A 56290-nucleotide genomic window follows, 5' to 3' on the forward strand; every position below is an offset into this window, starting at 1 on the left:
CCAGTTGCTGTTCATCGGTTTCCCAGCCGTAGAAGCCCAGCAGCTTCCACTCACTCACCGACAGCTTGCGGCCGGCCTGCGCGTCCGCCAGCACGGTCTTCACGGGACGGCCACCAGCCAGGCCCAGCTGCAACACATGGAGCACCTGCGCGGCATCGGCCTCGCCCGGCAACCGGGTCAGTTCCTGGCCACCATTGCTGAACAGGATGAGCGTCGGATAACCACGCACCTTGAACCGCGCGCCCAGGCGCTGGGCGCCGGGGTTGTCGCCATCGATATGTACCGCCACGAAGGCACGCGACTGCTCGATGAAATCGGCGCGGTTGAACAGGGTGGCCTTGAGCTGGTTGCAAGGCGGGCACCATTTGGCACCCCAATACAGCAGCACCGGCTTCTTCTCGTTGCGGGCCTGGGCGAAGGCGCGTTCGATGTCAGTGTCTCCCGACGCCTCCTGCCAGGCCACGGCGGCGCTGGCACTCGCGGCCAGGCTGGCCGGCATGAAAGCGGGGACGGTCCCCATGGCCGTCACGGCGGCGGCCAGCAGGGTCACGCGCAGGGCGCGGTGGATGGAGTGCGTACGGGTCATGGCGCCATTGTGGCGCGATCCCTTCAGCGCAGATATGCGGGTGGCTTCTAAGCAAACATGGTCAGGCGGCTCAAGCCGTCCACCAGACGCACGCCTGGCGCCTGGTGGCCGTCCCCCGAAGCTCCTGGAAAAGCGCCCGGCGCTCTGGCATATCACCCGGCAGGCTTCATGGCCTCTCGCCGGGCCAGGCTTTCGGGGGGCCAATAAAGCTGGCGGTCGTAATACGCCGGCACGGCCGGCACGTCTGGTGGCAACACCACCCAGGGCTGCTTGGAGGCGGTGAAGATGTGGATGTCCGGCGGCACTCGGTCCGGCTCGTCCAGCGTGCCGACGCGGACGAAATGGGCCCGCTCCCCGGCTCCCGCATAGTGGCTGGAAAGGGCTACCCAGCAATCCGGGCAGCGCCAGATCACCTGGCCCTTGCCGCTGTTGGACGGTGTGAGCACCCGTTGGGGCGTCTCACCCAGCCAGACGAAGCGGTCGGCCTCGATCATCGCGTTGAGCGCGAACGAGGCACCGGATTCGCGCTGGCACCAGCGGCAGTGGCAGCAGTGCACAAACAGTGGGCGGTCCGTCATCCGGTAGCGGATGCGGCGGCAATCGCAGCCGCCATCGAAGCTGGGAGGGAGATCACTCATGGCACCCTCCCGCCGCTTACTTCAACAGGCCTTCAGCCTTCATGGCCTCCTGCACGGCCGGGCGTGCGGCCACGCGGGCCCGGTAGGCCACCAGGTTGGCGTAGCCGCTGACGTCCACGCCCACGTGCTGGCCCCAGTTGGTGACGGTGAACAGGTAGGCATCGGCCACGGTGAACTTGTCGCCCATCAGGTATTGCTTGCCGGCCAGTTGGCCGTCCAGCCATGTCAGGCGCTCATGCAGCTTGTTGCGGGCCAGCGTCTTGGCCTCTTCCGGCATGGCGGGGTTGAAGAGCGGGCTGAAACCCTTGTGCAGCTCGCTGGTCAGGAAGTTGAGCCACTCCTGCAGGCGGTAACGCTCCAGCGTGCCGTTGGGCGGGGCCAGGCCCTTGTCCGGCGCCTGATCGGCGAGGTATTGGACGATGACCGGGCCTTCGCTGAGGCGCTGGCCGTCGTTGAGCTCCAGCAGCGGCACATAACCCTTGGGGTTGATGCCGTAGAAGTCGGTGCCGTCCTGCAGCTTGTGGGTCTTGGTGCTGGCCAGGACCAGATCAGCGTCCAGGCCCGCTTCGCGCAGCACGATGTGGGGGGAGAGCGAGCAGGCGCCGGGGCTGTAATAAAGCTTCATGGGGTCTCCTGTTGGAATCTGGGGGAAATCAAGCCGGCACCTTACGCGCGCTCGCGCGAGCAGGCAATGCCTGCATGCACCAGCGGGGCGTCTGCTGGTGGTGTGCCGGTGGACGGTCGGCCGCTGGACGGCGGTCGCTCGAAACAGCTCAGGGGCAGTGTCGTTCCGCAGGGGCGAGGCTTGGCCATAATCGGCCCGCATCCTGGAGGAGCGTCTTGAGATCCCCTGCCCCTGCTTTCCCGTCCCCGTCGCGACACGTCGGCGCCTCGGCCTTGCGTGCCCTGGCAGTCTCGGTGGCCACGATGCTGCTGCCCAGCTGGGCCGCCGCGCAGTCCGCGGCTCCCGCTGTTGACAGTCCGCTGCTCAAGCCCTGCCGGGTCGAGGGCGTTTCCACTGGCGTGCAGTGTGGGCGCATCAGTCGGTTGCTGGACCCCACCAAGCCGCAGGGCACCCGCATCGACATTCACTTCGTGGTGGTACCGGCCCTGGCCCGCAACAAGCTGCCGGACCCGGTGCTGATGCTGGCCGGCGGCCCGGGCCAGAGTGCCATCGCCCTCACCGGAGCGGTGCTGCCGCGCCTGTCGCGCCTCAACTACCGGCGCGATCTGGTCTTCATCGACCAGCGCGGCACCGGCCGTTCCGCCCCGCTGGATTGCCGGGATGACGGCGAGCAGAGCCTCAAGGAAGCCTTCGAGCCGGACCGGCGCGAGCGGCTGCTCAACGAATGCCGCCAGCGCTTGCAGGCCCTGCCCTATGGCGACCTGCGCCAGTTCACCACCACGCTGGCCATGCAGGACATGGACGCGGTGCGTGAGGCGCTGGGGGTCGAGCGCTGGAATCTGCTGGGGGCCTCCTACGGCACCCGGGCCGCGCTGGAGTATCAGCGCCAGTTTCCGCAACGGGTGCGTCGTAACGTGATCGATGGCGTGGCGCCACCGGATATGGTGCTGCCGGTGTCCTTCTCGCAGGACGGCCAGGCCGCGCTGGATGCCGTCTTCACCAACTGCGAGCAGGATGCCGCCTGCCACGCGCGTTACCCCGCCCTGCGCGCCGACTGGCAAGCGTTGCTGCGCAGCCTGCCGCGCAAGGTCAGCATGCAGCACCCGGTCACCACCCGGACCGAGGAGGTGACGCTGACGCGCGATGCATTGGTCTCGGCGGTCCGGCCGCCGCTGTACGCGCCGACGCTGGCCGCCGCCCTGCCCGCCGCCATCCACGACGCCAGCGAAGGCCGCTTCAACGGCCTGGGCACCCTGGCCGGCATGGTGGGTGGTGGCGGGGACTCGACGCGGCTGTTCACCGGCATGCACTTCTCGGTGGTCTGCGCGGAAGATGCGCCCCGCATGGGCACGGCCACGGACGCTCCCGGAAGCGATTTCGGCACCCTGGACCGCGAGCTCTATACCAAGGCCTGCCAGCAGTGGCCGCGCGGTGTGGTGCCTGACGCGTTCTACAAGATTCCCGCCGCACGGCAGCCGGTGCTGGTGCTCAGTGGGGGTGCCGACCCGGCCACCCCGCCGCGCCATGGGGCCCGTGTGACCCAGGCCCTGGGACCGATGGCGCGCCATGTGGTGGTGCCGCAGGCGGGCCACGGGGTCGCCCTGAGCCTGAGCTGCATGCGCGACGTGCTGTTCCGCTTCATCGATGCCGCCAAGGATGAGGACGCGCTCAAGGTCGACGCCAGCTGCGCCGAGCGCATTCCACGCCCCAGCGCGTTCCTGCCACCCACCCCCGAGACGGTGGCCGCTGCCGCCTCGGCCGCTCGCGCCACCGAGCGCCAGCGCGAGAGCCGCCGCAACCCACTTCCTTCGTCGCCGGAGACCGCTCGATGATCCGCATCCATGGCCTGCACAAGGCCTTCGAGGCCCGCACCGGCGGCGGCCTGTTCAAGCGCGCCAGCAAGCGCACCGTCACGGCCGTCGATCAGCTGGACCTGGACGCACCGGACGGAGTGATCACCGGCCTGCTGGGCCCCAACGGCGCGGGCAAGACGACCTCGCTGCGCATGCTGGCCGGCCTGTTCAAGCCGGACCGGGGCAGCATCCAGGTCGATGACATCGACGTACTGGCCCAACCGCGCGCGGCGTTGGCCCGCATGGGCGTGCTGGGCGATGCGCACGGCCTCTACCCCCGCCTCACCGCCCGCGAGAACATCGTCTATTACGCAAGGCTGCAGGGCATGCCCAAGGACCAGGCACAAGCCCGTGCGGAGGCCCTGAGCGAATTGCTGGACCTGCGCAGCATCCTGGAGCGGCGTGCCGATGGTTTCAGCCAGGGCGAACGCATGAAGACTGCGCTGGCTCGCGCCCTGGTGCACGACCCCGCCAACATCGTGCTGGATGAGCCCACCAACGGTCTGGATGTGGTGGCCACACGCGCGCTGCGCGAGGTATTGCGCCACCTGCGTTCGCCGCAGGGTGGGGCCAAGTGCATCGTGTTTTCCAGCCACATCATGCAGGAGGTGGAGCAGCTATGTGACCAGGTGGTTGTGATGTCGCAGGGCCGCTCGGTGGCCACGGGCACGGTGCCGGACCTGCTGGCCCGCACCGGCACCGACCGTTTCGAGGACGCCTTTGTGGCCCTGGCCTTCCCGGAGGCCACTCTCACCGCTGGCCAGGAGGTCTCCGCATGAGCCGCGCTGCTTTCCACACTGCGTTCCGCGCATTTTTCACCGTCTTCCGCAAGGAGGTGGTCGACGCCCTGCGGGATCGGCGCACGCTGTTGCGGCTGATGATTCCGGCGCTGCTGATGGGTCCGCTGATGCTGACCATGATGTCGGGGCTGATCGCCTCGTTCGAGGAACGGGCCGAAAAGCGGGAGATCAGCGTCCTGGGCATCGAGCACGCGCCCACCCTGCGCAACTACCTGGAGCGGCAGACCTACACCGTCAAGACCGCGCCTGCTGACTACGAGGCGCAGTTGCGCTCGTCGCGGCTGGGCGATCCGGTGCTGGTGATCCCGGCGGATTTTGAGGTGATGTTGGCGGGTGGCCGCCCGGTCACTGTTGAGGTCGTGAACGACAGCGCCAACCAGCGCGCCTCTGTGGGCGTCAACACGCTCAACCGGCTGTTGCAGGGTTTCAGCCAGGAGCGCACGCTGCTGACGTTGGCGTTGCGGGGGGTGGGCACGGAGCAGCTGCAGCCGGTGAAGGTGGAGGAGCGCGACCTGGCCAGCGTGCAGGCGCGGGCTACGCGCATCACGGCCATGCTGCCGATGTTCATCATGATGGCGGTGCTCTATGGTGCGCTGACGGCGGCGCTGGACAGCACGGCAGGCGAGCGGGAGCGCGGTTCGCTGGAGCCGTTGCTGGTCAACCCTGCGCCGCATGGGGCCATCGTGGCTGGCAAATGGGGGGCGGTGGTGTTGATGGGTATGGCGGTGGCGCTGCTGTCCAACATCAGCTTCCTGCCGGCGCAGCAGCTCATGCGCAGCGACAGTTTGCAGGCCATGTTCCAGTTTGGCTGGCATGAGGCGGTGCTGTTCCTGTTGCTGCAGCTGCCACTTGGGGCGGGGCTCTCTGCGGTGCTCATGGCGCTGGCCATTCGCACCAAGACCTTCAAGGAAGCGCAGGCCAGTGCCACGCTGGTGATGACGGCGGTCTCGCTCACGCCGATGGTCTCGATCATGAACCCCGGGGCGGAGGCCAACTGGCACCTCTGGGTGCCGGGCCTGGCGCAGAACGCGCTGATGATGCTGGTGCTCAAGGGTGAGCCGCTCACCCTGATGAAGGTGATGCCCAGCATCGTAGTGGGCACCCTCCTCACCGTCGCCGGCCTCGCCTTCGTCACCCGCTCCATGCGCGCCGCAGTCGCCCGTTAAAACCACAGATGAGCAGACCCTAGGCCTGAACAGCCGGGGGCTCACATCCCCGGCTCTTCTAGGCATCGAGTCGCGCAGAACGCGCGCAGCGCCGTTCAAGCGGGGCTCTGGTTAGCGAACAGGGCCACCGCCGGGCCGCCCCAAGGTGGCCCTCAGCCCCCTCGGGGGGCGGGATGGACGGGCCCTAGGACCGAACAGCCGGGGGCTCACATCCCCCACTAGCGCTCCTCTATGCAAGGAGTCGCGCAGAACGCGCGCAGCGCCGTTCAAGCGGGGCTCTGGTTAGCGAACAGGGCCACCGCCGGGCCGCCCCAAGGTGGCCCTCAGCCCCCTCGGGGGGCGGATGGACAGGCCCTAGGCCTGAACAGCCGGGGCCCCAAAACACCGGGGGTCAATGTTTTATCGCGAGAGCTTCCTGAACGCGTTGCTGCCACGGCAGCGTATGCACGATGCCGTTGAGCTGGATGGCGGATTCGAGCGGTGCCAGCACTTCGCCAGCGCGGTTGAGGAACTGCAGATTGGTCACCAGGGCCATGGGATCGACCATGCTGACCATGCCGTACGGCATGCAGACCCAGTCCCACGCCACGCCGGCCGCACCCAGTTCCGACTCGCCCGACCACAGGGTTTGCCCCATGGCCGGCTGCTCGTCGTCTCCCGCCACCAACACGCGCGTGCTCAAATGCGCGAACTGCAAGCGAGGAAGCCGCTGGACATCACACAATATTCGCGGCCATGCGTACACAATCCATGCTGGAGTCATTGTCAGAATTGTTGAGTTGAATTGGCGGGTTTGTTGCTCCCTGACTTGAAGTGTGGGCACGAAGCGCAAACACCGCCAGCTGTAAACCCTAGCAGGGGCGGGAATGCGTCACAACGCTTCTGGCCTCCGCAGGCCAGATACAAGGAACGGCCCTTGAGGCCGGGGCAATCGATGCTGCAAGGCGGATACCAGTCAGTGCTCGAGGCGCGCTCACGGGATGAATTCCGGAGCGAGATCACGCGGTTCGCGAATGATCTGGACTTCGAACGTTTCTCGGCCATCCTGGTCGTGGACCGGGCCGTGGGCAGCTCGGATTTCATCGCCGTGGAAAACGCGCCGGCGGGCTTCAGCAATATCTTCAATGACCCGCGGCTGGGCAAGAAAGACCCGGTCATGCAGCATTGCAAGCGCCAGAGCGTGCCCATCGTCTGGAACCAGCAGACCTACCTCAAGCATGACGCACCCGAGCTCTGGGAAGCGCAGGCGCCGTTCGGCTACAAGGAAGGCATCTCGCTGGCGTTGCACCTGCCCGAAGGCCGTCACTTCGTGCTGGGTGTGAACCGCGAACAGCGCCTCCCCAACAACCCGGTCACCCTCACCCGCATGGTCGCCGACTTGCAGCTGTTCGCCGTGCACGCGGTCGACGCCGCCATGCGTGTGCTGCTGCCCCACACCGCCAGCGCCGCAGAGGCCGACACCCCCCGGCTCACGCCGCGGGAGCTGCAGTGCCTGCACTGGACCATGGAAGGCAAGACCGCCTGGGAAGTGGGCACCATCCTCTCCATCACGGAGCGGACCGCTGTGCTGCACATCAACAATGCCATGCACAAGCTGGGCTGTACCAACAAGCATCAGGCGGTGCTCAAAGCCTTGCGGCTGGGCCTGATCCGCTGATGCTGCCGCGTCCGAAAGCCTGAAAACACTGTAAGAGCTGACAGTTATGCAGGCTGGCGCTGACTGCTTCAATTCGTTCCGTGCACATCACTTATTGATGCACCCCACCGAATCTGGAGCGTCTCATGCAAGCCCAACATCCTTCCGTCATCGCCAACACCGAAGAACAAGCGCTGGTCGAGCTGGACCTGGAGACCCTGGTCCACGTCGGCGGTGGCACGCCCAAGGGCACCTGGCAGGAAGAAGCGCTGACTGTCACCGTGGAATCCGTGGACACCAGCCCCACGCCCAAGGGCACCTGGTAAACCCCTCGCGAATCGCCGGATTCGCGACCTGGAGGTAAAGCGATGGTGGCGCTGTTCCGCGCCGAAGCCCAGGCCGCCCAACAACAGGCCTGGCTCGGATCGGTGCAACTGCATCGCCCCGCGACCCTCCGCTGGCTGAGCATTCTGGCGCTGGGTGGCGTGATCGCTGTCGGCGCTTTCTTGTTCACCACTGAATACACCCGCAAGGCCCGCGTCAACGGCCTGCTGGTGCCAGAACGAGGCGTTGTGCGCTTGAGTGTGCCGCAGAGCGCCACGGTACTGGCTCGCCCCGTCCAGGACGGACAGCAGGTGCAAGAAGGGGATGTGCTGTTTGTGCTTTCGCTCGACAGCGCAGACCCCACCGGCGACGGGCTTTCGCAGACCTTGCGGGAGCGTGAGCGCTCGCTGGACGCCGCACAGGCGCAACAGCGGGCACTGGCGCAACGACAGGCGGCTTCCTTGAAGGACCGGCTGGAGACATTGCAAAACACATTGCGGCAGGCGGATGCCGAGCTGCAACTGCACACTCAACGCGAATCGCTGTCACAGGAAAGCCTGAGGCGCCTGGAATCACTGGCCAAGGATCAGTTTGTTTCCAGTGCGCAGGTTCAGGCAAAAAGGGAAGAGTTACTTGGCCTGCAGGCCCAACGGCAGTCTCTGGCGCGCGAGCGGGAGAACCTGCACCGGGAGGGGTTGGGCTTGCAGGCCGAGTTGCTCGCACTGCCGTTGAAGACGGAGGTTCAGCAGGGGGAAATCACCCGCGACCTCGCCGCGCTCAAGGCACAGGGGATTGAGACCGAGGCGCGCAAGCGCCTGGTCATCCGCGCGCCCAGCGACGGGCAGGTCAGCACGGTGCTCGCGACCCCCGGGCAGATGGTGCAGGCCGGCGCTCAACTCGCCGCCCTGCTCCCCGCCCGCACCCCCATGCAGGCCCATCTCTACGCGCCGTCGAGCGCGGTCGGCTTTTTGCGGCCGCACCAGGCTGTGCGCCTGCGTTACCAGGCCTTCCCCTATCAGAAGTTCGGCCAGCAGGAGGGTGAGGTGCTGCAGGTGTCCCGCACACCGTTGCCCGCCGCAGAGCTGGCCCAACTGGGGCTGCCCGCCGCCATGGCGCAGGGCGAGCCGATGTACCGCATCACCGTGCAGCTGCAGCGCCAGTCGGTCGAGGCCTACGGGCAGGACCAGGCATTGAGCCCCGGCATGCTGCTGGAAGCCGACGTGCTGCTGGAACGCCGCCGGCTGATCGAGTGGATCTTCGAACCGTTGCTGAGCCTGGCCCGCCGTGTCTGAGTCCCTGGCCTCACAGGTGTTGCAGCGCCTGAACCTGGGTTGGCGCCGCCAGCGTCACATCATCCTGCAGACGGAAGCCGCCGAATGCGGCCTGGCCTGCCTGGCCATGATTGCCGCCGCGCATGGCCAGCGCTGGACCCTGGCCGAGCTGCGCCAGCGCTTTGCAGTGTCCCTCAAGGGCCTCACGATGGCGGACCTGGTGCGCATGGGCGCACAACTGGGCCTGACCGCCCGCGCGCTGCGCGCCGAGCCGCAGACCCTGCACCGGCTGCAAACACCATGTGTGTTGCACTGGGACTTCAATCACTTCGTGGTGCTGGAGCGCGTGGCGGGTGACACCGCCGTCATCCTCGACCCCGCGCTGGGTGAACGGCGGGTGGCGCTGGCCGAGCTGTCACGCCATTTCACCGGCGTGGCGCTGGAGCTGCGGCCCGGCATGGCATTCGCGCGCAAGGCGGCCGCACCAGCGCCCCGCTGGTCGCAGTTGCTGGGCCATGTGACCGGTCTGCGCCGCTCGCTGGCCCAGGTGTTGCTGCTGGCGCTTGGCCTGGAGCTGCTGGGCCTGCTGGCGCCCTTCCTGCTGCAGTGGACGGTCGACGGCGTGGTGGTCAGTGCCGATCGGGACCTGCTGGTCACGCTGGGCATCGGCTTCGCACTGCTGGTGGTGCTGCAGGTGGCGGTGGGGTTCCTGCGCTCCTGGGCGGTGATGATCCTCTCCGCCTCGCTCAACCTGCAATGGCTGTCCAACGTGTTCTCCCACCTGCTGCGGCTGCCGCTGGCGTGGTTCGAGAAGCGCCATCTGGGCGACATCTGGTCGCGTTTCTCCAGCGTGCAGGAGATCCAGAAGACCCTCACCGGCAGCTTCATCGAAGCGCTGCTGGACGGCGTGATGGTGCTGTTGACACTGGCCATGATGGCGCTCTACAGCCCGCGTCTCAGCGCCATTGCGCTGGTGGCGGTGGCCGGTTATGCGGCGCTGCGCTGGGCTTTCTTCAAGCCGCTGCGGGAGGCGCAGGAAGAAGCATTGACCCATGAGGCGCGGCAGAACGGCCACTTCCTCGAATCCCTGCGCGGCGCGCAGGCGATCAAGCTGTTCAACGCCCAGTCGGACCGCAGCGCCCGTTTTGCCAACCTGGTGGTGGAACAGATGAACGCGAGCCTCACCGGCCGCAAGCTGGAGCTGGGCATGACCCAGGGCAACCGCCTGTTGTTCGGGTTGGAGCGTGTGGCCATCATTGCCCTGGGCGCCATGCTGGTCCTCGACAAGGAGTTGTCCGTAGGCATGCTGTTCGCGTTCCTGGCCTACAAGGATCAATTCAGCCAGCGCGTAGGCGCGCTGATCGACAAGGCCGTGGTGCTCAAGATGCTGCGTCTGCAGGGCGAGCGGCTGGGGGACATCGTGCTGAGCGCGCCAGAAGCGGAGCTGGAAGTCCCCGGGCGTGTGGTGCCGGCGGCCGCCACGCTGGAACTCGACGGGTTGCGCTTCCGTTATGCAGACGGTGAACCCGAGGTCATCACCGGCTGCAGCCTGTCCATCGCGCCCGGGGAATCCGTGGCCATCGTGGGCCCATCAGGCTGCGGCAAGACGACGTTGATGAAGCTGATGCTGGGCATCCATCTGCCGCAGCAGGGGGAAATCCGCATCGGCGGTGTGGCGCTGTCCCAGCTGGGGGCTCACGCCTGGCGCAGCCGCATCGGCACGGTGATGCAGGACGACCAGCTCTTTGCCGGCAGCATTGCGGACAACATCAGCTTCTTCGACCAGCAGGTCGACGCCGCCTGGGTGCGCGAGTGCGCCCGCCTGGCCTGCGTGCTGGAGGATATCGAGGCCATGCCCATGGGCCTGCAAACGCTGATCGGGGACATGGGCTCCAGCCTCTCCGGCGGGCAACGCCAACGCCTGTTGCTGGCCCGGGCCTTGTACAAGCGGCCGCAGTTCCTGTTCCTGGACGAAGCCACCAGCGCACTGGATGTGGACCGCGAGCGGCAGGTCAATGCGAGCCTGCGCTCGCTCCCGCTGACCCGCATTGTCATTGCCCACCGGCCGGAAACCATCGCGGCGGCGCAGCGGGTGGTGAGCCTGCAGGGCGGGCGGGTGGTGCAGGACCTGCGGAGCGTGCATCAGCACGCGTGAGCGCGCGTGCGCCCGCGTTCGCACGCCTGATCAGGCCGATCAGCCCCGAGGAGCGGGCGCGGTTTCCTCTTCCATCCAGCCCAGCCAGCGCATCGCCTGCTCGCGGCTTTCGCCGCACATGTCTTCACTGGGCATGAGGGAGCTGCAGACGTCGGGCCTGTCCGGCTGACCAAAGATGCGGCAGCGGTTGTGTTCATCCAGCTGCACGCAACGCATCCCCGCTGGCTTGCCGTCGGGCATGCCGGGGATGGCGCTGCTGATCGACGGTGCGATGCAGCAGGCGGCGCAGTGGGAACGACATTGCATAGGTGCCCATTGTCACCGCGCGGGCCGCAGGCCGATGCCCATTCCCCTGTGACTTATCCACAGGCCCGCGTAAAATCGGTGCCCTTCCCTCCAGCCCAATTCCACCCGGTCGGTTGATGCGTTTGTTGATGCACTCATCGCCACCCGGGTTCTGAGCCATGCTTTATCCCAAAGAGTTCGACGTGATCGTGGTCGGTGGCGGCCATGCCGGTACCGAAGCCGCGCTGGCTGCGGCCCGCATGGGCGTCAGCACCCTGCTGCTGACCCACAACATCGAGACGCTGGGGCAGATGAGCTGCAACCCGTCCATCGGCGGCATCGGCAAGGGCCATCTGGTCAAGGAGGTCGACGCGCTGGGCGGCGCGATGGCCGCGGCCACCGACGAGGGTGGCATCCAGTTCCGCATCCTCAATGGCTCCAAGGGGCCGGCCGTGCGGGCCACCCGGGCCCAGGCCGACCGCATCCTCTACAAGGCTGCCATCCGCCAGCGCCTGGAGAACCAGCCCAACCTGATGCTGTTCCAGCAAGCCGTGGACGACCTGATGGTGGAAGGCGACCGGGTCGTCGGCGCCGTCACCCAGTCGGGCCTGCGCTTTCGCGCGCGCGCCGTGGTGCTGACCGCAGGCACCTTCCTGGACGGCCGTATCCATATCGGCCTGCAGAACTACGCTGCCGGCCGCGCCGGGGATCCACCCGCCGTCTCGCTGTCCGGCCGGCTCAAGGAACTCAAGCTGCCGCAGGGCCGCCTCAAGACCGGTACGCCGCCGCGGCTGGATGGCCGCACCATTGACTTCTCCAGGTGCGCCGAGCAACCCGGCGACCTGGACCCCGTGCCGGTGTTCAGCTTCATGGGCCACGCCGGTCAGCACCCCAAGCAGTTGCCTTGCTGGATCACCCATACCAACGAACGCACCCACGAGATCATCCGCGCCGGCTTCGACCGCAGCCCGATGTTCACCGGTGTGATCGAAGGCGTCGGCCCGCGTTATTGCCCGTCCATCGAGGACAAGATCAATCGCTTTGCCGACAAGAATTCGCACCAGATCTTCCTGGAGCCTGAAGGGCTGACCACCCACGAGTTCTATCCCAACGGCATCTCCACCTCCCTGCCCTTCGACATCCAGTTGGCGGCCGTGCAGTCCATCCCCGGGCTGGAGAACGCGCACATCCTGCGGCCGGGCTATGCCATCGAATACGACTACTTCGACCCACGTGAACTCAAGTCCACCTTCGAGACGCGTGCCATCGGTGGCCTGTTCTTCGCGGGCCAGATCAACGGGACCACGGGTTATGAGGAGGCGGCGGCGCAAGGTCTGTTCGCCGGGCTGAATGCCGCCTTGCAGGTACAGGGCAAGGCGGGCTGGGTGCCCACCCGCGATCAGGCCTACCTCGGCGTGTTGGTGGATGACTTGATCACCAAGGGCGTCACCGAGCCTTATCGCATGTTCACCAGCCGCGCCGAGTTCCGCCTGCAGCTCCGGGAGGACAACGCCGATCTGCGCCTGACCGAAGCCGGCCGTGAACTGGGCTTGGTGGACGACGCGCGGTGGGATGCTTTCAACCGTAAGCGTGATGCTGTTTCACGTGAAACAGAGCGGCTGAAGTCGACCTGGGTGCACCCCAACATCCTGCCGCCCACCGACGCGGAACGGTTGGTCGGCAAGGCGTTGGAACACGAATACAACCTCATCGACCTGCTGCGTCGACCCGGTGTTCTCTTCGACACGGTTTCGGAGGTGGCCGCCATCGCCCGCCCGGAAGCCAAGGTGTCCCGCTCGGCCCTGCGTGAGCAACTGGGCACCACCCTCGCAGATGCGGTGATTGAGCAGGTGGAAATCAGCGTCAAGTACGCCGGCTACATCAGCAAGCAGCAGGACGACGTGGCACGCGCTTCCGCTTATGAACACCTCCGTCTGCCAGAAGATCTGGACTACGGCCTGGTGACCGCCCTCTCCTTTGAGGCACGCCAGAAGCTCAACAAGCATCGCCCCGAGACGCTGGGTCAGGCCTCCCGCATCTCCGGCATCACGCCGGCTGCCATCTCCTTGCTCATGATCCATCTGCGCAAGGGGCGCTTCAAGGGCTTCACCGAGAACGATCAGCGCGACAACAATCCGGCACCGCACGCGGCTTGATACGGAACGCCGCTCTGATGAACCCCCGCCAGCCTGACCGGTGATGCCGGCCCAGGCCTGGCTCATAGCTCCCTCCCATGACCGATCTCGACCTCCGTTCCCGTTTGGCTCAGGCCGCCCAGACGCTGCAGCTGCCGCTGAGCGACAAACAACTGGATCAGCTCATGGCCTACCTGGCCCTGCTGGGGAAATGGAACAAGGTCTACAACCTGACGGCAGTCCGGGACCCGGCGGCCATGTTGACCCAGCATCTCATCGACAGCCTGAGCCTGTTGCCGCCACTGCAGCGGCACGCGGCCGGGCAGCCGATCCGCTTGATGGACGTGGGGAGCGGAGGTGGGCTGCCCGGGGTGGTGATTGCCATCGTCGACCCCAGCATCGATGTGACCTGCGTGGATGCCGTGGGCAAGAAGGCATTCTTCATTGCGCAGGTCGCAGCCGAATTGGGCTTGCCTAATCTGCATGGCGAGCACGCACGGGTGGAGCAACTCAAGGCCGCGCCCTTCGACATCATCACGTCTCGTGCGTTTGCTTCTCTGGCTGACTTCACTGACTGGAGCCGGATGCACCTGAAGCCGGGTGCGGTGTGGGCGGCGATGAAGGGCCAGCATCCAACCGAGGAGCTGGCCGAACTGCAACAACGGGCGCCGGACCGCGAGGTGTTTCACGTGGAACAGCTCAATGTTCCAGGTCTGGATGCCCAGCGCTGCCTGCTCTGGATTCGTCCGGGTATTGCCGCCTCGGCGGCCTGACCCATCGCTGCACCGGTCGTCCGCCGCTGACGCAAAGTCAGCGCGGCAACCGACGTTTCAGCGACACAGAACTTCGACCGGCGGGCGGTGCGGGCGCTTCTTCTCTGACCAGTGGACGCCATAGCGGTTAAGCTTCCCGCCCTGCCCCGACGACGCGCCCACCCCAGGGTTGCCGACGTCTGTCTTCTTCTTCCGACCGATCGACCCCGTCCATGGCCAAGATCTTCTGCGTTGCAAATCAAAAAGGTGGAGTCGGCAAGACCACCACGACCGTGAACCTGGCCGCCGGGCTGGCGAAGATCGGCCAGCGCGTGCTGGTGGTGGACCTGGACCCGCAGGGCAATGCCACCATGGGCTCCGGCATCGACAAGCGGGCCCTGACCGCCAGCGTGTACGACGTGCTGCTGGAATCCACCACCGTGGCAGAAGCCCGTCAGCGGGCCGAGGCCTCCGGGTATGACGTGCTGGGCGCCAACCGCGAATTGGCTGGCGCTGAAGTAGAACTGGTGGAACTGGAACGCCGGGAGCAACGCCTGAAGGCCGCCTTGGCACCCATCACCAAGGACTACGACTTCATCCTGATCGACTGCCCGCCGTCGCTGTCGATGCTGACACTGAACGGCCTGTGCTCCGCCCACGGCGTGGTGGTGCCGATGCAGTGCGAATACTTTGCGCTCGAAGGCCTGACGGATCTGGTCAACACCATCAAGCAGATCCACGCCAACCTCAACGCCGACCTCCAGATCATCGGCCTGCTGCGCGTCATGTTTGACCCCCGCATCACGCTGCAACAGCAGGTCAGTGAACAGCTCAAGGCGCATTTTGGCGAGAAGGTGTTCGACACCGTCATCCCGCGCAATGTCCGCCTGGCCGAAGCCCCCAGCTACGGCATGCCCGGCGTGGTTTTCGACGGTGCGTCCAAGGGCGCACAGGCCTTCATCGACTTCGCGAAGGAAATGGTGCAACGCGTGGAGACCATGCGTTGAACACCCTGGAGGCCCTCGCCTGGCGGGCGGAGCAGGCCGGCCTGAACGCCGCCGCCTCTCCACGTGAAACATTGATTGACGGCTGGCTGCTGCGCCTGTCGCCAGGTGCAGCCAAGCGCTCTCGTTGCGTGAACGCGCTGGGCACCACCGGGCAGTTGCCGTTGGATGATTTGCTGCGTCGCTGCCGTCAGAGCTTCCAACAAGCAGGCCTCCCCCTGATCCTGCGCATGACGCCCTTCAGCCAACCCGCTGAACTGGACGACTGGCTGGCGGCCCGGCAGTGGCGTGCGTTCGACCCCGCCGATGTGATGGTGCTGCCCACACTCGACGCCTTTGCGGCCATGAACCCGGCCGACAACGCGGATGACGCCAGCGTGGAGGCCTTGTCGCCCGAGGTGTACGCCGCCCAGGTGGGTGCCATGCGAGGCTCCAGCGAGGAAGAGATCCAGGGCCATGCCGCGCGCCTGACGTCAGCGCCGGTCCCTCATCAGGCGTTCTGCCTGCGGGATGTTGATGCGGCCCGCACGCCGCTGGCCTATGGGCAAATTGCCGTCGACGGGACCATCGTCGGACTTTTCGACATCCTCACTCCACCGCAACGGCGTGGACGGGGCTACGGCCGACGGCTGTGCATCGCCTTGCTGGCCATTGCCCGCCAACAAGGGGCCACCGAGGCCTATCTTCAGGTGGGTGCCGACAATGTGCCGGCGCAGCGTCTCTACAGCGGCCTGGGCTTCCAGACGGCCTACCGCTACCACTACCGCAGCGACGATCCCAAAGCCTGGTCGTGAACGCGGCGGCGAGCCTGTTCCTCAGTCCCGTGGCGTCCAGACCTTCAGCATGATGTGGCGGGTGAACCCAGGCACATAGTCGTGCACATGCGCGATGCACACGTAGCCCAGGTGTTCATACATCTCGGAGACGTCGTCCAGCAGGGTCTCGATCAGCGCATCCACGCAGCCCCTGCGCAGGGCCTGGGCCTCCAGCTGGCGAAGGCAGTCCCCACCCAGCCCCTGCCCTCGCAGGTCCTCCCGGACCCAGAGGTCATTCACATAGAGCCGCCGGAATTCGGTGCGGCCATGACTGCCGGCGATCAACTCGCCGTCTTGATACAAGGCCACCGCGATGTCGGTGGCGTCACTGCCCTGGGCCTGCTGGCGCCCATGCAACAGCACGCCCGCGCGGATCGCCTCCAGGGCGGCGGCGGGCACCTCGGCGTCCCGCAGCCATTGCCGCCCGGCGCTCACACCAGCGCCGTCGCTTCGTCCACGCCCAGGTGCACATTCATTGACTGCACCGCGGCGCCGCTGGCACCCTTGCCCAGGTTGTCCAGGCGGGCCATGACCAGGATCTGCTGTTCGTTGCCAAACACGAAGAGGTCAACGTTGTTGGTGTCGTTGTCCGCCTGCACATCGAAAAAGCCGCTGGCCAGGGTCTGCGGGTCACGCAGCGGCATCACGCGGATGAAGCGCTCACCTTCGTAATGCGCCGCCAGCGCATCCCGCACCTGCTGCGGCGTGGTGCCCGCGCGCAAGTCGCTGAGATGCAGCGGCACTGTCACGGCCAGGCCCTTGTAGAAGTTGCCCACGATGGGCATGAACACCGGCGCCACCTGGAGGCCGGTGTGGGTCATCATTTCCGGGATGTGCTTGTGGGCCAGGCCCAGCGCATACGGGCGGGGTGAGGCCAACTGGGCATTGCCGCCCGCCTCGTACTCCGCAATCATGCTCTTGCCGCCACCGGAGTAGCCGGTGATGGAGGTGGCGGTCACGCGGGCATCCCGGGGCAGCAGGCCGGCATCCACCAGCGGGCGCACCGCCAGGATGAAGGCGGTGGCGTGGCAGCCCGGGTTGGCGATGCGCTTGGAAGCCCGGATGGCCTCGCGCTGGCCATGGGCCAGCTCCGGCAGGCCAAAGGCCCAACCCGGCGCCGTACGATGAGCCGTGCTGGCGTCGATCAGGCAGGTCTTGGGGTTGGTGACCATGGCGGCCGCTTCACGCGAGGCAGCGTCCGGCAGGCACAGGAAGGCCACATCGGCCGCATTCAGCAGCCGTGCACGCTCGGCCGGGTCCTTGCGCTTGTCCGGGTCAATGCGCAGCAGTTCCACGTCGTTCCGGCGCGCCAGATATTCATTGATGCGCAGGCCCGTCGTGCCTTCCTGCCCGTCCACATATACCGCGTACTTCATTGCCGCCGCTCCTGCAAAATCCGCTGCTTGTTCAGAAAACGCGAAGCATAAGGCCAATAGATGTCCGACACCGCGCGTCCGACCGATCTCCACATCGACGCAACATCCATGGAGGCCAGCACCCCGCTGGCCTCCCCGGTCTACCTGCTGCCCGGCTGGCTCAATTCCGGCCCGGAGCACTGGCAGAGCCATTGGGAAAGCCGCTGGGGCGATGTTCGCGTCGACCAGGCGGACTGGAACTGGCCCCGCCGGGGCGACTGGATGGCCCGACTGGATGAGGTGCTGCAGCAAGACACACGCCTGGACACCCAACCCGCGCTCCTGGTGGCCCACAGCCTGGGATGCCTGCTGGTCGCCGCCTGGGCAGCGCATTCCCGCCATACCGCCCGTGTGGCCGCTGCCCTGCTGGTGGCCCCGCCCGACACCGAGCGGGAGGACGTGCCCCCGCAGCTGCACAACTGGCGCCCCATCCGGCGCAGCCGGCTGCCCTTCCCCAGCCTGGTGGTGGCGTCTTCGGACGACCCGTATTGCAGCCTGGAGCGTTCAGCCGCCATGGCGGCGGACTGGGGCTCGTCCATCATCATCGCCGGGGCGCTGGGTCACATGAATGCGGCCAGCGGCATGGGCGAGTGGTCGGAAGGCCGTGCCCTGCTCCATAGGATCGCGGACAATCGCGCCCCATGGTGACCAAGAAACCCAAGGGCCTCGGCATGGGCCTGGAGGCCCTGCTGGGGCCCAAAGTGAGCGATACCCCCGCCCTGCGTGAGGGCGAACCCGGCGTGCTGCCGCTCACGCAGATGCAGGCCGGCAAATACCAGCCCCGTACCCGCATGGACGAGGGCTCGTTGTACGAGCTCGCGGAAAGCATCAAGGCGCAGGGCATCATGCAGCCCATCCTGGTGCGGCCCATCACCCCCACGGGGGCGGTGCGCTACGAAATCATCGCGGGTGAGCGTCGCTTCCGGGCGGCCAAGCTCGCTGGCCTGGCGGAAGTGCCGGTGCTGGTGAAGGCGGTGCCGGACGAAGCCGCCGCCGCCATGGCGCTGATCGAAAACATCCAGCGTGAGGACCTCAACCCGCTGGAAGAGGCCCAGGGCCTGCGCCGGCTGGTGCAGGAGTTTGGTCTCACGCATGAACAGGCGGCACAGGCGGTGGGCCGTTCACGCAGTGCGGCCAGCAACCTGCTGCGCCTGCTCAACCTGGCCGACCCGGTGCAGAACATGCTGATGGCCGGCGACCTGGACATGGGCCATGCCCGCGCCCTGCTCTCGCTGGACGGTGCCCATCAGATCACCAGCGCCACCGAGATCGCCGCCAAGAAGCTGAGTGTGCGCGAAGCCGAGAAACTGGTGCAGCGGCAACAGGCCTCGGCCGGCCGCCAGGCCCCGCTGCTGCGCGTTAAATCAGACAAGAGCCGCGACGTCCTGCGTCTTGAGGAAGAACTGTCGGACCTGCTCACTGCGCAGGTCGAAATCCGCGTCAAGAAAAAGACCAAGCGGGGCGAACAAGGCGAAGTGGCGATCAGTTTCAGCTCGCTCGACGAATTGAACGGCTTGCTGCAAAAGCTGCGCGGCGACACTGCCGACACTTGAAGTTCAGCAGGGCCTCCACCGGGCCCGCTGACGGGCCACGGACCCACTTTCCCGGGCCGCGCACAGCGGCCCGGCGTCCATAAAGGGCCCCTGCTTCTCGGGGGATAGTGCCGCGCCCGCGACGGCAGATCTGCACCCCACACCATTCGGCATGCTGACGCCAAACCGCGCAGCCATGGGCCTCCTGCGGCGGTCATATGTCATGGTCTGACCCGGGATTTCCCTCACGTGGGGGGCGTCAACCGTCGATAGTCCACGCCGTTGTACCGGGGTCACGTCTTGCTATCGCGCATCGCTCCCGATGGGCGTAGCATGGGCCGACAAAGCCTCTTTGGCAGCACGGTCGTCCTGGTGGAGGTCCTGCAGCTTGCTGAGGTTTGGGCCAGCATAGGATGGCCGCTTGCTAGGAACTGCTTGTTGAGTACACGCTGAGCTCGGAAAGCTCTGATGACGCCTTGGGTCATGGACGTCGCCAGAACTTCCTGGACGAAGCGGGCCCTCGTCGGGCCACGCTTCGCCTCCCAATGACTAACTTTGGAGGTCAGCATGGATGTGATCAGCCATTTCGCGGCACGCTACGAACGAAGCAAGGTCGAGGAAATCACGCTGGAGGAATACCTCCAGGAGTGCAAGCGCAACACCCTCGCCTACGCCACCGCGGCCGAGCGCATGCTCAAGGCCATTGGTGAGCCGCAGATGCTGGATACCCGCAACGACACACGGCTGTCGCGCATCTTCCAGAACAAGGTCATCAAGATCTATCCGGCCTTTGCCGAGTTCTTCGGCATGGAAGACGCCATCGAGCAGGTGGTGAGCTACTTCCGCCATGCCGCGCAGGGGCTGGAAGAGAAGAAGCAGATCCTCTATCTGCTGGGGCCCGTGGGCGGCGGCAAGAGTTCCATTGCCGAGCGGCTCAAGCAGCTCATGGAGCATGTGCCCTTCTATGCACTGAAGGATTCTCCCGTCAACGAGTCCCCGCTCGGGCTGTTCGACCCGGTGGAAGACGGCCCGCTGCTGGAGCGTGAATACGGCATCCCGCGGCGCTACCTGAACCGCATCCTCAGCCCCTGGGCCGTGAAGCGGCTGGATGAATACGGCGGCGACATCCGCAAGTTCAAGGTGGTCAAGCGCCATCCCAGTGTGCTCAAGCAGATCGGCGTGTCCAAGACCGAGCCGGGCGATGAGAACAACCAGGACATCAGCTCGCTGGTGGGCAAGGTCGACATCCGCAAGCTCGAGACCTATGCCCAGGACGACCCCGATGCCTACAGCTATTCCGGCGGCCTGTGCCTGGCCAACCAGGGGCTGCTGGAGTTCGTGGAAATGTTCAAGGCACCCATCAAGGTGTTGCACCCCCTGCTGACGGCCACGCAGGAAGGTAACTTCAAGGGTACCGAAGGTTTCGGTGCCATCCCCTTTGACGGCATCGTGCTGGCCCACAGCAACGAGAGCGAATGGAAGAGCTTCCGCAACAACAAGAACAATGAGGCCTTCCTGGACCGCATCTACATCGTGAAGGTGCCCTACTGCCTGCGGGTCAGCGAGGAAGTGAAGATCTACGAGAAGCTGATCCGCAACTCTTCTCTGGCCGAGGCCAAGTGCGCCCCCGGCACGCTGAAGATGATGGCGCAGTTCGCCGCCCTGACCCGGCTGAAGGAGCCTGAGAACTCCAGCATCTTCAGCAAGATGCAGATCTACGACGGCGACAACCTCAAGGACACCGACCCCAAGGCCAAGTCGCTGCAGGAATACCGCGACTATGCGGGTGTCGATGAGGGCATGTCGGGCATCTCCACCCGCTTCGCCTACAAGATTCTCTCCAAGGTCTTCAACTTCGATTCCACCGAGGTGGCGGCCAACCCGGTGCATCTGATGTATGTGCTGGAGCAGCAGATCGAGCGCGAGCAGTTCACCCAGGACGCCGAGCAGAAGTTCATCGGCTTCATCAAGGAGATCCTGGCGCCCCGGTATGCCGAGTTCATCGGTAAGGAAATCCAGACCGCCTATCTGGAAAGCTACAGCGAATACGGCCAGAACATCTTCGACCGCTATGTGACCTACGCGGATTACTGGATCCAGGATCAGGAATACCGGGACACCGACACCGGTGAAGTCTTCGACCGCTCGGCGCTGAATGCCGAGCTGGAGAAGATCGAGAAGCCTGCCGGCATCAGCAACCCCAAGGATTTCCGCAACGAGATCGTCAACTTCGTGCTCCGGGCGCGGGCCAACAACGCCGGCAAGAACCCGGCGTGGACCAGCTATGAAAAGCTGCGCACCGTCATCGAGAAGAAGATGTTCTCCAACACCGAGGAGTTGCTGCCCGTCATCAGCTTCAACGCCAAGGCCAGTGCGGACGAAGCCAAGAAGCACGAAAACTTTGTGCAGCGGATGGTGGACAAGGGCTACACACCCAAGCAGGTCCGGCTGCTGTGCGAGTGGTATTTGCGCGTTCGAAAGTCCAGCTGAAGCAGATGGCTCCCCCCTAACTCGCTGCGCGAGCCCCCACCCGGGGGCGCACCCGAAGGCCTGGCCAGGCCGGTCCCTTGGGTGCCGCTTGGCAACACGTCGCCAGCCGTGGCGGATCCAAGACTGAGGCTCTTCTATGACCCTGCAACAGATCATCGACAGACGGCTCTCGGGAAAGAACAAGTCGATTGGCAACCGGGAGCGCTTCCTGCGTCGCTACCGTGACCAGATCCGCGACGCGGTACGGCGCGCCGTCGACCAGCGCGGCATCCGCGACATGGAGCAAGGCGAGGATGTCCACATCCCCAAGCGCGACCTGAACGAGCCCGTGTTCAGCCATGGCGACGGGGGCACCCGCGAAGTGGTCCGGCCCGGCAACACCGAACACATCAAGGGTGACCGGGTGGCCAAGCCCCAAGGCGGCGGCCAAGGCCAAGGCGGCTCGCAGGCCAGCGACTCCGGCGAGGGCGATGACGACTTCGTCTTCCACCTCAGCAAGGAGGAGTTCATGCAGGTCTTCTTCGAGGACCTCGCCCTGCCCAACCTGGCCCGCACCACGCTCGCCGAGACGCCGGAATACAAGACCGTGCGCGCCGGTTATGTCACCGACGGCACGCCCACCAACCTGCATGTGGTGCGCTCGATGCGCGGCGCACTGGGCCGGCGCATTGCACTGGGCATGGAGAAGCGGCGCGAGCTGCATGAACTTGAAGCCCGGCTGGAAACGCTGCAGCACGAGGACGCCACCAAGCCCGATGTGAAGGCCTTGCTCGCGGAGACGGAAGCCCGCATCGTGCTGCTGCGCCAGCGCATTGCCGCCATCCCTTTCCTGGACCCGATCGATCTGCGCTTCCGCAACCGGGTCAAGGTGCCGCAGCCCACCACACGCGCGGTGATGTTCTGCCTGATGGACGTGTCGGGCTCCATGGATGAGAGCCGAAAGGACCTGGCCAAGCGCTTCTTCATCCTGCTGTATCTCTTCCTCACTCGCCACTACGAGAAGATCGACGTGGTCTTCATCCGCCATCACACGCAGGCGCAGGAGGTCGACGAGCAGAACTTCTTCCACGCCACGGAGACTGGCGGCACGGTGGTGTCGTCCGCGCTGGTGCTGATGGAGGAAATCATCCGCGCCCGGTATCCCGCCAACGAATGGAACATCTACGGCGCCCAGGCCAGCGACGGCGACAACTGGCACCACGACAGCGGCCGCTGCCGAGAGCTGCTGGCGGACAAGATCCTGCCGCTGTGCCGTTACTACGCTTATGTGCAGGTGGCCGAGGCCGAGCAGAACCTCTGGGAGGAATATGCCCGGCTGGCCGAAGAGGCGCCGCACTTCGCGATGCGCAAGGCCGTGGATGCCGCGCAGATCTACCCGGTCTTCCGCGACCTGTTCAAGAAGGAGGGTGTCAGCGCATGACGACCCACCGTGACCAAGGCCGCCGATCCCTGGAGGGTGAACCATGAGCAGTGTTGAAAACCGGCGCGCTGTCGGCGCCGGCCTGAACCAGGCCGAATACGGCGGACGGCGGACCAAGCCGCCACTGACCCAGATGAAGCCGCTGTTGCGCCGGCCCGAGCATCCGCTGCCCTCGCCCAGCGACTGGACCTTCGAGCTGGTTGAGCAGTATCACGACGTGATCCGCCAGACCGCTGAGCGGTACGGGCTCGACACCTATCCCAACCAGCTGGAGGTGATCTCTGCCGAGCAGATGATGGATGCCTATGCCTCCGTCGGCATGCCGGTGAACTACCGCCACTGGAGCTACGGCAAGGAGTTCATCGCCACCGAGCGCAATTACAAGCGTGGGCAGATGGGCCTGGCCTATGAGATTGTCATCAACTCCGACCCCTGCATCGCCTACCTGATGGAGGAGAACACGCTGGCCATGCAGGCGCTGGTCATTGCCCATGCCTGCTACGGCCACAACAGCTTCTTCAAGAACAACTACCTGTTCCGGATGTGGACCGACGCCTCGTCGATCATTGACTACCTGGTCTACGCCAAGAACTATGTGGCGGACTGCGAGCAGCGTTATGGCCTGGACACGGTGGAAGCCACGCTGGACTCCTGCCATGCGCTGATGAACCACGGCGTCGACCGCTATCGCCGCCCGGCCAAGCTCTCGCTGGCGCAGGAACAGGCCATGCGCAAAGACCGCGAGGCCTACGCCCAGCAGCAGGTCAACGACATGTGGCGCACCCTGCCCCGCCGCCCGGAGGACGAGGCCAAGGCCGAAGAGAAGCGCCGCTTTCCGGATGAGCCGCAGGAGAACCTGCTGTATTTCATCGAGAAGAACGCGCCCCTGCTGGAACCCTGGCAGCGGGAAATCGTGCGCATCGTCCGCAAGATTGCGCAGTACTTCTATCCCCAGCGCCAGACCCAGGTCATGAACGAAGGCTGGGCCACCTTCTGGCATCACCGGCTGCTCAACACCATGTATGACGACGGCTACCTGTCCGACGGCATGATGATCGAGTGGCTCAAGTCCCACACCAACGTGGTGGCGCAACCGCCGATGGCGCAGATCAATCCCTACGCGCTGGGCTTTGCGATGTACACCGACCTCAAGCGCATTTGCGAGCTGCCCACCGCTGAAGACCGCGAGTGGTTCCCGGGCATTGCCGGCAGCGACTGGCTGCCCACGCTGGACCACGCGATGCGCAACTTCAAGGACGAGAGCTTCATCGCGCAATACCTCAGCCCCAAGCTGATGCGGGACTTCCGCCTCTTTGCCATCCTGGACGAAGAGCAGCAGTCCGAATACGAGATCTCCGCCATCCACGACGAAGCCGGCTACCAGCATGTGCGCCAGGCCCTGTCGCGGCAATACGATCTCTCCACCCGCGAACCCAATATCCAGGTCTGGAACGTCAACCTGCGCGGCGACCGTTCCCTGACCCTGCGGCACACCCAGCATATGGACCGCCCCTTGCATGACGCCGCCCAGGAGGTGCTCAAGCATGTGGCGCGCTTGTGGGGGTTTGGTGTGCAGCTGGAGAGTGTCAATGGTCGCGGGGACGTGACCCGGCGCTGGAGCGTGCCCGCGCCCCAGCATTGAGCAGCACCCACGCGGGCACGCCCTCACGGTGTGCTCGCCACCACAACCGCCCTGCGGCTCAGCGCAACGGGAATATCTTCCCGGGGTTCATGATGTTGTGCGGGTCCAGCGCGGACTTCAGCACCCGCATCTGATCAATCGTTCCCGCCCCGGCCTCCTCCAGCAGGAAGTCCTGCTTGTGCAGGCCAATGCCATGCTCACCGGTGCAGGTGCCCTCCAGCCGGATGGCGCGCGCCACCATCTGCGCACTCAGGCGCTCGGCCAGTTCCCGCTCCTGCGGCTGCGCCGGATCGATCAGGTAGCCCAGGTGGAAGTTGCCGTCCCCCACATGGCCGACGATGAAATACGGCAGGCCACTGGCCTCCACCTCGAGCACCGATTCGTTGATGGACTCCGCCAGGCGGGAGATGGGAACGCAGGTGTCCGTGGTGACGCTGCGGCATCCCGGTCGCATCTGCAGCGCCGACAGATAGGCATGGTGACGTGCCGTCCATAGCCGCGTACGTTCTTCCGGGGTGGTGGCCCACTGGAAATCGGTGCCGCCCATCTCGCTGGCCAGGTCCTGCACGGTGGCAGCCTGCTCCTGCACACTGGCCGTCGACCCATGGAACTCCATCAGCAACATCGGGGATTCGGTCAGGGTCAGCTTGTCATGCCGGTTCACGGCGCGGACTGCATGGGCATCCAGCAGCTCGCAGCGCGCAATCGGCACCCCCATCTGGATGATGGCGATGGTGGTGCGTACCGCCGCATCGATGGTGGGGAAGGAACAGACGGCGGCAGATACCGCTTCGGGCAGGGGATACAGACGCAGCGTGACCTCGCAGATGGCGCCCAACGTGCCCTCGCTGCCCACATACAGCCGGGTGAGGTCGTAGCCGGCACTGCTCTTGCGGGCCCGCGACCCGGTACGGATGAGCCGCCCGTGCGGCGTGGCCACGGTCAGCCCGAGCACGTTCTCACGCATGGTGCCGTACCGCACGGCATTCGTTCCGCTGGCGCGGGTGGCACTCATGCCACCCAGCGTGGCGTCCGCACCGGGATCAATGGGGAAAAACAGCCCCAGGTGCCGAAGCTCCGCGTTGAGCTGGTTGCGCGTCACACCGGCCTGGACCGTCACGGTCAGGTCTTCGGCATGGATCTGCAGGATGCGGTTCATCCGGGAGAGGTCCAGGCTGATGCCACCCTGCACCGCCAGCAGGTGCCCCTCCAACGAGGTGCCCGCACCGTAGGGAATCACCGGCACCCGGTGTTCGTCCGCCAGGGCCAGCACCTCGGCCACCTCTTCGTTGGTCTCGGCAAACACCACCGCTTCAGGCGGTGCCACATCAAACGGCGATTCATCCCGGCCGTGCTGCTCCCGCACCGCCAGCGCGGTCGTGCAACGGCTGCCAAAGCGTTCCAGCAGGGCCTCCAGCATGGCGGCGGGCACCGGACGGGGGGCAATGCCCGAAAACTCTCGTGGCGCGTTCATCAGGGTCTCCTGCGGCCTCGTGGTGATGGCGGGGCCTGTCCGGGCCATTGTAGGAAGTCACCGCCCCGAGCCGCTGACGGGGGGCTCATCCACAGTGTTGTTGAAAGGGCTCCACCGCCATGGCGCTTGCCGGCAGGCGCTCACAGTGCCACGATAGAGCCACTCTGGCAGGGTTTGCGCCGCTGCCACTCCCGAAAGGAGTTCGCCATGTCCTCACCCTGGATGTCCCCCGCCCTGCTGTGGGCCCTGTTCCTGGTGCTGCTGGCCTTGACCCTGCTGGCCTCGCTGCGTTTTGACTGGTTGCAGGTCTGGTGGCAGGACCAGTTGCGGCAGGCCACCGGGGCCGAAGCCGCTGAATCAGCCGCCCGCGCTGACATCGCGGAGGTCCAGCGGCCCGGGAGCCTCCCGGCAGGGGAGGAAACCCGGTTACGCCGCCGCCCGGAACCGGCCGCGCCCGTGTCACGCAGCATCCAGGCGGCCCGTGCACCCACCCACCGCACCGCTGGCTTGTGGGCCCATGCCGCCACCCCGCATGCCGGCGTGCAGCGCAGCCTCTTCCATCGGAGTGGCCGCCGGCACTGAACGTCGCGCACCACGTCACCTGCGCGGCGGCTGTCGCGATCTGCGGCAAGATGCGGGCTTCACAGCACTTGCCGACACGCGCAGCCATGGCCAACCGACTTTCACAGATCGCCACACGCACAGGCGACGATGGCACCACCGGACTGGGTGACGGTTCACGCGTGCCCAAGGACCACCTGCGCATCGAGGCGATGGGGGATGTGGACGAACTCAATTCGCAGATCGGGGTGCTGCTGGCCGAGCCATTGCCCGAGCCGGTCCGGGATCTGCTGGTCACGATCCAGCACGAGCTGTTCAACCTTGGCGGTGAACTCTGCATGCCGGGCTACAGCCTGCTGAAGGATGCGGCGGTGCTTCACCTGGACCAGGCACTCGCCGATCACAACGCCGCCCTGCCCCGCCTGGCCGAATTCATCCTGCCCGCAGGCACACGCAGTGCCGCCATTGCGCACGTGTGCCGCACCGTCGCACGCCGGGCCGAGCGGGCCGTGGTCACCCTGGCCGCGCACGAGACCATCAACCCGGCACCGCGCCACTATCTCAACCGCCTGTCCGACCTGCTGTTTGTGCTGGCCCGCGTGCTCAACCGGGCCAACCTCGACGGAAAAGGCGGCGACGACGTCTATTGGAAAAGCGAACGCCTGGCGAGATATGAGGCCGCCGAGGCACAGGACGCGGCAGCAGCGGGTTCGGTGGATTCTTCCCCCACCACCTGAACGAGGCGCGTGCCCCGTCAGCTGGCCTTGGCCTTGTCCAAGGCGGCCACCGCACTTCTCAGGCGCTGGGCATAGGCCTCCTTCAGGCTCTCCGGAGACAGCACCTCCACCTGCCCGGCATGGCGCAACAGGTCCATCAGCAGCTCGGTAGCGTCGACGAACGGAATCTCCAGCTGCCAGCGCCCGTCCGGCAGCCATTCGCTGCGCTGGGATGGATGCCATTCCTCGCTGGCCACCCAGGGTGCAGCACTCTCACTGAACACCAGCGTGGCCCATTGAGGGTCGCCCCCGGCGAAGATGCCGTAGCCCTGGTCCAGCTCTTCTTCCAATTGCCGTAGCGGCAAGGTTTCTACACCGCCGCCCTCCAGCGCCTGGGCCTCCTCCATCGCGTCGAGGGCAAAGCGCCGCATGCCCTCGCTGGCATGGCACCAGGCATCCAGGTACCAGGTGTTCCGGTAGTGCACCAGGCGCTGCGGGGACACCTCCCGTTCGCTGATGGCACCGCCCCCCTGCCCTCGTTTGCGGTAGCGGATCCGCAAGCGCTGACGCTTCACCACCGCACTGCCCACGGTCTCGAAATGCTCGGAAGCCACCCGCCGCCGCGCCGTGGAAATCAGCTTGATGCGCCGGGTCATCTCCTGGGCCTGATGTTCACCACCCCCCAACATGCCGATGAGCTTGTCCAGCATCGGCTGCAGGTGACGGTTCAGCAAGCCGTTCTCATCCAGGCTCGCCATCAGTTGATGCATGGTCAAGAGCGCATGCAGTTCCTTTTCGCTGAACCACACGCCCGGCAACTCATGGCGCTGGCCCCGCCACTGCTGGCCAAAACGGTAGCCATTCTCCGAAGCGTCGTATTCGATCGGCGCATCCATCCGCTCGCGCAGATATTGCAGATCACGCTTGAGCGTGGCGGGCGACACCTCCAGCGCGGCCATAAGTTCCGCAAAGCTCACGCAGCCACGGCTGCGAATCAGCATTTCGATCTTGTAGAAGCGCTCGGTACGGTCCACGGGTGATCCTTGCGATGCTGCGGATAGGGGCCACGAAAATTTTTTGACAATTGTCGACCTCGTCCCCCAGGTGGCTCATTCTATGAGCTACCTGCCGCTCACACTTGATCGCAAGCCTGAACCACTTGCCCTTCAAGGAGCGTCCCATGGTTGCCACTGTCCAACGATCCACGCATGACATCACCGTCCAGCAGCTCGCATTGCCCATGGCCATCGAGGACGCGGATTCGTCCACCCCGGCGGTGGCCAGCCATGAGCGCCTGGGCTTCGAGCTGGGCTGGGACTATGCCCATCACGGGCTGACGCCCCCGGTCGATCAACTGTTCCGCCAGTCGCCGCTGCAACACGGCTGGCAGCTGGGCCGCGCCACCTTTGGCAGCCGCACACTGCGCACCCACCGCCACACGCAGCTCTGGCTCTCACTGCGCCTGCACGCCTGGCAACGCGGGCGCCAGTTTGAAACCCTGCTGGTCACGCCCAACTATCTGCAGCAGTTGGACACCACCCACTGCCCGATCAGCCGCCTGCCGCTGACCGACACCGCGCAAGACCCGCAACAACGCACCGTCGACCGTGTTCGTGACGACGCTGGTTATGCCGCTGGCAACCTGGCCGTCATCAGCCGGGCGGCCAACGCTGCCAAGGCCGACCGCAACTGGCAGCAGGCCTGGGCCATGGCGCAAAGCCTCCGTCAGGGTCCCATGACCGTGGCTGGTGGTCTCCAGGCCGACGGCTGGGAGCGCATGGCTGTCCTGGCCAGCTTCGTCACCGAAGTGCCGCACGACCTGGCAGCCCAACTGCCCATGGTCGTCCTGCCGCCCAATCGTCTACGCCTGTTCAATCCCATCCAGGCCTTGCAGGCACTGGTCACACGCCAATTGGCCACACCGGGATGGAGCCAACGCCTGACCCGCCTGGAAGCCCTCTTGAGTGACGACGCACGGGCGGACTTCTCCCGCTTTGTGCTGGCCCTGGTGCCCCGCGTGCTGCAATGCCAGTCATTGAGCGACCCCATGGCCATCCGCTGGGCGCTGGAAGACGCCTGGCGCTGCCCGCTGCTGCAGAAGCGCTGGACCCGTTTTGCCCTCCGGCTCAACCCGCAACAGGCCGAGCAACTGGTGCAACGTGCGGCCCACAAGCGGCTGAGCACGGTGCGCGTGCAAAGCCACGGCATAGCGGCAACGGAGGGTTGGGCGCTGGAGCGGCAGGGATACCGCGAGGTCGCGTGATGGCGCCGGATGCGCCTATCCGCGGCGGGCTCAGCTCGGCAGACCGGGGTTGACCTTTTCCGTCAGCCCCGTCTGGTCTTGCAGCGCCACGTGGTAGCCCCGTTCACAGAACCAGTGGGCCCAGTTCGTGGCCAGGCGCTTTTCCGGCAACCAGGGGCCAGTGCGGTCGACGTGAACACGGTTGCCGCGGCGTTCATAGAACACCACGCGCCACATGTTGGTCGGAATGCGATTTTGAAAGCTGCTGCTCATAGAAGAGCGCGCAATTTAGCAAAGCAGCTGGGTCTTCTGTGATGGGGTCAACACCCGGTACCACGAGGTAACGTCCACGATCGTGCACGGCTCTCGCACACCACGCGGTACGCGGCGGCCTCGGACCGACCACGCCAGCAAGGCCTGGCACCCGGTGATGATCCAACGGGCATCGCCCTGCCGTCCCATCTGGAGAAGCTGGGCTTGTAATGGGCTCAACCCTGCCGGGGACACACGGGTGCTGATGTCGAGCTTCAACGCGTCGACATAGGGCAGGTAATCGGCCAGCAGCTCTTCACGCTCGCTCACCGTCAACTTGAGCGACGGGTAGGCCAAAGCCCTGACCAACTGGGCCGCGCTCTCCGCGCTCAGTAGCGGACGAATGACGCCCTGCTGCCAGGCGCGGCGCAACAGCCGGGCCGGTTCATCCGAACACAACAAGGCCCGCAACACCAATGCGGGATCCAGCACCACGCGCGCGGGTGCTCCCGATCCGGTGCGGCGGCTCATGCGGCGCGACGGCGGGTGGCGGGTTGGGAGGGCTTGACCTTGGCAGCCGCCTTGACGGCCTTCACCGGCTTGGCCAATTTCACCGGCTTTGCCGTGCCCATTGGCCGGGCCGCTTTGGGTTCGGACGGCACAGCCTTCGCCTTCACCGTCCTGGTGGGCTTGTCCGCCGCCCAGGCCAACGCCTCGGCAAAGAGCTCGTCACCGAGTTCCAGCTCCGCCAGCTTGGCCCGCACCGCGTCGCCGCGTTGGATGCGCACTGGGGTCAGCACCACCTGGCCGGCTTGCACTTGCACTTCAAAGTACTGCACCGGGCCGAGGCTGTCCGTGACGCTCTTGGGAAGCGTCAATTGATTCTTGGAAGTGAGCTTGGCCAGCACAGGAACTACCAACGTGGATAGCGAGCCTTGCCGCCTCCGTGGAGGAAGCGGCACAGACTCGCTGTGAAGGTTGATGACAGTGACAACCCGCTCAGATGAGCGAACGTTGCAGACGCATCTGCTCCAGCGGCTTGCCTTCGACATCGATCGCCTTGACGGTGTCAGTTTCCTGACGGAAACCGGCGATCTCGAAGAAGCGCATGGCGCGGGCGTTGTGGCGATAGGTCCAGAGGGTCACACGGGTGCAACCTTCTTCATGAAGACCTTCTTGCGCGGCTTCAACCAGGGCCTGACCCACACCCTTGTCCCAATGGGCAGGTGCGGCATACATGGCCCAGATCTCGCCCGTCGTGGAGGGCGTACCCTTGTCACGAGAACGATCGAAACCGACGAAGCCCATGACTTCATTGTCCAGATGTGCAACCAACACTTGTGGCTCGCACATGTTGATGGCCTCGCGCCAATACGCCTGGCGTTGGGCCACGGAGAGACCGTTCAAAGCAGCATCGGGCCAGAATTCCTTGTAGGCATCCTGCGCAGAGGAGACCTGGATCTGGGCGATGGCTTTGGCGTCACGCAACGTGGCCGGGCGAACCTGAATACTCGACATACCTGAGAACAAACGCCAATCGGGGAAAGCGCAAGATTGTCCCAGTCTCTGCGGCCAAACAGGCATCTTGACAGTAAATGATTTACTGATCTGCTTTTGAGAACCGCTTCAACCGGTGAGCTGTCACATCACACAGACCTCGACGGGCGCCCCCACAGCGGGCCTTTCAACCCTGGTTCCTGAACACCCTACGCCGTACGCGATCACACCAGCGACGCCTGCAGATGCCTTTTGGCATCGCGTGCGTAGCCCGTAGCGGCCTTGGACCACAAGGGCCTGGCCACGGCTTGCAGCCGCAGCATCAGCTCATGTTCGACATTCAGTTCCCCCAAGGCCTCGGACAGTTCCGCCGCGATGTCACGTTGCATGCGCTGGACCAGCTGGGCGGTGGTCATCGCATCCGCAAGCGCTCGGTGAGCCCGCCCATTGTTGGGCAAGCGATGATATTGGGCCAAGGTGCCCAGCTTGCAGTTGGGTGACTCGGGATAGAGGCGGCGCGCCATCTTGACCGTACACACGAACTCCGGCGTGAATTTGGCCGCCATCGGGTCGACGTCGACGCCTTCATGGGCACGCGCCAGTTCCGCCACCCAGAAGCCGCGGTCAAACGAGGCGTTATGCGCCACGAAGCCACACCCCCGTGTGAATTCGGACACCTCGCGCATCACCACGGCAGCGTCCGGCGCACTCGCCACCATCTCGTTGCTGATGCCGGTGAGCCGTTCGATCATCGGCGGGATCCACGCACCCGTGTTCATCAGGCTTTGGTATTGGCCCACGATCTCACCGTCGCGCAGCAGCACCGCGGCGATTTCCGTAGCGCGGCCACCGCCCTGCGGCGAATGGCCGGTGGTTTCGAAGTCGATGACGGCGAAGGTGCGATTCATGCGGTGTGAGGGCTGGGCGGCGCCGGGTACTTGATGGCGTTGAGTCGCAATTTACGCTCTACCGCGCTGGCCACGTCGACCCCACTGCGGTCTGCGATCTGCAGCAGGTACATCAACACGTCGGCAATCTCTTCGCCCAGATGTTCCTGGCTGGCGGCGTCCAGCGAGATCGACTCCTCGGCCGTCTTCCACTGGAAGATTTCCACCAGCTCAGCGGCCTCCACCACCAGGGCCATGGCCAGGTTCTTGGGCGTGAGAAAGGGTTCCCACTCCCGGGCTTGAGCAAAAGCACGCAGACGCAGCTGCAGGTCGACGATGTCCATGGCTTCGCAGTGTGCAAGGCCGGCCGGTGGCCTTCAAGCGCTGTGGTGACCCCAGGGGCGTTGCAACAACGTCGCGCGGAAAGTTCTCGCCCCTGTTTTCAACATCAAGGTTTTAGATATCTCTTTAGTTGTCTTAGTAGAGGGAGACGCTTTCTGTGGACAAGCCATGAAATATCAATAAATTCAACAGCTTGCGCTGGGATAAACACTGTGCGCGAGGCCCTTGTTTTCCCCTGCATGAACAGACAACAGATTCACCGGATCGCGATTCGCTGTGGACAAGCAGGCAGTTGCCAGAAACTTTTCCACAGCCTTGTTGGCTTTACAGCCCGACCCGTTTCAGTCTATGCCGACGACCTTGTGCATCTGGATCGACAGCCGCCACTGCGGATGGTCCATGCAATAGGCCACCGCCGCCTTCATGTTCTGCTTCTGCAGCACTGAATCCATGGGCTGCAGGAAGAAGTTGTCGAAGGCCAGATGTGCGAAGCGCTCAGGCGGTGCCAGAGGCTGGGGATAGACCAGCTTGAGCTCGTGGCCCTGCGTCAGCACCAGCTCTGCGTCGGCCTTGGGGCTGACACAGATCCAGTCCAGCCCTTCCGGGGCGGGCTGGGTACCGTTGGTCTCGACGGCAATCTCGAAGCCACGACTGTGCAGGGCTTCAATCAACGGCACATCCAGCTGCAGGAGCGGCTCGCCGCCCGTACAGACGACGTAGGGCTTGCCGGCGGTTCCTGCGTGGCCGGCACCGCTGCCGGGCCATTTGGCGAGGATGGCATCCGCCAGGGCCTCGGCGGTCGTGAACTTGCCGCCGCCCTGCCCATCCGTTCCCACGAAGTCGGTATCGCAGAAGGTGCAGACAGCCGCCGTGCGGTCCTGCTCACGGCCGGTCCACAGGTTGCAGCCGGCGAATCGGCAGAACACGGCCGCCCGGCCCGCTTGGGCGCCCTCACCCTGGAGGGTGTAGAACATTTCCTTGACGGCGTAGGTCATACCGGGATCAGCTCCTCGAAGGGCACCAGGCTGACGATGGCGCCACTGCCACGGGTCTCGTAGAGGTCCACCCGTTCCAGCGGCGGCAATTGCGCGCGGGACTGTTCCAGGATCCAGGCCGCGAGGCTGGCGGTGTCGGTGTCGGCCAGCCCGGGAATTTCGTGCAGGGGATGATGGTCCAGCGACTTGTAGATGGGCTCGAACAGCTGCTTCACATCGCCAAAGTCCATGGCCCAGCCGTAGACCTGGTCCAGCAGGGCGCTGAGGTGCAGGCGCAGGGTGAAGGTGTGGCCATGGATGCCGGCGAGCGGGTGGTCACCCGGCGCACGGTTGAGCTTGACGGCGCTGTCCAGGGTGAATTCCTTCCAGATGCGATAGCGCTCACCGTCGAAGTTGGCGCCGCTGGACCCGGTTTCGTACACCGTTACCCAGCTCAATTCCGGGAGCTGCGGCTTGATGCGCGCCCACAGCCAGGAGGAGATGATCTCGCTGGTGGGGTTGGACAGGCCGTCGATCTCGTTGAGGCACTGGTAGTTCAGCAGCGCGTGGAACGGAGCCCAGATTTCGTCCAGATGGTCGTAGTCAATGCTCAGGTCACGCTCGCCCAGGTCCTGGTTGGCATGCAGGATCAGTTCAAAGCCATGGCCGTGCATGCGGCCGCACTTGTGACCCAACGGGACGTTGGGGAGCTGGTGGGCGGCCTGGAAGCGGTATCGGCGCCAGACATGGGCGCGGCCTTCAGCATCCAGGTCGACGCCGGAATGGGTGGTGCTCTGGATGCCGACCTGGCTGATCCCCGGCACACCAAACTCATGCGCGAGACGGTGGCGGATCCAGCGGGCGATGTTTTCGTCCGTGGGTTGGGCGATCTGGTCGTTCAGGAGCGCGTGGTCCAGAGGCGCAACGCAGCGTTCAAGCGCTTCACGCAAGGCATGAACTTCACCGCCCGGGAAGGGGGCCCATCCCGCAGGGAGCTGAGCCCGGACCGTGGCCAGGTAGCTGTGACCATGCAAGCGGTGGCTGCGGTGGCTCTTGGGCAGCGCATCGATGTGGCAGGCAGACTCAAAAGCCGCTGAAGCCGTGAACAGGGAAGAAGGAAAAGCAGACATTCCGAGAGTGTGACACGCCCGGTTTTTCTTACTCTCTTGTCTTGTATATCTCCTTAGTCGTATTGGTAGGTGTTGGCGAAAAATGTGGATAAGCCACAAAAGTTGTTTGTGATCAGCGACTTGGGAGGGCGGTAACCGTGTGGGTGGAGGGGGGCGGACTTCGGGAGGGATGGACAACAACTTTCTGGATCGTGGGGAGGGTGTGGACAAGTGGGGAGTTGTCAGCAAACGGTCCACAGGGTCATGCACTGGCTGGGGCTGGGGCGGCCTCCCTGCGCACGGAGAGCGCCGGTCCGGTACCCTTTTCCTCCATGTCCCTTCTGTCTGGCTTCGCCAGCCATTCATTCCTTGACTTACGGAAAAGGGCACCGAACCGGCGCTCTCCTGACCGAGGACCATCCTCAGACGAAAAAAAAGCCCCGTATGCGGGGCTCTGGTTGACTGGTTGCTGGGCTGGTCAGGGCTTGTCGGGCCAGATGTACATCAGCAGCTGCGCCAGGCGGGCGCCACCCTTGATCAACTCCAGACGGATCTGCTCCGTGCTGCGGGCGTCGTAATCCTTGGGCAGCGTGGCAGCCCAACGCGGGCCGCGAGGCGTCTCCTGGCGCGGACCGAAGGTCAACCCTTCAAAAGACAGCTGAGCCTGCAGCAACGATTCCGTCGCCCACTCGTCAACCCACAGGTCGGGTGACCCACCCGTCGGTGTGACCAGACGAGCTTGCGCCGGCATGGCAGCCAGCTGGGCAGCACTCAGCCGGTTAGGCAAACCGTCCCAGTAGCTGTGCAAATTGCCACCCTGGGTGCCGTCCGGCTTGGTCAAGGTGATGGCGTTGCCGCCCACCGTATGCGTCTGTCCATCCGCACCCTGCTTGTCCGGGTCATAAACCTTGCCGGCAGCATCCAGATAGAGCGAACCCATGTGCAGCGGCTGATGCATGTCACCCATGGTGTGCGCCACCAAGGCCAAGGCCTCACGCTCGTTCAGATCCATCGGTGGGGTCGACTTGTCCGCCTTGAGCACCAGGATCGCGGCCTTCAACGCCGGCACCAGGTCATGGTCGCTGGTACCGATCGCGCCCGCCTGATAACGGCCCCGCTGGATCGCCACATTCGCATAGTGATACTGCTTGTGGCAGCTCTCCTCGCCCGGCTTCGGTGTGCATTGCTCGTTGTTGCGCTTGACGTAGTCCCGCATGCGGGCTTCTTCGTCCGGCTTGTTCTCGAAAACAGCACACTCCGGGTAACGGCCGGTGGAGGTGTACTTGAAGTCCTTGTAGACGTCGATGCCCTTCACACAGTCGTCCCACACCGCCATGTCGCGCAAGGACACATCACCAAGGATGCGCTTGACCTCGGTGGCCGCGCGATGGCCCTGGATGAGCTGGTTGGCAATCTCGCCAACCGTGTTGTGGCCAACCGCGCCAAAACCATAAGCCTGGCCGCAACAGGCCGCCAGGAAGCTGAGCGCCGCTGCGCCTCGTGCAAGTGATGTGAACATGGGGGAGATGGACTGGTTGCAGATGGCAAACGCTTGCGGCCCCGCTGGGCGGGGCTCGCAGCCAGTCCATTGTGCCCGGCTGCCCGTGACAGTCCGTCAGGGCGATTCCGGGGATTCGAGCGCTTTACCGCCGCTTTACGGCCAGGCGTGACGAAGATCGCACCACCGAGACGACCGGTCGGCGTTGGTTCAGAAGGTCTCCCAGTCGCCCGAATCGTCTGCCGGCGGTGGCTTGGGCGCAGGCGTAGGTGCGCGAGGTGCCGTGGCTGCGGGTCTGGCCGCTGGTCTGGATGCAGCCGGAACGGCCTGGGCCGAGGCCGCCGTCTTTGGGCCAGCAGGGACAGCCGCCGGCCGGGCTGTGGAAGAAGCTGTGGATGAGCCTGTGGAAGACTTTGTGGATGGGCTTGTGGACAAGCCCTGGCGAGCTGCCGTCGACGCCGTGCTGGCGGGCGTTCTGGCCGTCGACACCGAAGAAGCGCTCGACGTCGACGGCCTTTGACCCGTTGAACTGGCCTTGCCGGCGGTGGAACCACCTGACCACAAGGCAGTTCCCGACGCCCTCGATCCTGAGGCAGTGGAAGGCGCACTCGCCGACGACCGGTCGCCCCCGCTTCCCACATTGAACCTGGAGACCACCTCCATCAAGCGCTGCGCCTGCTCCCGCATGGATTGCGCCGCCGCTGCGGATTCCTCCACCAGCGCCGCATTCTGCTGCGTCATCTGGTCCAGCTGTGTGACGGCCTGGTTCACAAGCCCGATGCCGTCGCGCTGTTCGGTCGACGCCGCAGAGATCTCACCGATCAGGTCGCTGACCCGCCGCACACTGCCCACGATGTCCTGCATCACCGCGCCACTCTGGGCCACGAGTTCGGCACCGGTCTCCACCCGCTCCACACTGGCGTTGATCAGTGCCTTGATTTCCTTGGCGGCCTCCGCGCTGCGTTGCGCCAGCGTGCGAACCTCACCCGCCACCACCGCAAACCCCCTCCCCTGCTCGCCAGCCCGGGCGGCTTCCACCGCTGCATTCAGTGCCAGGATATTGGTCTGGAAGGCAATGCCATCGATGACGCCGATGATGTCGGCAATCTTGCGGGAGCTGGCGGTGATCTCGTTCATGTTGTCGGTCACCTGCGTCACCACCGAGCCACCCCGCTCCGCGGCCTCGGCAGCAGAGCTGGCCAGTTGGGTGGCTTGCCGGGCCGTGTCGGCAGACTGACTCACCGTGGCGGTCAATTCCTCCATCGAGCTGGCGGTCTGCTGCAGGTTGGAAGCGGTCTGTTCCGTGCGAGCGCTGAGGTCGTGATTGCCTGTGGCGATCTGGCCGGAAGCCGTCGACACGGAATCAACGCCGTGCCGGACTTCACCCACCAGCCGACGCAACTCACCGGCCATGCGGTCCAGCGCATTGAGCAACTGCCCGAATTCATCCCGGCTGCTGCTGCGAGAACTGACCGTCAGGTCCCCTTCGGCAATCCGGTTGGTCAGTTGCAAGGCCTGCTGCAACGGCGTCTGGATGGATCGAACCAGCCAAGCCGCTCCGCCCAGCAACACCGCCACGATGAGGGCAGTGACCACCCAGGCGATGGTGGTCGTGGCGCCCCGTCGCTCATTCACGGAGAGCTGCTCCTTCAGCTTTTGCTGGTCCTGCAAGGTGACGAATTCGTCCAGCGCCGCCAGATAGGCCGTCACCGCCGGATTGAAGCGATTCTTCACCTCGTCACGCGCCCCTTCGCCATTGCCGGCTGTCTTCAGTTCAGTGGCCTTGGCCGAGGAGGCCGTCACCGCCTTGCGGCGCTCACCAATCTGGCTGATCAAGGCCTTGTCCTGATCGGTCAGGTCCATGGCCTCGATGGCCTTCTGCACCTTGGTGATCTCCTGCACGGCCGCCGCCACTTCGGCCTTGAAGGTCTCATTGACCACCGGGTCGCTGCTGATGGTGGACGCCTGCACCCGCAGCACGGCACCCGCCGTCAGTGACGCCCAGCGCTGGGCCGCGTCCTGCTTGGCGTCCAGCACCTCGATGAGGTGGGCCGCCTCGCGCTGCATGCTGGTGTTGCGCCAGGCCGAAAAGCCCATCAGCAACACCAGCGCCACGACCACCACACCCACAAAGGTCCACAAGCGGGCGGCCACGCTGAGGCCCCCTCCGGAGCCGCCCAACCCGGCGCTGCCGGGCACAGGCACATAGGCCGAGGGGCTCGCCCCCACCACCAAGGCAGATTCGCTCATGGCTTTGTCTCCGTACGCGTGGTTGTGGACAAAAACATAACGTCGCACGGCAGCGCAGGCACCAAGGAAAACGCTTAGCCCTGCCCCTTGTTCCTGTGCTTGTGGGGCGCCGCCCGCTTATGCACTCAGCGCATGACTTTGCACGCAAGCCTTCGTTCGGCGATGGAGGGCAGCTGCATAAGCTGGGGCCATCTTTCACGGAGCCCTCCCATGAGCATCAGCGCGATCAACGTACGCAATCAATTCCGCGGCACCATCAAGGAGATCATCGAAGGTCCGGTGGTGTCGGAGGTCGACGTGCAAACCGCTGGCGGCCTGGTGGTCACCTCGGTCATCACCACCCGCTCGGTCAAGGAACTGAACCTGACCGTGGGCCGGGAAGTGATGGCCCTGGTGAAGTCCACCGAGGTGTCGCTGGCAACTCTCTGAGGAGACCCGCCATGGCCGCTGTACAGACCCCGCCCATCCCGACCTCCGCAGGCCACCCCGCCGGCCCCGCCGTGGGGGCCCTGTCCGGCAAACCGCCAGGCGGTGCGCCGCGCCTGCTGATCATCCCCGGGTTGTACGACAGCGGCCCGGCCCACTGGCAGAGCTGGCTGGAACAGCAATACCGGGATGCCCACCGGGTCCGGCAGCGGGACTTCAGCCATCCCGACCTGGATCGCTGGTCCGAGCGCATCCAGGGCCGCCTGGAGAACGCGGGCGAAGGCGAATGGATCGCGGTGGCCCACAGCTTCGGGTGCCTGGCGCTGGCGCACTACCTGCGCCAGCATCCGGACGCCCCCATCCGCGAGGCCTTGCTCGTGGCCCCGGCGGAACCGGACAAGTTCGGCCTGGCCGAACGACTGCCGCACCAGCGGCTGGGACGGCCCACCAGCCTGATCGCCAGCCAGAACGACCCCTGGATGAGCGCGGCCAGTGCACTGCGCTGGGCCACTCGCTGGGGCAGCAGCTACAGCAACCTGGGCCTGGTCGGTCACATCAACGCCGAGTCAGGTTTCGGCCCCTTCCCGCTGGCCAAACGCTGGGTGGAAGCAGCCCGGGGCCGAGCCGCACGGGATCGCCGGCCCGAACGGGCCAGCATCCTGGAGTGGTCGTTCTCGATCTGACGAGCGCCGCCATCCGCCGCCCCCATCCATTTCTGCACCACCGCAGCGGCCACCCGCTTCACCTCACCATCACGGAGACATCTCATGGCGACCTTGCGCCTGGGCGATACCGCCCCTGACTTCGAACAAGCGTCCACGGAAGGGACCATTCGCTTTCACGACTGGCTGGGCGACCACTGGGGCGTGCTGTTCTCGCACCCAGCCGACTTCACCCCGGTCTGCACCACGGAGCTGGGCACCACCGCCAAGCTCAAGGACGATTTCGCGCGCCGCAATACCAAGGTCATCGCCTTGTCCGTCGACCCGGTGGAGTCGCATCAGCGCTGGATCTCGGACATCAACGACACGCAGAACACCGAGGTCAACTTCCCCATCATCGCGGACGCGGACCGCAAGGTCTCCGAGCTCTACGACCTCATCCATCCGCAAGCCAGCACCACCGCCACCGTGCGCTCGGTGTTCGTGATCGACCCGAACAAGAAGATCCGCCTGACCATCACCTACCCGGCCTCCACAGGGCGCAACTTCGACGAGATCCTCCGGGTCATCGACTCCCTGCAATTGACCGACCACCGCAGCGTCGCCACGCCGGCGAACTGGAAGGACGGCGATGACGTCGTCATCGTGCCTTCGCTGCAGGACCCGGAGGTGCTGAAGCAGAAGTTCCCGCAGGGCTGGGAGGCGGTGCGGCCCTATCTGCGCTACACCTCGCTGCCTCGCCGCACAGGGGAATGAGCCAGCCGATGCGGCAGACCACGGTTGTGGCAATACGCTGCCCGTCTTCAAGCAGCGATTGAAAGAGGTTCAAACCTTAGAGGGTTCATTGAAAAACGGAACCGCCGCAGACTGCGACGGTTCTCACTTTTCAATGCAGACCGTCCATGCAGAACTTCTCTTGTTCGACGCCGGCCGTTGCCGGTGCTGCCCGCCCCACCTTCCCACGAGTCCATGCCGCTGGCACCCCCCTCACGCGAAGCCTGGCACGGGTGTTGCGCGTGGCGGCGCTCGGGGCAGCGGTGGCGCTGTCCTGCGCGCACGCCCAATCAACCGCTCCGTCGATGGTGAAATCCACCGCCCACAAGCTGGGAGACCTGGAAGTCGTCGCTGAACTCCCGTTCCGCCCGGGCAACGTGGCACCCGCCGCGGGCGGCCGCCTCTTTGCCACCGTGCACCCGCTGGGCGGGCCGGCAGCGGCCCAACTCATCGAGATCACCGGCCCGCAGCGTTATCGCGCCTGGCCCAGCACCGATCTGCAGCGCGGCACTGGCCAGTCGAGCGACGACCGCATCGATTCGCCCCTGGGCATCCAGGCGGACCATCGTGGCCGCCTGTGGGTCATCGACATGGGCCTCCAATTGGGCAAGACCCGCCTCTGGGGCTTCGACATCAGCAGTGGCCGTGTGCTGCACCGTATCGAGTTGCCGGCGGAGATCGCGCCCAAGGGCAGCTTCGTACAGGACCTGGCCGTGGATGAGGTGGACGGCTGGGTCTACCTGGCGGATATCGCCAACCCCGGTCTGATTGCGGTGAACATCGCCTCCGGTGAGGCCCGGCGTTTCAGCGGCCACGCGTCGCTGCAGGCAGATCCTGAAGCACGCATGGTCATCGGGGGCAAGGCCATCCAGTTCCAGGGGGCGCCCGCCAAGGTGGGGGTCAATCCGATCACTTTGTCCGCCGATCGCAAGACGGTGTTCTTTGGAGCCATGAATGGCCTTCGTTGGTATGCAGTCCCTGCAAATTTGCTGCGTTCCGGCGTCAGCGACACCCAGACTGCTGCGGCCATTCGCAGCGTCGGGGAAAAACCGGTGTCGGACGGTGCCGCGACTACGCCAGACGGCCGCCACTTCTTCACCAACCTGAATGCCTCCGGCATTGATGTGCTGGGCCCGCAGGGGCGGCCGCAACCCTTCGTGCGCGACGCCAGACTCGATTGGCCCGACAGCCTGCACTACTTCGATGGCGAATGGTTGTATGTGTCGGTGAACCAGCTCTACAAGACACCGGCCTTCACCGGGGGCGAGGACGAGGGCCGTCCGCCCTATCGCGTCATGCGCACCTGGATCGGCGCAATGAAGTAACGCCACGGGGATGGTGGCGCGGGGTGGCCCGTCTTCTCTTCCCCGCCTGTTGGGGCTATGGTGATGGCAGCTCAAGCTTCACCAGACATCGGAGACAGCATGTCGCACACCATCCACCTGCACCGTGTCATCAAGGCACCCCCGGAGCGCCTCTTCCGTGCCTTCACCGACCCAAGGGCCATGAACAAATGGCTGCCCCCGCACGGCTTTCTCGGCGAAGTGCATGAGATGGACGCCAAGGTGGGCGGCCGTTGGCGCATGTCCTTCACCAACTTCGCCGGTGAGGCGGTGCACAGCTTTGGCGGCGAATACCTGGAGGTGAAGCCGGGCGTACGCTTGCGCTACACCAGTGCGTTCGACGATGTGAATCTGCCGGGCCAGATGATCACCACGGTGGTGTTCAAGGCGGTTTTCTGCGGGACCGATCTCGACATCACGCAGGAAGGCATTCCGGAACTGATTCCTCCCGAGGCCTGTTATTTGGGCTGGCAGGAGTCGCTGCAGTTGCTGACGCTCCTGGCGGAACCTGATATTCCAAACGGCTGACCGGGACGCAGAGGTCGTCAGCAGCTGTCAGGGTCTGCGCGTTTTTGCGACACCAATGGGTGGGTCGGGAGATTCCCCATGTCTGGATCGCACGCTTTTTTTGGCCTTCGTTTTTTCTCCTCGACGCGATTTTTGGGTGTCGACGTTTTTGCACCTCATTTTTTCGCCGAGGCGGGGGGCTGCGGCGCAGGGCCCGACGGCCCGTTCCCAGGTGTCGACGTTTTTTCGAGCCCATTTCAGGTCATTCGGGGCGCCAGGCGTCCCTCCGGCACCTCTTGGGCATTTCTGGGCGTTTCAGGGCATTTCAGGGCTGTTCTGGGCACTTCAAAGGCGAGCCGCGCCGCCTTTGGGTAGTTTCGCCATGTTGAACTCTCACGCCCCCTGGCCGACACCCCTTGTTTTCAAGCCTTCAAGGAATGACGCAAGGTTGAAATGACGCCGACGTGAAAACCCGGAACGCCGTGATTCCAACGGCGTTGTTTCCCGAATGGAAGGAAGTAAGGAAACAAGGAGATCGCTGGTCGACACACGTATCGGTGAGTTCAACTTTTCCCGGTGATAAAGCCAATCTCCCCGAGCTTGTGAGAGGGCGAGTCAGCCCCTAGCATCACGGTCATGCGTTCACTGTTGATTCCCGTTGCCCTGGCCTTGGTGATGCCGGCCTCGCTGATGGCCGCGCAGGCCACGAGCTCGCCTGCCTCTCCAAGCGCCTCGTCGACATCGGCCTCCTCGGCCGTCGACCGCGCGTCCACCGATGAAGTGAGCGTGCGGCTGTTGACCGCCTCACGCACCGTGCAGCCAGGCCAGACCTTGCTGCTGGGCCTGGAGCAACGCATATCGCCGCATTGGCACACCTACTGGCGCAACCCGGGTGATTCCGGCCAACCCACCAGCATCAGCTGGGACCTGCCGGCAGGCGCGCAAGCCAGCGACATTCATTGGCCGGCACCCCAACGCTTTGATGTGGGCCCCATCACCAACTACGGCTACGAGAACCAGACGCTGTTGTTGACCGAAGTGAAGCTGCCGGCCAGCCTCACCCCCGGCCAGACCATTCAGTTGAAGGCCGATGCCACCTGGTTGGTCTGCCGGGAGGAATGCATTCCCCAACAGGCCACCTTGACGCTTCATCTGCCCGTGGCCGCGCAAGCCGCTGCCTCGGAGGACAACACGCGTCTGTCTGCTGCCAAGGCGGCCCTGCCTGCGGCCGCACCCTTCCCGGTGGTAGCAGCGCTGCAGGGCAAGGAACTGATCGTGCAATGGCCGGCGGCTGCTGGTGGTGCGAACCCCACGGCGGACAAAACATTGTTTCTGCCGCAGGACTGGGGGCGCATCCAGCACGCGGCCAGGCCGCAGCTGGACCAGGCCGATGGCCAATGGCGGCTGCGCATGCCGGTCGGCGAGCAACCGGCCCAGGCCGGGCAGACCCTTGAAGGCCTGCTGCTGGTCGGGGATCGGTCCTGGGCCGTTCGTACCCAGGTCGGTGGCGTCGGCACTGCCGATGGCCCCGGCCGTGTCGAGGCGGGAGTGCCCGCACCAGCCGTTGATGGGCTGAGTCTCGGGGCCGCCCTGGGGCTGGCGCTGGTGGGCGGGCTCATCCTCAATCTGATGCCCTGTGTGTTTCCGGTGCTGGCCATCAAGGCGCTGAGCTTCCTGCACGGCAAGCCTGCGGAACATAGGCGGCAGGGCCTGGCCTACACCGCAGGTGTGCTGGTGGCTTTTGGTGGCCTGGCCGCCGTGTTGCTCGTGTTGCGCGGTGCCGGGGCCAGTGTGGGTTGGGGCTTCCAGTTCCATTCGCCGCTTTTTGTGCTGTTGCTCGCCTGGCTGATGTTCGTGTTGGGCCTTTCACTGGCCGGCCTGCTGGAACTGGGTGCCGGCATTACCGGCCTCGGCCAGGGCCTGGCCAGCCGGGGCGGTCTTGCCGGCAGCTTCTTGACCGGCGTGCTCGCCACCGTGGTGGCCACGCCGTGCACGGCGCCCTTCATGGGTGCTGCCATGGCGTATGCGCTGGCGCAGCCGGCGGCGCAGCTGGTGCTGGTGTTCATGGCACTGGGCATCGGCCTGGCGCTGCCCTACCTGGCGCTGGCCTTCTGGCCGGCGCTGCAGCGCTGCATGCCCCGGCCCGGCCGGTGGATGGAGGTGCTCAAACAGGGCCTGGCCTTCCCGATGTTCGGTGCGGCGATCTGGTTGGTGTGGGTGGTGGCGCAGCAGGCGGGTCCCCAAGGGGTGCTGCTCGCGTTGTCCGGTATGGGGTTGATCGCCCTGGCCATCTGGCTGCGCTCGGTCAGCCGCCCGGCCGCGTCGGTCGGACGATGGACCGGTTCCGTCGCCGCCGCAGCCTCAGTGGCCGCCGCCTTGGCGCTGCTGCCCCTGATGCCGGACGATGCCTCGACCAGCACACCCGATGCGGCGCAGGCCTCGGCCCACGGCTACGAGCCCTATTCCCCGGAGCGCCTTGCCGAGCTTCGGGCACAGGGCAAGCCGGTGTTTGTGAATCTCACCGCGTCCTGGTGCATCACCTGCCTGGTCAACGAGCGTGTGGCACTGTCCACAGCCGAGGTGAAGGACGCATTCCAGGCCAAGGGTGTGATTTATCTGAAGGGCGACTGGACACGCCAGGACCCACGCATCACTGAGCTGCTGACGCGACATGGGCGCAGCGGCGTGCCGCTGTATCTCTACTTCCCGGCAGGCGGGGGCGCTGGCGCAGACGACGGCGCCCAGGTCCTGCCGCAGATTCTCACGCCCGGTATCGTCACTTCTGCCTTGCAAGGCAGTGCCACCTGAGGCGTGCCTGCTTCTATCCACCTGCTTACACGCCGGCTTGCACCGACCTGTTCCCGCCCCACCTTCCAACCCGCGCCACGAGCGCGCACTCTGGAGACTGACCCATGACACCGACATTTTCCTCTGACACCCAGCCGTCCACCGAAGGTTCGCCGGCCGTCTCGTCAGGCCCGACCCGCCGTCATCTGCTGATCGGAGCCGCCCTGGTGGCCGTGGCGGGCCAGAGCCAGGCACAGGCGCAGATCGACCAGGCCGCGCCAGCGTTCACCGCCACCACGGCGGATGGCAAGAACTTGTCGCTGGAGAGCCTGCGTGGCAAGACGGTGGTGCTGGAGTGGACCAACCATGACTGCCCCTACGTCAAGAAGCATTACGGCAGCGGCAACATTCCTGCCTTGCAGAAAGAAGCCGTGAGCAAGGGCGTGGTGTGGCTGCAGGTGATTTCGTCGGCGCCGGGCCAACAAGGTTTTGTCGACGGCGCCACGGCCCTCAAGCTCAACGAGCAACGCGGTGCCACGCCGTCAGCCACGCTGCTGGACGCCAGCGGCCAGATCGGCAAAGCCTACGGAGCGCAGACCTCCCCCCACCTCTTCATCATCAATCCGCAAGGGGTGCTGGTCTACAAGGGAGGCATCGACAGCATCGCCACGGCCAAGGTCGAGGACATTGCCAAGGCGGAACCCTATGTGAAAGTCGCGCTCACGGAGCTCGCCGCCGGCAAGAAGATTTCTCACGCCAGCACGCGGCCTTATGGTTGCTCCATCAAGTACGCGAGTTGAGAGGCGGCTGACCCTGTCGGACGCGCGTCAGCGGTCTTCCTGGAACCAGTAGCCGTTGGCCCGCATGCAGGAGCTGAAGGCATCGTACCGGGCGCTGCTGTTGTCATCAGTGGTGTAGGTCATGGCCTCCTCGGTACTCTTCTTGCAGGTCTTCGTATTGCCTTTGGTCTTGCAGTTGCTGGTTTCGGTGGTGGTCGCTGGCCCGTAGGTGGACTGGCGCGGCATCGCCGGGTACATCTGCGCGGACTCCCGTTCACATCCAAACTGATCTCGATGGAGCTCGGCCTCCGTTCCGCCGTCTCGCACCCAGTGGCCGGTCGTACAGCCGGTCAGCGCCAGGGCCAGCAGCAGGGTGCCGAGCGTCGGCAGGCGCCCGATGGCCGATGACGGCTGATGGGGGGTGATGTTGATCGGCATGGCAGCTTCCCGGTGTCCCAAAGGACACTAGTGGCCGCGGGAGTCGCTACCGGTTCACAGGAGGGCCGCCTGGATGAGTAGCTTCACGCCCATCAGTTGCGTACGCTGGCCACACCCGCCGGGCGCAACCGGCTGGAGCAGGCGGTCTGCGCCGAAGATCCCGTCTTCAGGGCACGATCTTGGATGGGCGCGACCGCTCCCGGTAGAACTGGTCGAACTCTTTGGCGTAATGGGCCTGTGTTTCTGGCGTCAGCCAGTGCATGAGCCCCTGGCGCAGGCTGGCGGCGCCTTCGGGCCGGCCGAACGCCCGGTCGATGCCACGGATGGCCGCGAGGCCCCACGGGGTGCGCGGGCAGGCGATGCCCGCCATCACCGGATCGCTGGCGCCACGGATGGGGACGGTGACCAGGTCCTTGGGTTCACCCATCATCACCAGTGCCATGTCGGGCTCGATGGAATAGTCCGCCCGGTCCAGGCTGACCATCTGCAGGAGCCGACCGCCGAAGTCACGCGGTGAATACAGCGTGACGCTGCTGCCTGCGGGCCGTTTGGCAATCATCTCGTCGACGGCGGTGCCGTAACTGCGGCCGTCCACCAGGGCGCCCCGCAGCGAGGTATCCGCCAGCAACGGCGGCAGCAACACCTCGCCTGAAGAAGTTCGCGGCAGACGCGTGAGCTTGTCCCGCCGAACCACCAGCTGCGATGGCGGCGTCAATTGCGTGTTGATGAAGTACGCCACCTTCTCCCGCTCCGGCGTGCGCACCATGTTCGCGCGGCAGACCTGCTGTCCACTTTCGATCATCTGCCAGCTTCGCTTGGCATTGGCCACCACGATTTCATGCGTCACGCCGGGCCACCAGACCGACAGGTAACGCACCACCCGGTCGGTGACGCCGTTGGCGTTGGGGTTGATGGCAGTGCTGTTGTCGGAAGTCAGCCAGGTGATGTGGTCCACCCGCTCGGGCTCCGGCGCCGCATCGGCCTGGGGGGCCATGCAGGTGGCGAGCACCAGCAGCAGCTGCGCCAACGGACGCAGCGGGGTGGATGCAGGGCGGCGGATGTAGACAACGTTTTCCACGGCGGCAGCATAACGGTCCGCCAAGGGGGCGACAAAAAAAGCCCCGCCGGCGGTATCGCCAGGGCGGGGCTGCTCGCACAGAGCAAACGGTCTGGATGGTGTCAGCCGTGCGGTAACAAGGCTTCGACCGACCGAGGAGACAAACAGTGGGGCGGCCGGTGGGCCGCCGGAACATCAGAGGCAGGTCGTTCGATGCCCAGGGGCGTCGGTCAGAACCGGATCAGCGGGCGACGCTGATCTGATCGAAGACGCCGCCGTCGTCGAAGTGGGTCTTCTGGGCATTGCGCCAGCCGCCGAAGACATCGTCGATGGTGACCAGCTTGACCGGGGCAAATTGCTTGTTGTACTTGGCCGCGACCTTCGCGTCACGAGGACGGTAGTAGTTCTTCGCCGCGATTTCCTGGCCTTCCGGTGTGTACAGGTATTGCAGATAGGCCTCGGCCACCTTGCGGGTGCCCTTCTTGTCGACGTTCTTGTCGACCACGGACACCGGCGGCTCGGCCAGGATGGAAATGCTGGGGGTGACGATCTCGAACTTCTCCGGCCCCAGTTCCTTCACGGCCAGATAGGCTTCGTTTTCCCAGGCGATCAGCACGTCGCCGATGCCGCGTTCCACGAAGGTGGTGGTGGCACCGCGAGCGCCGGAGTCCAGCACCTTGGTGTTGCCGTAGATGCGCTTGACAAAAGCCTTGGCCGACTCGGCATTGCCACCGGGCTGCTTCAGGGCATAGGCCCAGGCCGCCAGGTAGTTCCAGCGGGCGCCACCGGAGGTCTTCGGGTTGGGCGTGATCACGTCCACACCGCTGCGAGCCAGATCCGGCCAGTCGTTGATGTGCTTGGGATTGCCCTTGCGCACCAGGAACACGATGGTCGACGTGTAGGGCGAGGCATTGCTGGGCAGGCGCTTCTGCCAATCGGCCGGCACCAGCTTGCCGTGGTCATACAGCGCGTCGATGTCGTAGGCCAGGGCCAGCGTCACCACATCCGCATCCAGGCCGTCGATCACCGAGCGGGCCTGCTTGCCGGAGCCGCCGTGGGAGTTCTTGATGGTCACGGTCTCACCCGTCTTGGCCTTCCAGAACTTGGCAAACGAAGCATTGAAATCCTGGTACAGCTCACGCGTCGGATCGTAGGACACGTTCAACAGGGTGGTCTGGGCTTGCGCCAGGGCAGCGCCGCCCAGCAGGGTGACGGCGGCAAGCAGCGATACGGTGCGGCGGAGAGCGTTCACAGGCGTTGAGATGTTGGTGGTGGGGGGAGTGCCCAATGTAGGAGGGCACCAGAGGAAAGGGAACCAAGAAGTTCTGCTTTGCTTTGCAGCTTCAGTGGGGTGGCGCACAGGCGGCCACCAGCCGCAGGCATCAGTCGGCCAGGCTGGGCGTCAGCCGCGCCTGCTCCACCACGTCGCGGTGCAGCGGCGGGGCGAAGGTCTCGATGAAGGCGTAGACGTAGTCGCGCAGGTAGGCATCACGGCGCACAGCCAGCCGGGTCAGGTTGTCGGCAAACAGGTGTCGGGCATCGATGGCGCGCAGCAGGCGGTCACGTTCCTCGTCGTAGGCGATGGCCGCCACGATGCCCACGCCCAGTCCCAGTTCGACATAGGTCTTGATGACGTCCGCATCCATGGCCACCAGCACCACGTTCAGGTTGACACCGGCGCGTGCAAAGGCCTCGTCGATATGGCCCCGGCCGGTGTAGCCGCTTTCGTAGGTGATGATGGGGTAGCGGCCGATCTGCTCCAGTGTCAGCGGCTGGCCGTTGGCGGATTCCAGCGCCAGTGGATGGTCCGGCGGCACCAGCACGGTGTGGGTCCAGCGGTAGCAGGGCAGGGTCAGCAGCTCGGGGTGCTGGGTCAGGGCCTCGGTGGCGATGCCGATGTCAGCCTCACCATCCATCAGCAGGCGGGCCACCTGCTGGGGCGTGCCCTGCTGGAACTGCAGGCTCACTTCGGGATGGGTGTTGCGGAAGTCCCGCACGGCCGGTGGCAAGGCATAACGCGCCTGGCTGTGAGTGGCCGCAATGCGCAGGTGCCCGCTGTCGGCACGGGCGAAGTCCTCGCCAGCGCGGCGCAGGTTTTCCGCTTCGCGCAGCAGCCGCTCCACGATCGGCATCACGTTGCGGCCGGGCTCGGTCAGGCCGGTCAGGCGCTTGCCGGCACGGATGAAGATGTCGATGCCCAGCTCGTCCTCGAGCTCACGGATCTGGCGGCTCACGCCAGGCTGCGAGGTGTGCAGGGCCTGGGCGACCTCGGTCAGATTGAATCCGCGGCGCTGTGCCTCACGGACGGAACGCAGTTGCTGGAAATTCATCGTTGGTCAGGTCATTGGCTTATTCGGTTTGATTATTCGCAAGCACTGCTGACCTGTCCTCCAACAAATATCGATAAGCTTTGCGCAGAAGCGAGGAAGGGTCAGGCTTCAACGTCCATGGATTCCCGCACCGTCTCTTCGGTGAGGGAGGTCACGCACTCCTGCAGGAAGCGATAGGCGAAGCCCCGCAGGTAGTGGCCGCGCTTGAGCGCGATGCGTGTGGTGTTGGCCGGGAAGAGATGGCTCGCGTCCAGCCGTTGCAGGCCCGCATCGCGATTGGGTTCAAAGGCGATTGCCGCGATGATGCCCACGCCCAGGCCCACCTGCACATAGGTCTTGATCACGTCGGCATCCAGGGCCGACATGACGATGTCCGGCACCAGGCCGGCCCGCGAGAAGCTCGCATCGATACGGGCCCGGCCGGTGTAGCCCTCGTGATAGGTGATCAGCGGCTGCTCCGCCAACGCCTCCAGCGAGAGCGGCTGGCGTGTCAGCGCATGGCCCTCGGGTACCACCACCGCGTGATGCCACTCATAGAAGGGGAAGGTGACAAAGGCGTCGTCCTTGCCGAGCGCCTCGGTGGCAATGCCCACGTCGGCCTCGCCGGACAGCAGCAGCGAAACGATCTCCGCCGGGCTGCCCTGGTGCAGCACCAGGTGCACACGCGGATAGGCCGCCTTGAACCGGGCGACCACCTGCGGCAGCGCATAACGCGCCTGCGTGTGGGTGGTGGCGATGGTGAGCTGGCCTTGGTCGGCGCTGGAGAAATGCTGGGCCAGCCGCTTGATGTTGCGCACATCCTGCAGCATGCGGTCCACCACCTGCGCGACCTCCTTGCCGGGTTCGGTCAGCCCCAGCAGCCGCTTGCCGCGGCGCTGGAACAGCTCCACGCCCAGTTCGTCCTCCAGGTCCTTGATGTGTTTGCTGACGCCGGATTGAGAGGTGAACAAGGCCGCCGCGACCTCGGTCAGATTGAAATTCTGCTGCACCGCCTCCCGGACGATGCGCAACTGCTGAAGGTTCATGGCGGCGCTGACCGTGGGGGCGGGGGTTCGGCGAGCCGGCTCAGGCGGCCTGGTTCAGACCGAACACGCTCAGGCGCGAGGCCTGCACGCGCACCTGCTGCCCATTGCTCAGCCCCAGGGACGCCACCTGCTCACGGCCGAGTTCGGCCTCCAGGTGCTCACCCTGCGGGCCGCGCAGCTCAATGCGGGCGGCTGCACCAAAACTCAGGATGCGCTCGACGGTGGCAGGCAGGCCCGGCGCGTCGGTCTGCGGATTGATCTGCAGCTCATGCGGGCGGGCGTAGGCCTGCACCAGGCCCTGCGGCTCGGCGGCAGAGGCGGTCAGGCCCTGTGCGAGCAACTGGTCACCCACTCGCAGCACACCGCCTTCGGAACGGCCTTCAAAGCGGTTGACCGCACCGAGGAAGCCATAGACAAACGGCGTGGCCGGGCGTTCGTAGACTTCCGTCGGCGAGCCGACCTGCTCCACGCGGCCGTGGTCCATCAGCACCACACGGTCCGCCACTTCCAGTGCTTCTTCCTGGTCGTGGGTGACGAAGATGCTGGTGATGTGCAGCTCGTCATGCAGGCGTCGCAGCCAGCGGCGCAGTTCCTTGCGCACCTTCGCGTCCAGCGCGCCGAAGGGTTCGTCCAGCAGCAGCACACGCGGCTCCACCGCCAGTGCACGGGCCAGCGCAATGCGCTGGCGCTGGCCGCCGGAGAGTTGGGGCGGGTAGCGGTCGGCCAGCCAGTCCAGTTGCACCAGCTGCAACAGCTCGTGCACCTTGCGCTTGATGTCGGATTCCGATGGACGTTGCTTGCGCGGTTTCACCCGCAGGCCGAAGGCGACGTTGTCGAACACCGTCATGTGGCGGAACAGCGCGTAATGCTGAAACACGAAGCCAACTTCGCGCTCACGCACATGCGTGTCGGACGCATCGGCGCCGTCCAGCAGCACCTGGCCCCGGTCGGCGGTTTCCAGGCCGGCAATGATGCGCAGCAGCGTGGTCTTGCCGCAGCCCGATGGGCCCAGCAGGGCGGTCAGTTCGCCGGTGGGGAAGTCCAGGCTGACATCGCCCAGCGCAGTGAAGCTGCCAAACGACTTGTGGATGTTGCGGACTTGAATGCTCATGACGCTTCCTTCATTCGGATCAGTCGATCACCACGGCGCGTGATGCGCGCCACTCGACAAATTGCTTGAGCACCAGGGTGGCCACGGCCAGCAGGGCCAGCAGCGAGGCCACGGCGAATGCGGCCGCAAACTGGTACTCGTTGTAGAGAATCTCGACCTGCAGCGGCAGCGTGTTGGTCTGGCCGCGCACATGGCCCGACACCACAGAGACCGCGCCGAACTCGCCGAAGGCCCGGGCGTTGCACAGGATCACGCCGTAGAGCAGGCCCCACTTGATGTTGGGCAGCGTCACATGCCAGAAGGTGCGCCAGCCGGAGGCCCCCAGCACGGTGGCAGCTTCCTCCTCGTCACGGCCCTGGGCTTGCATGAGCGGGATCAGCTCGCGGGCCACGAAGGGGAAGGTCACGAACACCGTGGCCAGCACGATGCCGGGTACCGCGAAGATGATGCGGATGTCGTGGTCCTGCAGCCAGGGGCCGAACCAGCCTTGGGCGCCGAAGATCAGCACGTAGATCAGGCCGGCCACCACCGGCGAGACCGAGAACGGCAGGTCGATCAGCGTGATCAGCAGCTGCTTGCCACGGAAGTCATGCTTGGTGATGACCCAGGCGGCGCAGACACCGAACACCAGGTTCAGCGGCACCGACACCACGGCGGCCAGCAGCGTGAGCTTCACGGCGGAAATCGCATCCGGCTCGATGAGCGCGGCGACGTAGGTGTCCCAGCCCTTGCGCAAGGCCTCGGTGAAGACGGCGGCGAGTGGCATCAGCAGGAACAGGGCGAAGAAGCCCAGGCCCAGCGTCAGCAGGGTGTAGCGAACCCAGCGCGCTTCACGCGTGGCGGGGTTGCCTTGGTAGTGGCCGGCGCTTCGCGCGCGGCCCAGGGTTGCTGCAGCTCCAGCCATTTCAGCGCCTTCCGTCCATTCCGTTGCGACGCACGCTCCAGGCCTGCAGTCCATTGATCGCCAGCAGCAGCGAGAACGAGAACACCAGCATCACCACGGCGATGGCGGTGGCGCCGACATAGTCGTACTGCTCCAGCTTGGTGATGATCATCAGGGGCGTGATCTCGCTGACCATGGGCATGTTGCCGGCGATGAAGATCACCGAGCCGTATTCACCCACCGCACGGGCAAACGCCAGGGCAAAGCCGGTCAGTAGCGCGGGCGCCAGCATGGGCAGCACCACCAGGCGGAAGGCCTGCCAGCGGTGCGCACCCAGCGAGGCCGCGGCTTCTTCCAGCTCCGTGTCCAGGTCTTCCAGCACGGGCTGCACTGTGCGCACCACGAAGGGCAGGCCGATGAAGATCAGCGCCACCAGCACACCCAGCGGCGTGAAGGCGACCTTGATGCCCAGCGGCTCCAGGTGGCTGCCCAGCCAGCCATTGGGGGCGTAGAGCGCCGTCAGCGCGATACCGGCGACGGCGGTGGGCAGGGCAAAGGGCAGGTCGATCAGGGCGTCCACCAGCTTCTTGCCGAAGAAGTCATAACGCACCAGCGACCAGGCCAGGATGAAACCGAAGACCACATTGATGCCAGCCGCCAGCAGCGCGGCACCAAAGCTCAGGCGGTACGAAGCCAGCACGCGGGGTGAGGTGACGGCGGCCCAGAAGGCCTCCGCGCCATGGCCGGCAGACTTGAAGAACACCGCGCACAGCGGGATCAGCACCAGCAGCGAGAGGTAGAACAGCGTGTAGCCCAGCGTCGGGGCAAAACCGGGCAGCACACGGCGGCGCTTGCGGACAGGCGCCGGCGGCGCCGACGCGGTGGAGAGGACGGCAGTGTTCATCGGAGCAGCGGTGGTCATCGGGGCGCGATCAGCGCTTCAGGGCAGCCATGATCTGGTCGTACTGGCCGCCGTCCACAAAGTGGGTCTTGTAGACCTTGGCCCAGCCGCCCAGGGTCTGGTCCACGCCGAACAGCTTGATGGGCGCGAAGCGCTGGGCGTGCTTCTTGAAGACGTTGGGATCACGCGGTCGGAAATTGTTCTGGGCGATGATTTCCTGGGCCTCGGGGGTCCACAGGAAGTCCAGATAGGCCTTGGCCAGCGCGGCGGAACCCTTCTTGGCCGCCACCTTGTCCACCACCGCCACCGGCGCGTCGGCTTCGATGGAGATGCTGGGGTAGACCACCTCGAACTGACCCTTGCCGAATTCGTTTTCGATCAGCTCGGCTTCGGATTCGAAGGTCAGCAGCACGTCGCCGATGCCGCGTTGGGTGAAGGTGGTGGTGGCGCCCCGGCCACCGCCGTCCAGCACCGGCACGTTGGCCAGGATGTGGGTGAGCAGGTCCTTGGCCTGGGCGTCCGTGCCGCCCTTGGCGATCACGCTGCCCCAGGCAGCCAGGTAGCCGTAGCGGCCGTTGCCGGTCACCTTGGGGTTGGGGATGATCACCTGCACGCCGGAGCGGGCCAGGTCATTCCAGTCCTTGATCTGCTTGGGGTTGCCCTTGCGCACCAGGAACAGCATGGTGGAGCTGTACGGGGCGGCGCCATTGGGGAAGCGCTGGCGCCAGTCGGGACCGGTCAGGCCTTTTTCAGCCAGGGTGTCCACGTCGGTGGCCTGATTCATGGTGACCACGTCGGCTTCCAGGCCGCCGATCACCGAGCCGATCTGCTTGGACGAACCGCCGTGCGACTGGTTGATGGTGATGGTCTGGCCGGTCTTGCCCTTGTAGTAGGTCACAAAGGCCGGGTTGACCTGCTTGTACAGCTCGCGGGCCACGTCATAGGAGACGTTCAGGAGGGTGTTCGGAGCGGCGGCTTGCGCATGCGCGGGCTGCAGCGCCTGGGCGCCCAGCAGCGGCAGGGCAGCGGCGGCCAGCATCAGCGCATGGCGGCGGGTCACCTGGGCGGCGGTGCGGGCAAAGGGGCGGGCGCGGGAGCTGTTTTGGGACATGGCAAGGGCGTGGCAGTCGACGGTCTTGTCGGGCTGCGTAGCTTGCCAAGAAGTCCTTATTCGCGGAACGATTGTTTAAGTATTTGCTTATCCCGAATAAGCAATAAGGCGAAAGACGCCAGGACCGTGGAGCAACTGCCCGAAGCGCCTCCCCCAGACCCCGAGGGCAGCCACTCCACGTCCTGGGCTTTCACCATGCGACTCCGGCGCGTGGCGCCGGCGGGGCCTTCCATGGAAAGGGCGCCCCGTACCGGTAGTCTGGGCGAGTGGCGCTACGCCGGCCAATCAGCAATCGGCCTATGCAAGTGAGGGCGCCGCATAAGAGCGCCGCATACAGGTGCCGCATCCCGGGGTCGCATCGGGGTGCCACATCAGGCGGGGGGGCGTCCCCCGTATCTCCTTAGTCCGACGGGTGAACTGGCTGGCGCCTTGCTGGCAACTGGGCTAGGCTGGACACATCCTCCACCGGCTTGCAGTCACCCGTACAGAGGCAGCGCCCACCATGATGATCGCCCCGATTCCGGACAATGAAGCCGAGCGCATGCAGGCCCTTCGGGCGCTGCTGATTCTGGATACGCCGCCGGAGGAGCGGTTTGACCGCATCGTCCAGTTTGCGGCCGAGGAGTTCGCTGTGCCGATTGCGCTGCTGACCATGGTGGACACCAACCGGCAGTGGTTCAAGGCTCGTTTCGGGCTGGCTGTTTGCGAGACCGGCCGGGACGCGTCCTTCTGTAGCCATGCCATCCACGCGCCGGAGGTGATGGTGATCAGCGATGCCACGCTGGACCCGCGTTTTGCGGGCAACCCGATGGTGCTGGGCCCGCCCTACATCCGTTTCTATGCCGGTGCGCCGCTGGAGGTACAGCCGGGCGTGCGGGTGGGGACTTTGTGCCTGATCGATCGGCGACGACGAACGCTGGACGACACCGATCTGGCCATCCTGAAGACGTTGCGAGATCTGGCGGTCTCGGAGTTTCTGGATCAGACCCAGGTAGAGGAAGCGTGATGCCGCGACAAGCCCAACTGCTCCTGGTGGATCCTCACTCCCTCTTCCGTCGCACGGTCGCCCTGGTGGCGCGCCAGCTGCAGGTGGCGGAGGTGCATGAATGCAGCAGCCATGATGCGGCGCAACGGCTGCTGGAATTTCAGCCCATGGACGGGCTGCTGGTGGACATCGGTGGGGGGCTGGACGCCCTGGCGCTGGTGCAGAGTGTGCGGGCGGGCGCCTTGCGCTGCCCGCCGGCCATGCCCATTGCCCTCACGGCCGAGGCCTGTGACGTGGCCACGGCCCAGCTTTACAAAGAGCTGGAAATCCGCCGCATCATGCTCAAGCCGTTCAAAGTCAAAACGGCCTTGGAAGTCATCCAGGACCTCGCGGGACTTGGGCCCCCCAGTCGCTTCGCTCCTACCCCCGAGGGGCGCCACCCATCGGTCAGGGAGACCCTGACCAAGGGCGTTGCTGGATAAGTCGGGCCTTTGGCCCTTGGGCGGTCGCTGTGCGACCGGCCGGTCACTCTGTCCAGTATTGAGAGAGCCAGGGCGTGGGGCGGACGTAGCGGGTCAAGTGCTTCCAGCGGTGCTTCACGCCCTTGGCAAAGGTGCCTTTGAAATGGTCCCAGGGGCTTTCGAAGGCCGGTTGCTGATCGGTCCAGCGGCCCACCATCACATCGCTGGGGTTGGGGCCGCCCGGGAAGGTGACGATCTTGGCGCCCTTGGGCAGCTTGGCCGCCTTGAAGTAGCGCAGCGGGAACGGCGGCAGGCAGTGCAGACGGAAGTGGCGCGTCCACGTCGGAGGCCAGAACTTGATGCC

The 56290-nt window shown here is 65.4% G+C and carries 57 protein-coding genes (2 of these 57 only partly in view); 28 read left to right on the forward strand and 29 right to left on the reverse strand.

Annotation, left to right across the window (positions count from 1 at the left end):
- From BMY53_RS08940 to gstA, 3 genes are all read right to left on the reverse strand, one after another.
- Positions 1-586, reverse strand: the 5' portion of a protein-coding gene (locus BMY53_RS08940) for a thioredoxin family protein (RefSeq protein ID WP_255370099.1). 992 nt of this gene lie to the left of the window's left edge; the window shows 586 of its 1578 coding nt (coding positions 1-586); the start codon lies at positions 584-586; its stop codon lies beyond the left edge, outside the window.
- Between the two features lie 152 nt (positions 587-738).
- Complete coding sequence (locus BMY53_RS08945) at positions 739-1224, reverse strand: GFA family protein (RefSeq protein WP_092945663.1); 486 nt, start codon at positions 1222-1224, stop codon at positions 739-741.
- Between the two features lie 16 nt (positions 1225-1240).
- Entirely contained in the window at positions 1241-1849 is a 609-nt protein-coding gene (gene gstA, locus BMY53_RS08950) for a glutathione transferase GstA (RefSeq protein ID WP_092945665.1), read from the reverse strand.
- Between the two features lie 215 nt (positions 1850-2064).
- Here gstA and BMY53_RS08955 point away from each other — a divergent pair, with 215 nt between their 5' ends.
- From BMY53_RS08955 to BMY53_RS08965, 3 genes are read left to right on the forward strand one after another with little or no spacing between them, the layout of a single operon-like run.
- A complete protein-coding gene (locus BMY53_RS08955; protein WP_255370100.1) occupies positions 2065-3681 on the forward strand; it encodes an alpha/beta hydrolase in 1617 nt (538 codons plus the stop codon).
- Positions 3678-4481 carry an ABC transporter ATP-binding protein gene (locus BMY53_RS08960; RefSeq protein ID WP_092945669.1) on the forward strand — a complete coding sequence of 268 codons (804 nt, stop codon included), beginning with the start codon at positions 3678-3680 and terminating at the stop codon, positions 4479-4481. Before BMY53_RS08955 ends, BMY53_RS08960 begins: the two co-directional genes overlap by 4 nt.
- A complete protein-coding gene (locus tag BMY53_RS08965; RefSeq protein WP_092945671.1) occupies positions 4478-5668 on the forward strand; it encodes an ABC transporter permease in 1191 nt (396 codons plus the stop codon). The genes BMY53_RS08960 and BMY53_RS08965 overlap by 4 nt, the downstream gene beginning before the upstream one ends.
- Before the next feature lie 391 nt (positions 5669-6059).
- On the opposite strand, the gene BMY53_RS08970 is transcribed toward BMY53_RS08965, so the two are convergent.
- Positions 6060-6365: a hypothetical protein gene (locus BMY53_RS08970; protein ID WP_143074002.1), complete on the reverse strand. Its 306-nt coding sequence runs from the start codon at positions 6363-6365 to the stop codon at positions 6060-6062.
- 219 nt (positions 6366-6584) lie between these two features.
- On the opposite strand from BMY53_RS08970, the gene BMY53_RS08975 reads away from it, so the two are divergent.
- The 4 genes from BMY53_RS08975 (at position 6585) to BMY53_RS08990 (ending at position 11054) form a co-directional block, all read left to right on the forward strand.
- The gene (locus BMY53_RS08975; RefSeq protein ID WP_143074003.1) at positions 6585-7325 is read left to right on the forward strand and encodes a helix-turn-helix transcriptional regulator; all 741 of its coding nucleotides are present in this window, start codon (positions 6585-6587) and stop codon (positions 7323-7325) included.
- Between the two features lie 125 nt (positions 7326-7450).
- On the forward strand, positions 7451-7630 hold the full coding sequence (locus BMY53_RS08980; protein WP_092945677.1) for a hypothetical protein: 180 nt from the start codon (positions 7451-7453) through the stop codon (positions 7628-7630).
- A 42-nt stretch (positions 7631-7672) separates the two neighbouring features.
- Complete coding sequence (locus BMY53_RS08985; protein ID WP_092945679.1) at positions 7673-8920, forward strand: HlyD family secretion protein; 1248 nt, start codon at positions 7673-7675, stop codon at positions 8918-8920.
- Positions 8913-11054, forward strand: coding sequence for a peptidase domain-containing ABC transporter (locus tag BMY53_RS08990; protein ID WP_255370101.1), 2142 nt, complete (start codon positions 8913-8915; stop codon positions 11052-11054). Before BMY53_RS08985 ends, BMY53_RS08990 begins: the two co-directional genes overlap by 8 nt.
- 39 nt (positions 11055-11093) lie before the next feature.
- Here BMY53_RS08990 and BMY53_RS08995 read toward each other — a convergent pair whose 3' ends face one another.
- A complete protein-coding gene (locus tag BMY53_RS08995; protein ID WP_092945681.1) occupies positions 11094-11360 on the reverse strand; it encodes a YkgJ family cysteine cluster protein in 267 nt (88 codons plus the stop codon).
- Positions 11361-11518: 158 nt separating this feature from the next.
- Here BMY53_RS08995 and mnmG point away from each other — a divergent pair, with 158 nt between their 5' ends.
- The 4 genes from mnmG (at position 11519) to BMY53_RS09015 (ending at position 16024) form a co-directional block, all read left to right on the forward strand.
- Positions 11519-13495, forward strand: coding sequence for a tRNA uridine-5-carboxymethylaminomethyl(34) synthesis enzyme MnmG (gene mnmG / locus BMY53_RS09000; RefSeq protein ID WP_092945683.1), 1977 nt, complete (start codon positions 11519-11521; stop codon positions 13493-13495).
- A 77-nt stretch (positions 13496-13572) separates the two neighbouring features.
- Positions 13573-14247, forward strand: coding sequence for a 16S rRNA (guanine(527)-N(7))-methyltransferase RsmG (gene rsmG / locus BMY53_RS09005; RefSeq protein WP_092945685.1), 675 nt, complete (start codon positions 13573-13575; stop codon positions 14245-14247).
- Between the two features lie 212 nt (positions 14248-14459).
- The gene (locus tag BMY53_RS09010; RefSeq protein ID WP_092945687.1) at positions 14460-15233 is read left to right on the forward strand and encodes a ParA family protein; all 774 of its coding nucleotides are present in this window, start codon (positions 14460-14462) and stop codon (positions 15231-15233) included.
- Entirely contained in the window at positions 15230-16024 is a 795-nt protein-coding gene (locus BMY53_RS09015) for a GNAT family N-acetyltransferase (RefSeq protein ID WP_092945689.1), read from the forward strand. Before BMY53_RS09010 ends, BMY53_RS09015 begins: the two co-directional genes overlap by 4 nt.
- Positions 16025-16045: 21 nt before the next feature.
- Here the strand turns inward: BMY53_RS09015 and BMY53_RS09020 are convergent, their stop codons facing one another.
- Positions 16046-16480, reverse strand: coding sequence for a GNAT family N-acetyltransferase (locus BMY53_RS09020; RefSeq protein ID WP_092945691.1), 435 nt, complete (start codon positions 16478-16480; stop codon positions 16046-16048).
- The gene (gene argC, locus BMY53_RS09025; protein ID WP_092945693.1) at positions 16477-17421 is read right to left on the reverse strand and encodes an N-acetyl-gamma-glutamyl-phosphate reductase; all 945 of its coding nucleotides are present in this window, start codon (positions 17419-17421) and stop codon (positions 16477-16479) included. Before argC ends, BMY53_RS09020 begins: the two co-directional genes overlap by 4 nt.
- 108 nt (positions 17422-17529) lie before the next feature.
- Between argC and BMY53_RS09030 the strand changes: the two genes are divergently transcribed.
- The 5 genes from BMY53_RS09030 (at position 17530) to BMY53_RS09050 (ending at position 24544) form a co-directional block, all read left to right on the forward strand.
- Positions 17530-18108: an RBBP9/YdeN family alpha/beta hydrolase gene (locus BMY53_RS09030; RefSeq protein ID WP_092945962.1), complete on the forward strand. Its 579-nt coding sequence runs from the start codon at positions 17530-17532 to the stop codon at positions 18106-18108.
- On the forward strand, positions 18102-19013 hold the full coding sequence (locus tag BMY53_RS09035; protein ID WP_092945695.1) for a ParB/RepB/Spo0J family partition protein: 912 nt from the start codon (positions 18102-18104) through the stop codon (positions 19011-19013). Before BMY53_RS09030 ends, BMY53_RS09035 begins: the two co-directional genes overlap by 7 nt.
- Before the next feature lie 546 nt (positions 19014-19559).
- The gene (locus tag BMY53_RS09040; protein ID WP_092945697.1) at positions 19560-21482 is read left to right on the forward strand and encodes a PrkA family serine protein kinase; all 1923 of its coding nucleotides are present in this window, start codon (positions 19560-19562) and stop codon (positions 21480-21482) included.
- A gap of 136 nt (positions 21483-21618) precedes the next feature.
- The gene (locus tag BMY53_RS09045; RefSeq protein ID WP_218151208.1) at positions 21619-22902 is read left to right on the forward strand and encodes a YeaH/YhbH family protein; all 1284 of its coding nucleotides are present in this window, start codon (positions 21619-21621) and stop codon (positions 22900-22902) included.
- Positions 22903-22945: 43 nt separating this feature from the next.
- Complete coding sequence (locus BMY53_RS09050) at positions 22946-24544, forward strand: SpoVR family protein (RefSeq protein ID WP_092945699.1); 1599 nt, start codon at positions 22946-22948, stop codon at positions 24542-24544.
- Positions 24545-24602: 58 nt separating this feature from the next.
- Here the strand turns inward: BMY53_RS09050 and BMY53_RS09055 are convergent, their stop codons facing one another.
- Positions 24603-26018, reverse strand: coding sequence for an FAD-binding oxidoreductase (locus BMY53_RS09055; protein ID WP_092945701.1), 1416 nt, complete (start codon positions 26016-26018; stop codon positions 24603-24605).
- 207 nt (positions 26019-26225) lie between these two features.
- Between BMY53_RS09055 and BMY53_RS09060 the strand changes: the two genes are divergently transcribed.
- Both BMY53_RS09060 and BMY53_RS09065 read left to right on the forward strand, forming a co-directional pair.
- Positions 26226-26600: a hypothetical protein gene (locus BMY53_RS09060; protein WP_092945703.1), complete on the forward strand. Its 375-nt coding sequence runs from the start codon at positions 26226-26228 to the stop codon at positions 26598-26600.
- Between the two features lie 86 nt (positions 26601-26686).
- Positions 26687-27316 (forward strand): cob(I)yrinic acid a,c-diamide adenosyltransferase, encoded by a 630-nt coding sequence (locus BMY53_RS09065; protein WP_092945705.1) that lies wholly within the window; start codon positions 26687-26689, stop codon positions 27314-27316.
- Positions 27317-27333: 17 nt separating this feature from the next.
- Here the strand turns inward: BMY53_RS09065 and BMY53_RS09070 are convergent, their stop codons facing one another.
- Positions 27334-28329 (reverse strand): helix-turn-helix transcriptional regulator, encoded by a 996-nt coding sequence (locus BMY53_RS09070; RefSeq protein ID WP_092945707.1) that lies wholly within the window; start codon positions 28327-28329, stop codon positions 27334-27336.
- A 146-nt stretch (positions 28330-28475) separates the two neighbouring features.
- Here BMY53_RS09070 and BMY53_RS09075 point away from each other — a divergent pair, with 146 nt between their 5' ends.
- Complete coding sequence (locus BMY53_RS09075) at positions 28476-29558, forward strand: hypothetical protein (RefSeq protein WP_143074004.1); 1083 nt, start codon at positions 28476-28478, stop codon at positions 29556-29558.
- Between the two features lie 30 nt (positions 29559-29588).
- On the opposite strand, the gene BMY53_RS09080 is transcribed toward BMY53_RS09075, so the two are convergent.
- From BMY53_RS09080 to BMY53_RS09125, 10 genes are all read right to left on the reverse strand, one after another.
- Positions 29589-29810, reverse strand: a complete 222-nt coding sequence (locus BMY53_RS09080; RefSeq protein WP_092945711.1) for a hypothetical protein — start codon at positions 29808-29810, stop codon at positions 29589-29591.
- Between the two features lie 15 nt (positions 29811-29825).
- Positions 29826-30320 carry a PIN domain-containing protein gene (locus BMY53_RS09085; RefSeq protein ID WP_092945713.1) on the reverse strand — a complete coding sequence of 165 codons (495 nt, stop codon included), beginning with the start codon at positions 30318-30320 and terminating at the stop codon, positions 29826-29828.
- Complete coding sequence (locus BMY53_RS26335; RefSeq protein ID WP_255370102.1) at positions 30317-30709, reverse strand: hypothetical protein; 393 nt, start codon at positions 30707-30709, stop codon at positions 30317-30319. The genes BMY53_RS09085 and BMY53_RS26335 overlap by 4 nt, the downstream gene beginning before the upstream one ends.
- Positions 30710-30788: 79 nt before the next feature.
- Positions 30789-31307 carry a GNAT family N-acetyltransferase gene (locus tag BMY53_RS09095; protein WP_092945715.1) on the reverse strand — a complete coding sequence of 173 codons (519 nt, stop codon included), beginning with the start codon at positions 31305-31307 and terminating at the stop codon, positions 30789-30791.
- A gap of 203 nt (positions 31308-31510) precedes the next feature.
- Positions 31511-32194, reverse strand: a complete 684-nt coding sequence (locus tag BMY53_RS09100; RefSeq protein WP_092945717.1) for a 3'-5' exonuclease — start codon at positions 32192-32194, stop codon at positions 31511-31513.
- Positions 32191-32517 (reverse strand): nucleotide pyrophosphohydrolase, encoded by a 327-nt coding sequence (locus tag BMY53_RS09105; RefSeq protein WP_092945719.1) that lies wholly within the window; start codon positions 32515-32517, stop codon positions 32191-32193. The genes BMY53_RS09100 and BMY53_RS09105 overlap by 4 nt, the downstream gene beginning before the upstream one ends.
- A gap of 339 nt (positions 32518-32856) precedes the next feature.
- Positions 32857-33510 (reverse strand): 7-carboxy-7-deazaguanine synthase, encoded by a 654-nt coding sequence (queE, locus tag BMY53_RS09110; protein WP_092945721.1) that lies wholly within the window; start codon positions 33508-33510, stop codon positions 32857-32859.
- Positions 33507-34619 carry a 6-pyruvoyl trahydropterin synthase family protein gene (locus BMY53_RS09115; RefSeq protein WP_092945723.1) on the reverse strand — a complete coding sequence of 371 codons (1113 nt, stop codon included), beginning with the start codon at positions 34617-34619 and terminating at the stop codon, positions 33507-33509. The genes queE and BMY53_RS09115 overlap by 4 nt, the downstream gene beginning before the upstream one ends.
- Before the next feature lie 457 nt (positions 34620-35076).
- Positions 35077-36117 carry a S1/P1 nuclease gene (locus BMY53_RS09120; RefSeq protein WP_092945725.1) on the reverse strand — a complete coding sequence of 347 codons (1041 nt, stop codon included), beginning with the start codon at positions 36115-36117 and terminating at the stop codon, positions 35077-35079.
- Positions 36118-36306: 189 nt separating this feature from the next.
- Positions 36307-38346: a methyl-accepting chemotaxis protein gene (locus tag BMY53_RS09125; protein WP_092945727.1), complete on the reverse strand. Its 2040-nt coding sequence runs from the start codon at positions 38344-38346 to the stop codon at positions 36307-36309.
- A gap of 210 nt (positions 38347-38556) precedes the next feature.
- Between BMY53_RS09125 and BMY53_RS09130 the strand changes: the two genes are divergently transcribed.
- The 7 genes from BMY53_RS09130 to BMY53_RS09160 all read left to right on the forward strand — a co-directional run bounded on the left by BMY53_RS09130 (position 38557) and on the right by BMY53_RS09160 (position 45645).
- The gene (locus BMY53_RS09130) at positions 38557-38775 is read left to right on the forward strand and encodes a TOBE domain-containing protein (RefSeq protein WP_092945729.1); all 219 of its coding nucleotides are present in this window, start codon (positions 38557-38559) and stop codon (positions 38773-38775) included.
- A gap of 11 nt (positions 38776-38786) precedes the next feature.
- On the forward strand, positions 38787-39455 hold the full coding sequence (locus BMY53_RS09135) for an RBBP9/YdeN family alpha/beta hydrolase (RefSeq protein ID WP_092945731.1): 669 nt from the start codon (positions 38787-38789) through the stop codon (positions 39453-39455).
- 84 nt (positions 39456-39539) lie between these two features.
- Entirely contained in the window at positions 39540-40190 is a 651-nt protein-coding gene (locus tag BMY53_RS09140; protein ID WP_092945733.1) for a peroxiredoxin, read from the forward strand.
- 146 nt (positions 40191-40336) lie between these two features.
- Positions 40337-41533 carry an L-dopachrome tautomerase-related protein gene (locus BMY53_RS09145; RefSeq protein WP_218151209.1) on the forward strand — a complete coding sequence of 399 codons (1197 nt, stop codon included), beginning with the start codon at positions 40337-40339 and terminating at the stop codon, positions 41531-41533.
- A gap of 99 nt (positions 41534-41632) precedes the next feature.
- Positions 41633-42079: an SRPBCC family protein gene (locus BMY53_RS09150; protein ID WP_092945737.1), complete on the forward strand. Its 447-nt coding sequence runs from the start codon at positions 41633-41635 to the stop codon at positions 42077-42079.
- A gap of 615 nt (positions 42080-42694) precedes the next feature.
- Positions 42695-44866 (forward strand): protein-disulfide reductase DsbD family protein, encoded by a 2172-nt coding sequence (locus BMY53_RS09155; RefSeq protein WP_092945739.1) that lies wholly within the window; start codon positions 42695-42697, stop codon positions 44864-44866.
- 104 nt (positions 44867-44970) lie between these two features.
- On the forward strand, positions 44971-45645 hold the full coding sequence (locus tag BMY53_RS09160) for a redoxin domain-containing protein (RefSeq protein ID WP_092945741.1): 675 nt from the start codon (positions 44971-44973) through the stop codon (positions 45643-45645).
- A 27-nt stretch (positions 45646-45672) separates the two neighbouring features.
- On the opposite strand, the gene BMY53_RS09165 is transcribed toward BMY53_RS09160, so the two are convergent.
- From BMY53_RS09165 to BMY53_RS09205, 9 genes are all read right to left on the reverse strand, one after another.
- Positions 45673-46062 carry a hypothetical protein gene (locus BMY53_RS09165; protein ID WP_092945742.1) on the reverse strand — a complete coding sequence of 130 codons (390 nt, stop codon included), beginning with the start codon at positions 46060-46062 and terminating at the stop codon, positions 45673-45675.
- Positions 46063-46228: 166 nt separating this feature from the next.
- Positions 46229-47140 (reverse strand): TIGR02285 family protein, encoded by a 912-nt coding sequence (locus BMY53_RS09170; protein ID WP_143074005.1) that lies wholly within the window; start codon positions 47138-47140, stop codon positions 46229-46231.
- 220 nt (positions 47141-47360) lie between these two features.
- Positions 47361-48371, reverse strand: a complete 1011-nt coding sequence (locus tag BMY53_RS09175) for a sulfate ABC transporter substrate-binding protein (protein WP_092945746.1) — start codon at positions 48369-48371, stop codon at positions 47361-47363.
- A 130-nt stretch (positions 48372-48501) separates the two neighbouring features.
- On the reverse strand, positions 48502-49449 hold the full coding sequence (locus BMY53_RS09180; RefSeq protein ID WP_092945748.1) for a CysB family HTH-type transcriptional regulator: 948 nt from the start codon (positions 49447-49449) through the stop codon (positions 48502-48504).
- A gap of 101 nt (positions 49450-49550) precedes the next feature.
- Positions 49551-50474, reverse strand: coding sequence for a CysB family HTH-type transcriptional regulator (locus tag BMY53_RS09185; RefSeq protein WP_092945750.1), 924 nt, complete (start codon positions 50472-50474; stop codon positions 49551-49553).
- A gap of 40 nt (positions 50475-50514) precedes the next feature.
- Positions 50515-51585 (reverse strand): sulfate/molybdate ABC transporter ATP-binding protein, encoded by a 1071-nt coding sequence (locus BMY53_RS09190; RefSeq protein ID WP_092945752.1) that lies wholly within the window; start codon positions 51583-51585, stop codon positions 50515-50517.
- Positions 51586-51604: 19 nt separating this feature from the next.
- Entirely contained in the window at positions 51605-52489 is an 885-nt protein-coding gene (gene cysW / locus BMY53_RS09195) for a sulfate ABC transporter permease subunit CysW (protein WP_092945754.1), read from the reverse strand.
- A gap of 1 nt (position 52490) precedes the next feature.
- On the reverse strand, positions 52491-53372 hold the full coding sequence (gene cysT / locus BMY53_RS09200) for a sulfate ABC transporter permease subunit CysT (protein WP_092945966.1): 882 nt from the start codon (positions 53370-53372) through the stop codon (positions 52491-52493).
- A gap of 28 nt (positions 53373-53400) precedes the next feature.
- Positions 53401-54408 carry a sulfate ABC transporter substrate-binding protein gene (locus BMY53_RS09205; protein WP_092945968.1) on the reverse strand — a complete coding sequence of 336 codons (1008 nt, stop codon included), beginning with the start codon at positions 54406-54408 and terminating at the stop codon, positions 53401-53403.
- A gap of 574 nt (positions 54409-54982) precedes the next feature.
- Here BMY53_RS09205 and BMY53_RS09210 point away from each other — a divergent pair.
- Positions 54983-55486: a GAF domain-containing protein gene (locus BMY53_RS09210; protein ID WP_092945756.1), complete on the forward strand. Its 504-nt coding sequence runs from the start codon at positions 54983-54985 to the stop codon at positions 55484-55486.
- Positions 55486-55947 carry a DNA-binding transcriptional response regulator gene (locus tag BMY53_RS09215; RefSeq protein ID WP_092945758.1) on the forward strand — a complete coding sequence of 154 codons (462 nt, stop codon included), beginning with the start codon at positions 55486-55488 and terminating at the stop codon, positions 55945-55947. Before BMY53_RS09210 ends, BMY53_RS09215 begins: the two co-directional genes overlap by 1 nt.
- A 43-nt stretch (positions 55948-55990) precedes the next feature.
- On the opposite strand, the gene BMY53_RS09220 is transcribed toward BMY53_RS09215, so the two are convergent.
- On the reverse strand, positions 55991-56290 hold the 3' portion of the coding sequence (locus BMY53_RS09220) for a glycosyl transferase (protein WP_092945760.1). It continues 513 nt past the right edge of the window; only the last 300 of its 813 coding nucleotides appear in the window; the start codon falls outside the window, past its right edge — the gene reads right to left on this strand; the stop codon is at positions 55991-55993.

The sequence above is a fragment of the Roseateles sp. YR242 genome (assembly GCF_900109745.1).
GTDB lineage: Bacteria > Pseudomonadota > Gammaproteobacteria > Burkholderiales > Burkholderiaceae_C > Roseateles.

Coding starts and splice junctions, on each gene's coding strand:
- BMY53_RS09150 (WP_092945737.1), top strand. CDS start 41,633: ATGTCGCACACCATCCACCTGCACCGTGTCATCAAGGCACCCCCGGAG.
- BMY53_RS08985 (WP_092945679.1), top strand. CDS start 7,673: ATGGTGGCGCTGTTCCGCGCCGAAGCCCAGGCCGCCCAACAACAGGCC.
- BMY53_RS09040 (WP_092945697.1), top strand. CDS start 19,560: ATGGATGTGATCAGCCATTTCGCGGCACGCTACGAACGAAGCAAGGTC.
- BMY53_RS09010 (WP_092945687.1), top strand. CDS start 14,460: ATGGCCAAGATCTTCTGCGTTGCAAATCAAAAAGGTGGAGTCGGCAAG.
- BMY53_RS09125 (WP_092945727.1), bottom strand. CDS start 38,346: ATGAGCGAATCTGCCTTGGTGGTGGGGGCGAGCCCCTCGGCCTATGTG.
- BMY53_RS09140 (WP_092945733.1), top strand. CDS start 39,540: ATGGCGACCTTGCGCCTGGGCGATACCGCCCCTGACTTCGAACAAGCG.
- BMY53_RS09190 (WP_092945752.1), bottom strand. CDS start 51,585: ATGAGCATTCAAGTCCGCAACATCCACAAGTCGTTTGGCAGCTTCACT.
- BMY53_RS09145 (WP_218151209.1), top strand. CDS start 40,337: ATGCAGAACTTCTCTTGTTCGACGCCGGCCGTTGCCGGTGCTGCCCGC.
- BMY53_RS09135 (WP_092945731.1), top strand. CDS start 38,787: ATGGCCGCTGTACAGACCCCGCCCATCCCGACCTCCGCAGGCCACCCC.
- BMY53_RS09065 (WP_092945705.1), top strand. CDS start 26,687: ATGGCCAACCGACTTTCACAGATCGCCACACGCACAGGCGACGATGGC.
- BMY53_RS09165 (WP_092945742.1), bottom strand. CDS start 46,062: ATGCCGATCAACATCACCCCCCATCAGCCGTCATCGGCCATCGGGCGC.
- BMY53_RS09120 (WP_092945725.1), bottom strand. CDS start 36,117: ATGTTCACATCACTTGCACGAGGCGCAGCGGCGCTCAGCTTCCTGGCG.
- BMY53_RS09060 (WP_092945703.1), top strand. CDS start 26,226: ATGTCCTCACCCTGGATGTCCCCCGCCCTGCTGTGGGCCCTGTTCCTG.
- BMY53_RS08965 (WP_092945671.1), top strand. CDS start 4,478: ATGAGCCGCGCTGCTTTCCACACTGCGTTCCGCGCATTTTTCACCGTC.
- BMY53_RS09055 (WP_092945701.1), bottom strand. CDS start 26,018: ATGAACGCGCCACGAGAGTTTTCGGGCATTGCCCCCCGTCCGGTGCCC.
- queE (WP_092945721.1), bottom strand. CDS start 33,510: ATGACCTACGCCGTCAAGGAAATGTTCTACACCCTCCAGGGTGAGGGC.
- BMY53_RS09100 (WP_092945717.1), bottom strand. CDS start 32,194: ATGAATCGCACCTTCGCCGTCATCGACTTCGAAACCACCGGCCATTCG.
- BMY53_RS09160 (WP_092945741.1), top strand. CDS start 44,971: ATGACACCGACATTTTCCTCTGACACCCAGCCGTCCACCGAAGGTTCG.
- BMY53_RS09185 (WP_092945750.1), bottom strand. CDS start 50,474: ATGAACCTTCAGCAGTTGCGCATCGTCCGGGAGGCGGTGCAGCAGAAT.
- BMY53_RS08945 (WP_092945663.1), bottom strand. CDS start 1,224: ATGAGTGATCTCCCTCCCAGCTTCGATGGCGGCTGCGATTGCCGCCGC.
- BMY53_RS08995 (WP_092945681.1), bottom strand. CDS start 11,360: ATGCAATGTCGTTCCCACTGCGCCGCCTGCTGCATCGCACCGTCGATC.
- BMY53_RS09180 (WP_092945748.1), bottom strand. CDS start 49,449: ATGAATTTCCAGCAACTGCGTTCCGTCCGTGAGGCACAGCGCCGCGGA.
- BMY53_RS09155 (WP_092945739.1), top strand. CDS start 42,695: ATGCGTTCACTGTTGATTCCCGTTGCCCTGGCCTTGGTGATGCCGGCC.
- BMY53_RS09050 (WP_092945699.1), top strand. CDS start 22,946: ATGAGCAGTGTTGAAAACCGGCGCGCTGTCGGCGCCGGCCTGAACCAG.
- gstA (WP_092945665.1), bottom strand. CDS start 1,849: ATGAAGCTTTATTACAGCCCCGGCGCCTGCTCGCTCTCCCCCCACATC.
- BMY53_RS09105 (WP_092945719.1), bottom strand. CDS start 32,517: ATGGACATCGTCGACCTGCAGCTGCGTCTGCGTGCTTTTGCTCAAGCC.
- BMY53_RS09045 (WP_218151208.1), top strand. CDS start 21,619: ATGACCCTGCAACAGATCATCGACAGACGGCTCTCGGGAAAGAACAAG.
- BMY53_RS09030 (WP_092945962.1), top strand. CDS start 17,530: ATGGAGGCCAGCACCCCGCTGGCCTCCCCGGTCTACCTGCTGCCCGGC.
- BMY53_RS09095 (WP_092945715.1), bottom strand. CDS start 31,307: ATGTCGAGTATTCAGGTTCGCCCGGCCACGTTGCGTGACGCCAAAGCC.
- argC (WP_092945693.1), bottom strand. CDS start 17,421: ATGAAGTACGCGGTATATGTGGACGGGCAGGAAGGCACGACGGGCCTG.
- rsmG (WP_092945685.1), top strand. CDS start 13,573: ATGACCGATCTCGACCTCCGTTCCCGTTTGGCTCAGGCCGCCCAGACG.
- BMY53_RS09035 (WP_092945695.1), top strand. CDS start 18,102: ATGGTGACCAAGAAACCCAAGGGCCTCGGCATGGGCCTGGAGGCCCTG.
- BMY53_RS09210 (WP_092945756.1), top strand. CDS start 54,983: ATGATGATCGCCCCGATTCCGGACAATGAAGCCGAGCGCATGCAGGCC.
- BMY53_RS09205 (WP_092945968.1), bottom strand. CDS start 54,408: ATGCTGGCCGCCGCTGCCCTGCCGCTGCTGGGCGCCCAGGCGCTGCAG.
- BMY53_RS09115 (WP_092945723.1), bottom strand. CDS start 34,619: ATGTCTGCTTTTCCTTCTTCCCTGTTCACGGCTTCAGCGGCTTTTGAG.
- BMY53_RS09085 (WP_092945713.1), bottom strand. CDS start 30,320: ATGAGCCGCCGCACCGGATCGGGAGCACCCGCGCGCGTGGTGCTGGAT.
- cysT (WP_092945966.1), bottom strand. CDS start 53,372: ATGAACACTGCCGTCCTCTCCACCGCGTCGGCGCCGCCGGCGCCTGTC.
- mnmG (WP_092945683.1), top strand. CDS start 11,519: ATGCTTTATCCCAAAGAGTTCGACGTGATCGTGGTCGGTGGCGGCCAT.
- BMY53_RS09075 (WP_143074004.1), top strand. CDS start 28,476: ATGGTTGCCACTGTCCAACGATCCACGCATGACATCACCGTCCAGCAG.
- BMY53_RS08980 (WP_092945677.1), top strand. CDS start 7,451: ATGCAAGCCCAACATCCTTCCGTCATCGCCAACACCGAAGAACAAGCG.
- BMY53_RS09080 (WP_092945711.1), bottom strand. CDS start 29,810: ATGAGCAGCAGCTTTCAAAATCGCATTCCGACCAACATGTGGCGCGTG.
- BMY53_RS09130 (WP_092945729.1), top strand. CDS start 38,557: ATGAGCATCAGCGCGATCAACGTACGCAATCAATTCCGCGGCACCATC.
- cysW (WP_092945754.1), bottom strand. CDS start 52,489: ATGGCTGGAGCTGCAGCAACCCTGGGCCGCGCGCGAAGCGCCGGCCAC.
- BMY53_RS08960 (WP_092945669.1), top strand. CDS start 3,678: ATGATCCGCATCCATGGCCTGCACAAGGCCTTCGAGGCCCGCACCGGC.
- BMY53_RS09215 (WP_092945758.1), top strand. CDS start 55,486: ATGCCGCGACAAGCCCAACTGCTCCTGGTGGATCCTCACTCCCTCTTC.